The organism is Rathayibacter sp. VKM Ac-2759, assembly GCF_009834225.1.
Classification (GTDB): domain Bacteria; phylum Actinomycetota; class Actinomycetes; order Actinomycetales; family Microbacteriaceae; genus Rathayibacter.
In genome coordinates, this window is the sequence record NZ_CP047176.1 from 3118699 (window position 1) to 3173991 (window position 55293).

A 55293-nucleotide genomic window follows, 5' to 3' on the forward strand; every position below is an offset into this window, starting at 1 on the left:
GCACGGCGCTGAGCACGTAGACCGGCCACGGCGTGGATCCGGACACCTGCACGAACGCCGCGATCACCGTGTTGTCGAGACTGAAGGTGAAAGCGAGCAGGCCGCCGGCCAGCACCGCCGGCATCGCCAGCGGGAAGGTCACGCGCCAGAAGGTGCGCATCGGCGTCGCGTAGAGGTCGGCCGACGCCTCCTCGAGCTTCTCGTCGAGGCCGACCAGGCGGGAGCGGACGAGGTACGAGACGACCGCCACGGCGAAGAGCGAGTGCCCGACCACGAGGCGCGCGGTGCCGTCGTTGAAGACCGACAGCCCCAGGTCCTGCCCGAGGAACACCAGCCACGGCAGCAGCGCCACCGCGTCCACGATCTCGGGAGTGACCGACACCAGCAGCAGCAGGGTGATGAACCAGACCGCCCACCGACCGGGGCGCCGCGCGAGCGCGATGCCCGCCAGCGTCCCGAGCAGCGTGGCCAGCAGCGCCGCGATCAGCCCCGTCCGGATCGACACGATCACCGCGCTCTGCACCGCGGGCTTGGTCAGGATCGTCGCGAACGCGTCGAAGCCGAACCCCTCCCACGCCACGAGCAGCCGCCCGGTGTTGAACGACGAGATCACGATCACGATGATCGGCAGGAAGAGGAAGACGAACACCAGCGCGCTCCACACGGCGAGGCCGACGTCGATCGGCGAGCGGCGGCCCGCGCTCATGCTCCGCCTCCCAGGCGGAGGCGCGCACGTCGCCGCAGCGGCAGCGTCACGGCCCACACCAGCGCGCCGGCGATCGCCGCCGACACCAGGATCACCACGATCAGCAGCACCGCCATCGCCGAGCCCAGCGCCCAGTTCTGCCCGACCTGGAACTGGCTCGCCACCATCTGGCCGACCATGTTGCCCTTCGCGCCGCCGAGCACGGTGGCGGTGATGTAGTCGCCCATCAGCGGGATGTAGACGAGGAGCGTGCCGACGATGATGCCGGGGCGCGCCAGCGGGAGGGTGATGTCGCGGAAGGTGCGCCAGCTCGACGCCCCGAGGTCCCCGCTCGCCTCGCGGAGCGACGGACCGACGCGGTCGAAGGCCACGTAGAGCGGCAGGATCATCAGCGGCAGGTAGTTGTAGACCACGCCGAGCAGCACCGCCGGGCGCGTGTACAGCAGGTCGATGGGGCCGGGGATGACTCCGATCGCCTGCAGCGCCTGCGAGAGCACGCCCTCGGGCGCGAGGATCACCTGCCAGCCGATCGTGCGGACCAGGAAGTTCGTCCAGTACGGCACCATGACCAGCGCGATCAGCAGACCGCGGCGGTTCGGAGCCGCCTTGACGGCCATCCAGTAGGCGACGGGCAGCCCGATCACCAGGCAGAGCACGGTGCCCAGCACGCCGACCCAGAGGGTGTTGGCGAAGGTCTGGAAGAAGGTCGGCGAGAACGCCTCGACGTAGCGGTCGAACGAGAGGACGTCGTTCGCGTGCGTGCCGAAGACGCCCGGCTTGTAGCCGAAGCTGAACCAGACGACCTGCAGCACCGGCGCCACGAAGAACACCACGAGCCAGAGCCACGCCGGCACCGCGAGGGCGAAGGGGAGGCGCGGCCCGCGCCGCCGCGCGGGGAGGGCGACGGGGCGGGTCGCCGTGCTGACCGCGCTCACGCGCCCGCGGCCGCCTTGACCTTGTTGTAGACGTCGAGCGTCATCTGGTTGGTGACGGTGCCAGTCTGCATCGTGGCGACCGTCTCCTCCGGATAGAAGATGTAGCCGTCGAGGAACTCGAGCTGCGCGTCGCGGGCGAGCGACTCGATGTCGAGAGTGCCCGTGTTGTAGCCGATGTAGTCGAGCTCCTGGATCGCGTTCGCGGGGTCGAGCACGTAGTCGATGAAGGCGTGCGCCGCCTCGGGGTGCGGGGCCCCCGCCGCGATCGCCCAGTTGTCCATCCACAGCTCGGTGGTCGGCGAGCCGAGCACCCACTTCCAGCGCTCGGGGTCCTCGCTGTTGAGCTTGCCCAGGCGCGCGTCGCCGTTCCACGACTGCACGAGCACCTGCGTGTTCTGGGGGATGATCGAGCCGCCGGGGTAGGACTCGAACGCCGCGATGTGCGGGGCGATCTTCTCGACCATGAAGGTCTCGGCGGCCGCGTAGTCGTCCTCGGCCTCGGTCGTGTAGTCGATGCCGTTCGCCCAGAAGTAGGGCGCCACGATCTCGATCGGGTCGTCGAGGAACGACGTCTTCCCGCTGCCCTCGTTCTGCACCGCGTCGAGGAAGTCGCTCCAGGTCACCAGGTCGCGGGTGATCACCGTGGTGTCGTAGGCGAAGCCGGTGGTGCCCCAGTTCTTGCAGACCGTGTACTCGTTGTCGGGGTCCCAGGCCTGCCCGAGGAACTGCGGATCGACCTTCGCGAGGTTCGGGATCAGGTCCTTCGAGAACTTCGCCAGCAGGCCGTTCTCGATCATCCCGGGGACGAAGATGCCCGTCGGCACGACGATGTCGTAGCCGCTCGTGCCCTTCGAGGCGCCGAGCTTCGAGAGCAGCTCCTCGTTCGAGCTGTACGAGTCGAGGGTGATCTGCGGCCCCTCCGTGCTCGTGAACGCCGCAATCACGTCGGGCGAGTCGTAGTCGCCCCAGGTGTAGATCGAGAGGTCGCCCTCGAGCGCGCCGCCCGTCGCCTCCGGAGCGGAGCCGGCACCGGGCGAGGAGCAGGCGGCCAGGAACGCGGTGGCGCCCACGCCGCCGGCGACGCCGAAGAGGCGCCGGCGCGAGAGCTCGCGGGCGATGATCGGCACGGCCTGGGCGGGAGCGAGGATGTTCACGGGGTGCTTCGCGGTCATGGTGTCTCCGGGCTGCTCGAGGGTCGGTCGGTCGGCGGCTCGACGTAGCCGGCCGCGCGAGCGGCCTCGTCGAGGGGGAAGAAGCGGGTGCTCGCGCTGGTCCAGCTGAGGGTGACCGCGGAGTCGACGACGAGCGCCGGAGCATCGGGCGCGGGCCGTCGCACGAGCACCGAGTGCTCCGCGTCGAGGTGCACGAGGTACTGCACCGTCTCGCCGAGGTTCGCGATCGAGAGCACGCGCCCGCTCGCGGTGTCGATGCCGCCGGCCGGCCGCTCCGCCGCCGCGTGGATCCGGATCGACTCGGGGCGGATCGCGGCCTGCCGCGTCTCGCCCGGCCGGCCCGCCGCGGTCGCGCCGCTGATCGTCGCGACGGGGGTGACCAGGGCCCCGGAGTCGCCGACGACGCCCGCGAGGAAGTTCTGCTGCCCGACGAAGGCGGCCACGTAGGCCGACGCGGGCCGGTGGTAGACGGTGTTCGCGTCGGCGAGCTGCTCGATGCGGCCGTCGCGCATCACCGCGATGCGGTCGCTCATCGACATCGCCTCGCCCTGGTCGTGCGTGACGAAGACGAAGGTGATGCCCAGCCGCGTCTGCAGCAGCTTCAGCTCCATCTGCATCTCCTCGCGGAGCTGCCGGTCGAGCGCGCCGAGCGGCTCGTCGAGCAGCAGCACCGAGGGGCGGTTCACCAGCGCGCGCGCGAGCGCGATCCGCTGCTGCTGGCCGCCCGAGAGCTGAGTGGGCTTCCGATCGGCGAAGCCGCGCATCCGCACCATGTCGAGGGCGTCGCTCACGCGGCCTCGGATCTCGCTCTTCTTCGTGCGGCGCTGACGGAGCCCGTAGGCGACGTTCTCGGCGATCGTCATGTGCGGGAACAGGGCGTAGGCCTGGAACACGGTGTTCACATCGCGCTGGTGCGGCGCCCGGCGCAGCACCGACTCCCCCGAGATGCGGATGTCGCCCGCGTCGGGGTGCTCGAAGCCCGCGATCATCCGCAGCGTCGTCGTCTTGCCGCAGCCGGAGGGGCCGAGCAGCGAGAGGAACTCGCCCGGCTCCACCCGCAGGTCGACTCCGTCGACGGCGACCGAGGTGCCGTAGAGCTTGCGGACGCCCTCGAGGACGACCGAGCCGGGCGCACCGACGGACGCCGTCGTGGGCGGGGTGGTGAGCGAGGTCGTTGGCACCGGAGAGGGCTCCCATCGGTCGGACGCGCGCGATCGCACATCGAACAGTGCTTCGCATTCAAGCGCAGATCGACCGATCAGCGATGGAAACCGTTGTAAACAACGCGTTACGGTTCCCAAAGGGTCCGTGAGTGCCACGGGCCGCGCCGGGAGGGAACGCCGAAGGGGCCCGGGAGCGCGAGCTCCACGGACCCCTCCGGATCGTGCTGCGTCCTCGCCGGGGTTACAGACCCGACCCCGGGAACGCCTGCATCATCTCCGAGAACACCGCGGCCGACCAGCCGATCACGATGATGAAGGTCACCACCACGACGCCGAGGAAGATCCACAGCGGCAGCAGTCCGCCGCCCGTCACGCGCTTGACGACCACGCTGCGGCCGATCACGTAGACGTAGGGCGCGGCGAGGAACGCCCAGGCCCAGTGGAACGGCTTCTGCACGCCGGCCTTCTTGAGCTGGCGGTAGTCGAGGAACGAGAAGACGACCTCGCCCGCGTAGATCAGGAAGCCGACGACCTGCACGGCGCCGAGGCCGAGCAGGTAGCCGGTCGACATCCCCATCGACGCGCGCGGCCCGTAGGTCGACGCCATCGAGGAGTCGGCGATCGCGCTCGGCGACAGCAGGAACAGCGAGAGCGCCGAGAGCAGCGGGAGGAGCACGACGACCCAGATCCACGGAGTCGCCGTGACGATGCTGGGGTCGCGCGGCTGCGGGGCGGCGGGCTGCTGCGCGTACGGCTGCTGCTGCGCGTACGGCTGCTGGGGTGCGTACGGCTGCTGCTGCGCGTACGGCTGCTGGTACGACGGCTGCTGGGGTGCGTACGGGTTCTGCTGCTGCGGGACCTGCTGCTCCGGGGCCGACTGGCCCGATGCGGTCTGGCCGTAGCTCGTCGCCTGACCGCTCGACGTCTCGCCGTACGCGGGCCGCTCGGGGGCGACCGGCGGCGTGGGCGCGGCGACCGGGGGCGTCACGACCGGAGGCGCGGGCGCGGCCGGCGTCGCGGCCGGGGCGTCGCGGAGCGAGTCGGTCCAGCCGGTGCCGTCCCACCAGCGCTGGCGCGGCGAGCCCGCGGGGTCGGGGTACCAGCCGGCGCGCGGCCCCGAGGGCGCTCCGCCGCCACTGGTCGGGTCGGTCTGGTTCTCGTCGGTCATCGCGTCCTCGTCTCCCCTCCGAGCGGTCTGCCCGTGATCACCGTGAAGCGTATCGCCGCGACCTCGCGCACCACCTGAGCGTCGGCGAAGAGCCTCCGATGAGCGCCCGGTGCGCCCGCCGAGCCTCGGTCGACCCGGCAGGATTGACGCATGCCGCACCTGCTCCGCGCCCGCGCCGCCCTCTTCGACATGGACGGGACGCTGGTCGACTCGACGGCGGTCGTCGAGACGATCTGGCGCGACTTCGCCGACCGCTTCGGGCTCGACCGCGCGAGGATCCTCGGCGCCGTGCACGGCGTCCGCGCCGAGGACAGCGTCCGCCGCTTCGCCCCGGAGGGCACCGACGTCGCGGCGATCGTCGACGAGCTGAACGCGTACGAGCTCGAGCACACGGAGGGGACGCTCGAGATCCCGGGAGCCGTCGCGTTCCTCGCGGCGCTGCCCCGCGCCCGCGTCGCCCTGGTCACCTCGGCGAGCCCCGCGCTCGCCGCCGGGCGCCTCGCCGCGGCCGGAGTCCCCTCCCCCGACACCGTGGTCACCGCTGCCGACGTGACCCGCGGCAAGCCCGCGCCCGACGGCTACCTGCTCGCCGCCGAGCGCCTCGGCGCCGCCCCGGCCGACGCGATCGTCTTCGAGGACGCCGAGGCGGGCATCCGCGCGGGTCTCGACGCCGGGATGCGCGTGGTCGTCGTCGGCCCGTACGAGAGCGCGACGACCGAGGGCCTGCCGCGCATCGCGCACTACTCCGACGCCCGCGTCGAGCTCGACGGCGACGAGCTGGTCATCGCCCTCGGCTGAGCGGACGCCGCTCAGTACCGGATCGCGTCGATCACCTTGACGCGCACCGCCACGAGCGCGGGCACGACGCCGGCCAAGGCCCCGACCAGCGTCGCGGCGCCGAGCCCGAGCAGCGCCGCCTCGACCGGGAACGGCGGGATGTCGTCGATCCCGTTCTGCCGGATCCAGTCGACCGTCCACGGGTTCGTGACGAGGATCACCGCGAGCGTCACCCCGACGACGCCCGCGACCACCGTCGCGACGACGCTCTCCATCATGATCGAGAAGAAGATGCGGCCCGAGGAGGCCCCGAAGCTGCGGCGGATGCCGATCTCGCGGATCCGCTGCCGCACGGTGACGAGCGCGATGTTGAGCAGGCCCAGGGCCCCGAGCGCCAGCACGAGGCCCGCCACGCCGCCGATGACCCAGGTGAGCACGCCGAACGGATCGGAGTCGTAGGTCAGGTAGTCCTGCCGGTTGACGTCGGCCTCGATCCCCTCGCCGAGCGCGGCCGTGACGTCGCGCTCGACGGCGGCCGCGAGCGGCTCCGCCAGGTCGAGCGGGACCCACATCTCGTAGTTCGGGGTCTGCGAGCCGCCGAACGCCGGATCGACCGGGGTCGCCAGAGCGGCGTAGGAATCGGCGAGCATCATCATCGTCGGCTCGGTCTCCCACTGCGAGACCGGAGTGACGCCGACGACGACCGCGGTCGTGTCGTGCTCCCCGCCGAGCAGGGTGACGACCGGATGCGTGCGCAGGTCGGGGCTGCCGAGGCGCTCCCAGAAGACCCGGTTGATGACGAGTGCGGGCGCGAGGCGGCGCTCGTCGCCGTCGGCGAACCAGCTGCCGCTCTCCATCTCGAGGCGGTGCATGACCGCGTAGGGCTGGTCGACCGCCGTGACCGGGACGTCGACGGCTCCGTCGGCGAACTGCACCCGCGAGCTGCCGTACGTCGTCCGGCTCGCGTACTCGATGCCGTAGCGCTCGAGCACCGTCTCCCATGCCGTCTGCAGGGCGGCGTTGTCGACCACTCCGTCGGGCCCCGTCGAGTAGGCGCTGAGGTAGAGGCTCGCGGGCCGGCCGCTCGAGCGCTCGGCCTGCTCGATGCTGGCCTGGCGGGCGATGCCGCCCGCGGCGACGACTCCGGTGAGCGCGGCGACGGCCACGGCCACGCCGATGAGCGAGAGCAGGACCCGGCCCCTGTGGATCCGCAGCTCGGTCCACGCCTCGACGATCGCGCCGGCGATGCCGACCAGGCCGCCCATCAGAGCGCCTCCTCGACGGCCGCGTGCGCGGCGACCCGCGGCTCGGACGTCGACCCCGTCGCCGGTCCGAGACGTCCGCGGTCGAGGCGGTAGTGCCGCTCCGCCCGGGCCGCGATGGCCGGGTCGTGGGTGATGGTGACGAGGGCCGATCCGGACTCGCGGGCGATCTCGTCGAGCAGGCTCATCACGCTCTCTCCCGTGTCGGTGTCGAGGGCGCCGGTCGGCTCGTCGGCGAGGATCAGCCGGGGGCGGCGGACGAGCGCCCGCGCGATGGCGATGCGCTGCTGCTCGCCTCCCGACATGCGGCCCGGCATCGAGTCGACCCGGTGGCCGAGGCCGACGCGCTCGAGCATCTCGGCCGCGATCGACGCGCGCTTCCAGAACTCGGAACCGGTCGCGTAGAGCAGCGGGGTCATCACGTTCTCGCGCGCCGTCCGCCCCTCGAGCAGATTGAACTGCTGGAAGATGAAGCCGATGCTCCCCCCGCGGATCCGCGCCCGTGCGCGCGAGGACAGGGTCTCGGTCGGGCGGCCCTCGAGCAGCATCCGGCCGTCGGTCGGCTCGTCGATGAGGCCGAGGATGTTGAGCAGCGTCGACTTGCCGGAGCCGCTGCGCCCGACGACCGAGACGTGGTCGCCCTCTCCCACCTCGAGATCGACCCCGTCGAGGATGGTCAGCGGCGGGGCGTCGGGCAGGGGGACGACCTTGCGGATGCCCTCGAGCCGGAGGATCGTCACGAGCAGAAGACCGAGCCGTCGGCGTTCTGCACGCAGTTCCCCTCGAGCGCGGCGTCGTCGCCGGCCGTCGCCCCGGGGACGAACTGGAGGAGCACGGCGCCCTCGTCGACGCCTCCCGTGATCTCGACGTTCACGCCGTCGGTGAGCCCCAGGGTGACCGGGAGCTCCTCGGTCGTGCCGTCGTCGGCCTGGCGGTAGACCACTCCCGACTCGGCCGAGCCCTCGACCGCCGTCGTCGGCACCACGAGCACGTTCTCGGCCTTGCCGCCCGCGAGGGTGACGGAGGCGGCGAGGCCCGGGAACACGGTCACCTCGGCGGGGACCTGGCAGCGGAAGCTCGTGCCCGAGCCCCCGGTGGCGCCGGTCGCGCCGTCACCGGACGGCGTCTCGCCCTCGCCGGCGAGCGGCGTGGTGATCGCGAGCCCGGTGCAGGTGAAGCCGGCCGGCCCGCCGGTGATCGAGACCAGCGCCTCGGTCGGGCGGTCCTGGATCCGGTAGAGCTGCTGTGCGTCGATGGTGCCCGTGACCGCGAAGGTGGGCGGCGCGACCTGCCCGGTGACCTCTCCGACGGTCACCGCCTGATCGTGGATGACTCCGAGTGCGCTCAGCGTCCCCGACGTGGGCGCGTAGACGCGCTCGAAGCGCACCGAGGGCTCGGGCTGGGTGACGGTGACCGTGCCGTCGGGGTTCGTGGTCTCGACCGGGTCGCGGGGGGTCTCGACGCGGATGTCGTAGACGAGGTCGCCCGTCGCGACGGCGGCTCCCTGCTGGATGTAGACGTCGTCGACGGTGCCGGCCGCCGTGGCCTTCATCGGCACGGCCGGATCGGCGGCGACGGTGCCCTGCAGCGTCAGGTCGTTCGTGATGGTCCCCCGCGCGACCACGACAGTCGGCTCGGTCAGCTCGCCGGTCGGGACGGTCGGATCGGCGTCGGCCGCACTGTCGGGGAAGAACGCGATCTTCACCAGCGCGAGACTCGCCGCGCCCAGGATGATCATCCACACGATCGGGAAGACCCATCGTCGAACCGTGCCCATGCCGTCCCCCGACTCTGCCCGATCGTCCGAGGAGGACCGGGCGCTGCTGGCCACGCCCCCTGGCGCGCCGGACGGCAGCCTATCGAGCGGGCGAGTTCCTCCGCGTCGCTCTGGCGGGGGACAGCGCAGGCAGGAGACAGCGCAGGCGGGAGACAGCGCAGAGGTCAGCCGCCGAGGCCGGCGACGATCGCCGCGATGCGCCGCGTGCGGGTCCCGGCCGTCTTCGCCGAGTCGACCGCCGTCGCGTGCGCCTTCCGCGCACTGGGCGCGAGGGCGGCGAAGGCGTCGCCGAGACCGGCGGCGGCGAGCGCGGCGGCGAGGTCCTCCGGCAGGACGACCTCGCGCGGCGCGGTGTCGAGCTCGAGCTCGACCTCGATCGTCTCGCCGCCGGTGAGGCCGGTCGCCGCGCGCTTGTCGGCCGAGAACGAGAGGAGCGCCCGGCCCCCCATCGCGCCGACGGTGCCGGCGAACGCAAAGCCGTTCACGACGGCGCTCACCGCCGGCCGTCGTCCGCCACCGAGGGCGTCGAGCACCTCGGGCGGCACCTCGATGCCGGTGTTGTTCCCGGTCCGGACGAGCGTCGTCGTGAAGCGCATGCGACGAGGGTGCCACGGGCCCCCGCCCCGGGGCGAGGGCCCGTGGCGGTCGGAGGGTCAGAGGGTGCTGGCACCCGTCCAGGCGCCGAGCTTGCCCTGGGTGTAGGTGCCGTCGCCCGCGGAGGAGGTGATGGTCATCGACCAGCCGGTCGCCGCGTTCACGCCGACGGTGCCGGTCGTGACCTTGAAGGCGATCGGGAAGACGGCCGAGCCGTTGTCGCGGGCGATCAGCGCCGGGTTGAGGAACGTCACGAAGGAGGTCCCGAGCCCGGTGACGGCCGTCGGTCCGGTCAGCGAGGTGATGACCAGCGAGTCGGCGGGGAGGGTCGGGCCCGAGGTCTGGGTGACCCGGATCGTGATGGTCGCCGCGCCGGCCGGGACGTCCTCGGCCGAGCTGTAGTTGAACAGGCGGGCCTGCTTCGGACCCTGCCCGAGGACGTTGACGGTGGTGCGCGCCCAGACGAGGTCGGACGCGCCCAGGGCGAACTGCGGGAAGAGGTTGTTCTCCCAGCGCTCGGCCTCGGGAACGGGCTCGGAGGCGGCGGCGTACGGGGCGGCGATCGCGATGGCGACAGCGGGGGCGGTCCACGCTCCGGCGGAGACGAGGGAGCGGCGCGAGAGTGCGTCGGTCGAGGTCATGGGGGCTCTTTCTGCGGGAGGGAGCCTCGCGGCGACGGCCGGAGGCGGTGCCTCCGGGGGTCCCCGTCGTCGGGCGCCGGCGCATCCCGAACGGCTCCTCGCACGCTACGGAGGGGCTCGCCGCACCCGCTCCGGACCGTCAACAAGCGTCTACGAGGCCCCGCACCCCCCGTTGCCGGGGCGCCGATCAGACGTCGAGACGACCCGCGTTGACCAGGTTGGCCAGCTCGACGCGGGAGGCCGCACCGGTCTTCTCGAGCAGCCGCGAGACGTACGTGCGGGTCGTGCTGTCGGTCAGCCCGAGCGAGCGCGAGATGGCCGCGTTCGTCCGCCCCTCGGCGAGGGCGCGGGCGACGTCGCGCTCGCGCGCCGACAGACTGACGTCGCGCCGCGCGGGCGGGAGGCCGGCGACCCGCCGGATCTCGGCCGCGAAGAGCTCCGGCGGCGACACCTTCGGCAGGAACGCGTCGGCGCCCGCGACCAGCACGGCCGACTCGGATTCCGCGCCGATGAACGACGACATCACGATGATGCGCACCTCCGGGGCAGCGCGGCGGAGCGGTCCGATCACCTCCGGTCCCGAGACGGTCCGCATCCGGGCGTCCAGCAGCACGACGTCCGGGCGGGTCCGCCGGACGGCGGGGATCACCAGAGCGCCGTCCTCGACCTCGGCGACCACGGTGAGGGAGGGATCGGTCCGCAGCACGCTGCGGAGGGCGATCAGCACCAGCGGGTCGTCGTCGACGAGCAGGACGCGCACGGGCGCGGACACCGGGGCCGAGGCGTCGGCGGGGAGCGGGATCGACACCATCGTCCTCCGTGAGTCGTGCGCCCCGCTCATGCGTCATCCGGGAGCCGAGCGACAGACCCGGAGAGGGGGTACTGGGCATCCATTATCGTGGCGACGCGCTGACCCTGCAGCGCTCCCCTCCGCCGGCGCCCGTCCCCCCGCAGCGCCCGCTCCTCCGCAGCGCTCCGACCCCGTGGCGCTCCCGATCCCGGCCGCGCCCTCGGTCGCCGCCTCCGGAGACCGTCGTGTCCCTTCCCCCCGCCCCCGCCGCCCGCCTCCACCCGACTCCGTGGCTCGACCGCCCGTCGTCCGGCCCGATCCTCCTGGCCGTCAATCTCGCCGTCGGCCTCGCGGTGTTCGCGCTCGTCGCCCCCCGGCTGCCGCTCTGGAACCTGCTGCTGACGCTCGCGATCGGACTCGGCGCGATCCTCCCCCTGGGCTGGCAGCGCCGCCGGCCGAGGACCGCCGGGGTCGCCGCCTGCCTCGGCGCCGCCCTGACTCCGATCGCGACTCCGGCGCTCTGGACCGCTCTCGCGCTCATCGGGCGGCGCCTGCCCGCGCGGACCGCCTGGCGCTTCGTCGCCGCGGGAGCCCTCGCCGACGCGTTCCTGCTCGGGCTCTTCATCCTCCGGTGGGCGCGGCCGGACACGCTCGGAGCGTCGATCCTCGTCGGGCTGTTCTCGGTCGCGGTCACGGTCACGATCGGCGCGCTCGGCATCCTGACGGGCGCCAAGCGCCGGAGCGAGCGCGAGGCCGACCGCCGGCTGATCAGCGCCCTGGACCGCGAGCGGACGGCGGTCGCCCGGTCCCTCGACGCCGAGCGCGAGCGGATCGCCGAGGAGATCCACGACTCCCTCGGGCACTCGCTGACGCTGCTCAGCCTGCACTCCGCGGCGCTGCGCAACCTCGACGGCCTGTCGCCGGACGAGATCCGGACCCTGACGGAGTCGATCAGCACGCAGACGCGCGCCGCGATCGACTCGCTGACCGCCACGCTCCGGGCCGCGCCGGCGGCGGGCTCGACGGAGGCGGCCGCCGACCTCGACCGGTTGTTCTCGGACGTGACGGCCACCGGTCGCGAGCTCGACGTGCGGATCGACGGCGACCCCCGGGCGCTCGACACGGCGGCGACCTCGGTGCTGGTGCGGTTCTGCCGCGAGGGGCTGACCAACGCGCTCAAGCACGCGGCGCCCGGACCCCTCGGCGTCGCCGTCAGGGTCGACGGCGACGGGTCGGTCGTCGCCGCGGTGACCTCGCCCGGCGGGGAGGCGACTCCCGGGGCCCCCTCGACGGCCCGCGGCGTGCGCGGGCTGCAGGAGGCCACGGCGACGCTCGGCGGCGAGGTGGTGCTGACGCTCGGGCGCGATCAGACGGTGCTGAGCCTGCGGGTGCCCTCGCCCGAGTCGCGCGACGGGGTGCGGGCCGGCGGGGTGTGAGCGGGGAGGGGGTCAGCAGGCCCGCACGTCCGGGATCCCGCCCGGCTCACCGAGAGCGGATCGGACCGAGTCGACGGTCATCCGCCCCTCGGGGTCCAGGCGCGTGAGCATCCGCGCCATGATGTCGGCCAGCTGGATGATCTGCTCGGGGGCGAGCGGGTCGATGACGTCGGCGAGCACCGTGGCCACGTGGCCGGGTGCGGTCTCGACGATCTTCTCGAGACCCGCCTCCGTCAGCACGGCGTTGGTCGCCCGGCCGTCGGTCGGGCACGGCCGGCGCTCGAGGTAGCCGCGCGCGGCGAGCCGGGTCACGACGTGCGAGAGGCGGGGCAGCGTCGAGTTCGTGCGCGCCGCGAGGGTCGTCATCCGCAGAGCGTGCTCAGGGGCCTCCGACAGCATCGCGAGCGTCATGTACTCGAAGTGGGTGAGGCCGGCGTCGCGCTGCAGCTGCGTGTCGAGCGCTCCCGGCAGCAGCTCGACGACGGCGATGAAGCGCATCCAGGCGTCGAGCTGGTCGGGCGTCAGCCAGCGGGGAGCGTCGGTCATGCAGCGAGTCTACCGAGAGGTTGCCGCGACAAGTAAGCCCTCACCCCTGCCCGCGCGACCACATGCGCGAGCCGACTGCGCGGAGCCGGGCGGGGACCGGCTCCGAGGGAGCTCACAGCACTCCGTCGCTCAGGGCGATCGGGTTCCCGAAGCGGTGGTTGGTGATCGAGATCGCCTGCTCGCGGAGGAACGGGAGCAGTTCGACGCGGCCGGCGGGCGTGATCGGGTCGGCGTAGATCGCGACGTCGGGCGAGCCGCCGAGCGCCTCGGCGAGGGCCGTCGACAGCGGGATGCGGGAGCCATCGGCGCGCACGAGCGGGACGGGCGTCCCCGTGCTGCCCCGGGTCATGCCCCGGAGGACGTCGGTGAAGGAGCGCGTCGAGTTCGGCGAGGCGGGGGCGGGCGAGCCGTCGGCGTCGCGACCGAGCGACGGAGCGGTGCCGCCCTGCGGACCGCCGAACGCGTCGACCCTCTCCGAGACGATGTCGCCGACGATGCGCACGCGGGAGGCCGTGATCCGGCCGGCCGCCGCCCGACCGAGCCACTGCGCATCCGACTCGACGACGACCTTCGGCACGAGGCCGGCCATCTCCTGGAGCTGGTCGCCCGCGAGCATCTCCTGCACCCGCGGCGGGAGCGGGATCGAGCTCGAGACGTCCATCCGCGAGCGGGTCAGCAGACCCGCGGCGATGACGCGGAGCAGCTCGCCGAGGTCGCCGCCGTCTGCGAGGCGGATCGCGATCGGCACCCGGAGGTAGCGGAGCAGGTTGCGCTCGACTCCGACCTTCGAGATGTCGGTGACCACCCCGAACTCGGTCGCCCAGGCGAGCTGGTCCGAGAGGGCGGAGCGGCGCAGCAGGTCGAACTGCTCGAACTGCAGCGAGGACTGCGCCGCCTCGATGAACTGCCGGGCGCGGTCGTCGAGCCCTCGCAGGTGCAGCGTGCTCGACGGCCGGGCGGGCGAGGGCTTCCACGAGCCGAGCCCGATGAGGTGGTTGGGTCCTCCCGCTTTCGCGCCGCCGCCGACGGAGGAGCGCTTCCACCCGCCGAAGGGCTGCCGCCGCACGATCGCGCCGGTGATGCCGCGGTTCACGTAGAGGTTGCCCGCCTCGACCGAGTCGAGCCAGAGCGCGAGCTCGTCCGAGTGCAGCGAGTGCAGTCCGGCGGTGAGCCCGTAGTCGGTCGCGTTCTGCATGCGGATCGCGTCCTCGAGGGTGGCCGCGTGCATGATGCCGAGCACGGGACCGAAGAACTCGGTGAGGTGGAAGTAGCTGTCCTCGGTCACGCCCTCCCGGACGCCCGGCGACCAGAGCCGGCCGCTCTCGTCGAGGCGGTGCGGCTCGACGAGCCACGACTCCCCCGCGCCGAGGTTCGTCAGAGCATGAGCGAGCTTGCCCGTCGGCGGCTCGATCAGCGGCCCCATCACCGCCGAGGGGTCGCTCGGCAGGCCGACGCGGAGCGAGGTGACGGCGTCGACCAGCTGCGCGCGGAACCGCTTCGAGCGGCCGACCGAGCCGACCAGGATCACCAGCGACGCCGCGGAGCACTTCTGCCCGGCGTGGCCGAAGGCGCTCTTCACGATGTCGGCGACGGCGAGATCGTAGTCGGCGTGAGGCGTGACGATGATCGCGTTCTTGCCGCTCGTCTCGGCGAGCAGCGGCAGGTCGGGGCGCCAGGAGCGGAACAGCTTCGCAGTCTCGTACGAGCCCGTGAGCACGACCCGGTCGACGAGCGGATCGGTGACGAGGGTGCGGCCGAGCGCCTCCTCGTCGAGGTCGACGAGCGCCAGCAGGTCCTGCGGGATCCCCGCGTCCCACAGCGCCTCGACGAGCACCGCTGCGGACCGCCGCGCCTGCGGCGCCGGCTTGAGGACGACACCGGATCCCGCGGCGAGCGCCGCGAGGACGGATCCGGCCGGGATGGCGACCGGGAAGTTCCACGGCGGGGCGACCACGGTGACGCGCGCGGGCACGAAGGTCGCGCCGCCGACCGCGTCGAGCTCGCGGGCCCGGGTCGCGTAGTAGTGGGCGAAGTCGATCGCCTCCGACACCTCCGGGTCGGCCTCGGCGAGGGTCTTGCCCGTCTCGGAGGCCATCACCTCGATCAGGCGGTCGCGGTTCGCGGCGAGGGCGAGGCCGGCGCGGTCGAGGATGGCGGCGCGGTCGTAGCCCAGCCGCTCGCCCCAGCGCTCGGCGCGACGGGCGACCGACTGCAGCACCTCCTGCAGCTCGTCGGCGGAGGTGAGGCGCGCCGCATCGGCGGTCGAGGTGCCGATGCGCGAGGTGGCGACGCGGTCGGTGATCAGGCGCGCCCAGCGCCGGTTGCCCGGCAGGGAGGGGTCGGTGTCGGGCTCGTTGCGGAACCCGGCCGTGGCGGCCGCGGCACCGGAGCCGCGGCTGAGCCCGAGGACCGCCTGGGTGAGCCCCTCCTCCGCGGGGTCGTGGGCGTGCTCGCCCGCTCCGGCGTGCTCCTGCACGAGCCGCAGCCCCGAGCCCGACGCCCACTCGCGGAGGCGGTCCTGCGTGCGGTTCGGCGAGGGCACGGCGTCGTCGAGGGCCTCGAGCGAGACACGGAAGCGCTCGAGCTCGCGCTGGAGCACGCTCTCGTCCTCGAGCTCGAAGACCGCCGAGAGGAAGTTCTCGGGGCTCGAGTTCTCCTCGAGCCGGCGGATCAGGTACGAGATCGCGACGTCGAACTCGTGCGGGTGCACGACGGGTGTGTAGAGGAGGAGCCGACCGACGTCCTCGCGGACCGCGCGGGCCTGACCGGTCGCCATCCCGAGCAGCATCTCGAACTCGACGGCATCGGCGACTCCGCGCTCGTTCGCCAGGATCCAGGCGAACGCGATGTCGAAGAGGTTGTGCCCGGCGACGCCGATCCGCACCGCATCCGTGCGCTCGGGGCGCAGCGCCCAGTCGAGCAGGCGCTTGTAGTTGGTGTCGGCCTCGGCCTTGCTGCCGACCGTGGCGACCGGCCAGTCGTGGACCGCCGCATCGACCCGCTCCATCGCGAGGTTGGCGCCCTTGACGACGCGGACCTTGACCGGCGCCCCTCCGGCCCGCCTGCGCTCGGCGGCCCACGCGGTGAGCTTCTGCAGCACGCCGAGCGCGTCGGGCAGGTAGGCCTGCAGCACGATCCCCGCCTCGAGCTGCTCCATCCCCGGCTGCTCGAGCAGCCGCCGGAAGACCGTGACCGTCAGGTCGAGATCGCGGTACTCCTCCATGTCGAGGTTGATGAACTTGGGCGTCGGGCTCGCGGCCGCGAGCTGGTAGAGCGGGGTCAGGCGCTCGACGACCCGGTCGACGGCCTCGTCGAAGGCCCACATCGAGAGCTGGCTCACGATGCTCGACACCTTGATGCTCACGTAGTCCACGTCGTCGCGCTCGAGCAGCCGGTAGGTGCCCTCGAGGCGTCGCCGCGCCTCCCGCTCGCCCAGCACCGCCTCGCCGAGCAGGTTGAGGTTCAGGCGGTCGCCCCCCGTGCGGAGGTGCCTGATCGCGCCGCCGAGGCGGGAGTCGGACGCGTCGACCACCAGGTGCCCCACCATCTGCCGCAGCACCCGGCGCGCGGCGGGGACGACGACCCACGGCAGCACCGGGCCCACGGCGCCTCCGGTCGCGACGGCGGCGCGCAGGTAGGAGGGGAGGAACGCCGGGGTCTTCGAGGTCAGCGCCGAGAGGTTCTCGGCCGCGACCGACAGGTCCTCCGGCCGGGCGACGCCGTCGACGAACCCGACGGTGAAGTCGAGCCCGTTCGGATCCTGCAGCACGCCTGCGAGGCGCTGGGCCGCGGGGTCGGCGGGGAAGGCGCGGCTGCGCACGATCCAGCGGCGCACCAGCATCTCGACGCGGGAGAGGATCGGCTGCTCGGCGTCGAACTCGGGCTTCAGACGCGGCAGCCGGAGGGGCATGCCGGTGTGGTACTGCCCGGTGTCGCTCAGAGCGCCGCGATCGGTCCTGGCGCCCTCCGCGGGCTGCTCGTCGGGCACCGCGTCGTCGCGCTCCGGCTCGTTCCCGGGCGCTGCGTGAGACGTCGACTGCTCCATGCGTCGAGGCTATGCCCGAGTCGGCATGCGAGCGGGGCGTGTCGCGGCCCGGCGAGTGACTCGCGCCCCGCGCGAACGCCGAGCACACTGGTGCGCATGCCCCGAAGCACCGCCCGCCGCGACCGGCACCGACCGAAGGACGTCACCGAGCGCAGCGGCACCGCGCCCGGTCCCCGGCGCCCGAGCGCTCCCTCCGACCCGGCCGTCGACGTCGTGATCGTGGGCGCCGGGCACAACGGGCTGGTGGCCGCCGCGTACCTCGCGCAGGCCGGGCTCGACGTGCTCGTGCTCGAGCGCGCCCCGCACGCGGGCGGTGCGGCGGTCTCGGAGCAGCCGTTCCGCGGAGTCGAGGCGCGGCTCAGCCGGTACTCCTACCTCGTGAGCCTGCTGCCGCCCTCGATCCTCGCCGATCTGCGCGTCGACGTCCCGCTGGTCCGCCGCCGCTACTCCTCCTACTCCCCCGACCCCGCGGATCCGACCCGCGGCCTACTCGTCGACACCGGCGATGCGGAGGCGACCGCCGCCTCGTTCGCCCGGCTGGGGGCGGCCGGGGACGCGGAGCCGTTCGCCGACTTCTCGCGGCACACGGCGCGCATGGCGCGCGCGCTCTGGCCGACGCTCACCCAGCCCCTGCTCCGCCGGGAGGAGGCGCGCAGGCTCGTCGGCGACGACGCCGTCTGGCGGGCGATGATCGAGCGGCCGATCGGCGAGGTGATCGAGCGGAGCATCGAGAACGACGTGGCCCGCGGGACGCTCCTGACCGACGCTCTGATCGGCACCTTCGCCGGCGCCCACGACGCCGACCTCGCGCAGAACCGCTGCCTGCTCTACCACGTCATCGGAGGCGGCACCGGCGACTGGGACGTCCCCGTCGGCGGCATGGGGGCCGTCTCGGGTGCCCTCGAGCGCGCCGCCCTCGACGCGGGCGCGCGCATCCTCACCTCGTCCGAGGCGACCTCGGTGAGTCCCGACGGCGAGGTCACCTACCGCCGCGGCCCCCGCACCCGGCGGGTCCGCGCCCGTTTCGTGCTCTCGAACGCCGCGCCGTACGTCCTGGACCGCCTGATGGGCGGCGCATCGGGGGTCGGCGCCGTGAAGCCGGAGGGTGCGCAGGTCAAGGTCAACCTGGTGCTGCGGAGGCTGCCCCGGCTGCGCGATGCGAGTGTGAGCCCGGAGGCGGCGTTCGGCGGCACCTTCCACGTCAACGAGGGGTACGCGCACCTCGAGGAGTCGTACCGCGCGGCGGCGCTCGGCGCGAGCAGCGGGCCGATCCCCTGCGAGATCTACTGCCACTCGCTGACCGACCCGACGATCCTCTCCCCCGAGCTCGCCGCCTCCGGAGCGCACTCCCTCACCGTGTTCGCCCTGCACACCCCGGACCGGTGGCTGACGGACGGCGACGGCGCGCAGGCGCGGGCGCGGCTCGAGGCCGAGATCCTCGACTCCCTCGACTCGGTCCTCGCCGAGCCGATCCGCGACCTGGTGCTGCTCGACGCCGACGGAGCACCGTGCATCGAGACGCGGACCACCCGCGACCTCGAGGCGAGCCTGGGCCTGCCCGGCGGCGACATCTTCCACGGGCCGCTCTCGTGGCCGTTCGCCGAGGACGATGCTCCGCTCGACACCCCGGCGCAGCGCTGGGGCGTCGCCACCGCGCATCCGCGGGTGCTGGTCTGCGGCGCCGGTGCTCAGCGCGGCGGAGGCGTCTCGGGCATCGGCGGGCACAACGCGGCGATGGCGGTGCTGGAGGAGCTCGGCGCCTAGGGCTCAGCCCTCTAGCGCTCAGCCCCTAGTGCCACCGGTGGTCCTGGATGGTCATCCGCGGGCCGCGCCGGGGCTTGTGCGCGCCGCTCGTTCCGATGAGGCGGATGACGCGCTGACGGTGACCGCGCCACGGCTCGAGCAGCTCGAGCATGCCGTCGTCGTCCACTCCGTGGCGCCCGGTGAGCGCGAAGCCGATGGAGGCCGCGAGGTGGTAGTCGCCGACGCTCACCGCATCGGGGTCGCCGTGGGCGCGCATCATCACCTCCGAGGCCGTCCACGGGCCGATCCCGGGCACGGACTGCAGCCGGAGCGCCACCTCGGGGCCGCCGCGGCCGAGCGACAGGGTGCGCTCGAGGCCGGGGGCGACGAGCGCCGCCGTCAAAAGGGTGCGCGAGCGCTTCGGATCCACGCCGGCCCGGTGCCAGTCCCACGAGGGCACCCGCCGCCACTGCTCGGCGGAGGGAGCGACGTGCAGCGGCATGGGGCCGGGTGCCGGCTCCCCGTGGAGGCGGACGAGCGCGCGGTAGGCGCGCCACGCCTCGGTGCTGGTGACCTTCTGCTCGAGGATCGAGGGCGCGAGCATCTCGAAGACGAGGTTGGCGCGCGTGAGCCGGAGCCCGCTGCTGCGCCGCAGCACCTCGGCGAGCGGCCGGTGCGCCGAGAGGTCGAGCCCGCTCCAGTCGTCGCCGTGGCCGAGCATCTCGGGCACGTGGTCGATCAGCCACTCGGCGCCGTCGCCCCACGCGCGCGCGTGCACCGCGCCGTCGGCGGCCTGGCGCAGCTGGAGGGTGCCGGTGCCGAGCGGCGTGCGGAACGCCCGCCAGTACCCGGAGGCGTCGATCGTCATCGTCGGGTCCCCCGTCCCGCGCAGCAGCGTGCGCACGGTGAGCGCGAGGCTCACCGGCACGGCCGGCGCGTAGACCGTCGCCCTGGCGGGCACGGGAGCGGGGAGGGTGAGGGACACGCAGCGATGCTAACCGCGCCCTCCGACATCGGCCCGGGGACTCCGGAGGGAACCCCGCGCAGAACCGCCATCCACGACGTGTTCGGAGCCCGCGGCGTCACCGGATTGGTCCAGACGGCGTGAACACATGCGCAGATCCGATTCGCCGGAATCGCTAGGGAGTCCCCCTTTCGAGGGCGTAGCTTCGCGCTGTCGCGGCGACGTTCCCCGTCGTCCGGTATCCGCCTATCACTGGAGATGCGCACATGTTCGACACGACCTTCATCCGCAAGGCGATCGTCCGGAGCAGCGAGACCGCTCTGGACCGTCGCCGTTTCTTCGAAGCCACCGGCGTCGCCGGTATCGGAATCGGAGCCGCGGCCCTCGCGGCCCCCTCCGCGTCCGCCGAGGAGGTCGCAGCCAGCGGCCCCAGCGACGCCTCGATCCTCAACTTCGCCCTCAACCTCGAGTACCTCGAGGCCGAGTTCTACCTCCGCGCCGTCACCGGCTCGGGCCTCGCCGACTCCGACACCACCGGCACCGGTGCACGCGGAGGCGTCACGGGCGGCAAGCCCGTCCCGTTCAAGACCCCGTGGCTCAAGTCCTTCGCCCGCGAGGTCGCGAACGACGAGAAGCTGCACGTGCAGTTCCTCCGCGGTCAGCTCGGCGGCGCCGCCGTCGCGCGCCCCGCGATCGACCTGAAGGCCAGCTTCAACGCCGCCGCCACCGCGGCCGGCCTGATCCCCGCCGGCGGCACGTTCGACCCGTTCCTCAACGAGCAGAACTTCCTGCTCGGCGCCTTCGTCTTCGAGGACGTGGGAGTCACCGCCTACAAGGGCGCTGCCCCCCTCATCCAGTCGAAGCTCTACCTCGAGGCCGCCGCAGGCATCCTCGCGGTCGAGGCGTACCACGCCGGTGCGATCCGCTCGGCGCTGTACGGTGCGGGACTCGACGTCCAGGCCGGCAAGCTGTCCGACGCTCGCGACAGCCTCGACGGCCCGCTGGACAAGGACCAGGGCATCAAGGTCGGCGGCCAGGCCAACATCCAGCCCACCGACGCGAACGCGATCGCCTTCAGCCGGAGCCCCGGCGAGGTCCTCAACATCGCGTACCTCAACCCGAAGGCGGTCAAGTCGGGCGGATTCTTCCCGGCCGGCGTCAACGGCGAGCTGAACACCAGCCAGGCCAACTAGTCCGGGCAGGAACGGACGGGCCCTTCCCCGAGGCGGCGGAGAGGGCCCGTTCGTCCGTTAACCCGGAGGTGCGCGGACCCGCGCCCCGCGTCCTCTACTCTGAGCGGGTGAAGATCGGGATCCTGACCTCCGGGGGCGACTGCCCCGGGCTGAACGCCGTCATCCGCGGTGCCGTGTACAAGGGCATGAAGGTGTACGACCAAGAGTTCGTCGGCTTCCGCAACGGCTGGCGCGGCGTGGTCGACGGCGACCTCCTCCCCCTCGGCCGTGCGGACATCCAGGGCATCGCCAAGCAGGGCGGCACGATCCTCGGCACGAGCCGCACGAACCCCTTCGAGGGCGAGAACGGCGGCCCCGAGAGGATCGCCGAAATGATGCAGCGCAACGGCATCGACTCGATCATCGCGATCGGAGGCGAGGGCACCCTCGCCGCGGCGAAACGCCTCACCGACGCGGGCCTCAAGATCGTCGGCGTCCCCAAGACCATCGACAACGACCTCGGCGCCACCGACTACACCTTCGGCTTCGACACCGCGGTCGGCATCGCGACCGACGCGATGGACCGCCTCCGCACCACCGGCGACTCGCACGGCCGCTGCATGGTCGCCGAGGTCATGGGCCGCCACGTCGGCTGGATCGCCCTGCACTCCGGCATGGCCGCGGGCGCGCACGTGATCCTCATCCCCGAGAAGAAGACCTCGATCGAGCAGATCGTCGAGTGGGTGCAGAGCGCGCAGGACCGCGGTCGCGCGCCCCTCGTCGTCGTCGCCGAGGGCTTCTCGCTCGACAGCATGGACGACGCGCACTCCGAGCGCGGACTCGACGCCTTCGGCCGTCCCCGCCTCGGCGGCATCGGCGAGATGCTCGCCCCGATGATCGAGGAGCGCACCGGCATCGAGACCCGCGCGACCACCCTCGGCCACATCCAGCGCGGAGGCACCCCCTCGGCCTTCGACCGCGTCCTCGCGACCCGCCTCGGCATGGCCGCGGCCGACTCCGTCGTCGCCGAGCACTGGGGCCGCATGGTGGCCCTCCGCGGCACCGACATCTACCACGTCGACTTCGCGGAGGCGCTCGGCACCCTGAAGACGGTGCCCGACTCCCGCTACGAGGAGGCGCGCACCCTCTTCGGGTAGCGCGCCTCCCGGTGGCACCGGCTCCGGGTGGTGCCTACGAGGCGCCGCCCGGCGTCGCCGTCGGCACGATGACCGCGCGCGCGAGCGTGTGGAAGTGCACGTTGAAGCCCAGGATCGCGGGCGTCGACTCCGGATCGAGGTCGAGCGACTCGACGTCGAGGGCGTGCACCACGAAGAAGTAGCGGTGCTCGCGGTCCGGCGGCGCCGCTCCGATGAACTGGCGCAGCCGCATCTCGTTGGGCAGCGTCTGCGCACCGGCGGGCAGCAGCTCGAAGCCGGCGGCCCCTGCTCCGGTCGGCAGCTCGGTGGTGTCGGCGGGGAGGTTGTAGACCGCCCAGTGCCAGAAGCCCGAGCCGGTCGGCGCGTCCGGGTCGAGGACGGTGACCGCGAAGCTCTTCGTGCCCTCGGGCGCTCCCGACCACGCCAGGTGCGGTGAGACGTCCTCGCCGCCCGCCCCCTCGCCGTAGTGACGGGCGGCCAGCGGCTCGCCGTCGGCGATGTCGTCGCTCGTGAGCGAGAAGGTCGGCACCTCGCCGAGTCGGGCGTAGGGATCGTAGTTCCAGTCGGACATCCGGGTCTCCGTTCGAACGGGTCGCCCGCGATCGCGGGCCGCTGCCAGCCTACGAAGCCCTCGCCGGTGATCCAGGGCTTGCGGAGCGGACGCCGATCACGACCCCAGGTAGCGCCCAGGCCGGTGGTTGAAGGCGAGGACGAGGTTGAGGACGACGACCCCGGCCGCCGAGATCAGCACGTTGACCGGCGGCACCACCAGCAGGGCCGCCACGACCACGCAGGCGTCGAGCGCCATCATCACGTAGCCGGCCCGCCAGCCGAGGCGCTCCTGCGCGATGAGCGCGACGATGCTGAAGCCGCCGAGGCTCGATCCGTGCCGGAAGAGGATCAGCAGCCCGATCCCGGCGAGGACGTCGCCGGTCAGGACGCCGTAGACCGGGTCGATGCGGAGGGAGCCGAACGCGAGCGGATGCAGACCCGCGAGCACCGAGACCAGCGCGATCGAGAACATGGTCCGGAGGGTGAACCGCCAGCCCTTCTTCCACAGCGACAGCGCGAGGAACGGCAGGTTGACCGTGACGAGGATCACGCCGAACGGGATCGGCAGCGCGTAGCCGAGCAGCAGGGCCAGCCCGGCCGTCCCTCCCGTCACCGCCTCGCTCGCCCGGAGGAGGAAGAGGCCGAACGAGACGACGAACGCGCCGGTGACGAGCCCGAAGACGTCCTCGACGCGCGAGTGCGGCACGGTGGCGGTGGGGTCGGACATCCGACGATGCTGGCACAGCGATGTTGCGACGCCGTTACCGGCGGGGGCGGCACCCTCGTAGGCTGTGCCGGTGCTGCCCAAGATCCTGCTGTTCTACCGCTTCGTGCCGCTGGCCGATCCGGAGGCGGTCCGGCTGTGGCAGCGCGAGCTGTGCGAGTCGCTCGGCCTGCGCGGCCGCATCCTGCTCTCGAAGGACGGCATCAACGGCACCGTCGGCGGTGACATGGCGGCGCTCAAGCGCTACGTCCGCCGCACCCGGGAGTACTCCGCCCTCCACGGCCTCGAGGTGAAGTGGAGCGAGGGCTCCGGCCTCGACCAGGACGGCCGGAGCCTCGACTTCCCGGGCCTCTCGGTCAAGGTGCGCGACGAGATCGTGTCGTTCGGCGCGCCCGGCGAGCTCCGCGTCGATGCGGGCGGAGTGGTCGGCACCGGCACGAGGCTCCAGCCCGACGAGGTCGACGCGCTGGTCGCCGAGCGCGAGGACGTCGTCTTCTTCGACGGACGGAACGCCTTCGAGGCCGAGATCGGCCGCTTCGACGGGGCCGTCGTGCCCGGGGTCTCGAGCACTCGCGAGTTCGTCGAGCAGCTCGACTCCGGCGCCTACGACCATCTCAAGGACCGCCCGGTGGTCACGTACTGCACCGGGGGCATCCGGTGCGAGGTGCTGTCGAGCCTGATGACCGCGCGCGGCTTCGGCGAGGTGTACCAGCTCGACGGAGGCATCGTCCGCTACGCCGAGGCCCGGCGCGACTCCGGCCACTGGCGCGGCGCGCTGTACGTCTTCGACGGCCGCGGCTCGCTCACCTTCTCCCCCGACGCCGAGGTGATCGGACGCTGCACCGCGTGCGCCGCGCCGACGAGCCGGATGCGCAACTGCACCGATCCGTCGTGCCGAGCGCAGCTCGTGGTCTGCGAGGCCTGCGACGCCGTCGCCTGCGCGCTGCACGGGAGCCCTAGCCTTTCCTCATGAGCATCGAAGCGCGCGGACGCACCCTCGTCGACCTCCACACCGCCCCCGAGCTGCTGAGCGTGGTGAACGTGTGGGACGCCGTCTCGGCGACCACCGTCGCCGCCCTCCCCGAGACCCGGGCGCTGGCCACGGCCAGCCACTCGATCGCCGCGAGCTTCGGCTACGAGGACGGCGAGAGGATCCCCCTCGACCTGCACCTGGGTATGATCGCGCGCATCGTCGCCGCCGTCGAGGTCCCGGTGTCGGCCGACCTGGAGGCGGGCTACGGCGATGCGGGCGAGACCGTCCGCCGCGCGATCGAGGTGGGCGTCGTCGGCGCGAACCTCGAGGACCAGCTGAAGCCGCTCCCGGAGGCGCTGCGCGCGGTCGAGAAGGCCGTCGCGGCCGCGGAGGCCGAGGCCGTGCCCTTCGCCCTCAACGCCCGCACCGACGCGTTCGTGCGCGCGGGCGACCGCGATCGCGGCGAGGTCCTCGCCGACGCGATCGAGCGCGGCCGCGCGTACCTCGACGCGGGAGCCACCTGCTTCTTCGTGCCCGGGCTGCTGCAGGACGCCGAGCTCGAGGCGCTCGTCGCCGCGCTCGGCCGTCAGCGGGTGAGCGTGATCGGCGTGCCCGGCTCGCAGTCGCCCGCCCGCTTCGAGGAGCTCGGCCTCGCGCGGATCTCCTACGGGCCGTGGACGCAGCGGGTCGCCCTGACGGCACTGCAGCAGACGGCCGAGACGCTCTACGCCGGCGGCGCGCTGCCCGAGGGGACGCGGGCGCTGAACTGAGCCGCGTCCGCGGGCGGCTTCGGGCGTAGCGTGGGCTCATGTTCCGAGCCATCGTCGTCGAACGGCACGACTCCTCCGAGACCCCGAACCGCGCGCGACTCGTCGAGCGCGACGAACCCGACCGGTCGCACGGCGACGTGACGATCGCCGTCGAGTACTCGAGCGTCAACTTCAAGGACGCGCTCGCGCTCGCCGGCCGTCCCGGCGTCGTCCGGCGGACCCCGCTGATCGCCGGGATCGACGTCGTCGGCACCGTCGAGTACGCCGACGGCGCCGCGGCCGAGCGCTTCGACTCCGGTGACCGCGTCGTGCTGAACGGCGCCGGCCTCGGCGAGCGCCACGACGGCGGCTTCGCCGAGCGCGCCCGGGTCGAGTCGGGGTCGCTGCTGCGCATCCCGGGGGCGATCACCTCGGCCAGGGCCGGCGCGATCGGCACCGCGGGCTTCACGGCGATGCTCGCGGTCCTCGCCCTCGAGCGGCACGGCGTGCGGCCGGGCCAGGGGCCGGTGCTCGTCACGGGAGCGGCCGGCGGCGTCGGATCGGTCGCCGTCGCGCTGCTCGCGCGCCTCGGGCACGAGGTGGTCGCCTCCTCCGGTCGCGCCGTCGAGCAGGGCGACTACCTGCGCAGGCTCGGCGCCGCCGAGGTGGTCGACCGCGCCGCACTGCAGGAGGCGGGGAAGCCGCTGCAGTCCGAGCGCTGGGCGGGAGTCGTCGACTCCGCCGGCTCGCACACCCTCGCCAACGCCCTCGCGCAGACCCGCTGGGGCGGCACCGTCGCCGCGTGCGGGCTCGCGCAGGGGGCCGACCTGCCCTCGAGCGTGATGCCGTTCATCCTGCGCGGGGTGACGCTCGCGGGCATCAACTCGGTGGAGGCTCCGCGCAAACTCCGCGAGGAGGCCTGGCGCCGACTCGCCCACGACCTCGATCTCGACCTGCTCGACGAGCTGACGTCGACCGTCTCGCTCGGAGGAGCGCTGCAGATCGCCGAGGACGTCCTCGGCGGGCGGGTCCGCGGTCGCACGCTGGTCGACGTCCGCGCCTGACGCGTCGCCGAAACGGGCGCGAAACAGCGCCTGCGTAGGGTCGCGGGATGAGCACCGTCGACAAGAGCGCAGCCGGCATCGGCGAGCGCCAGTACCACATCGGGATCGCACCGGGCGAGGTGTCGACCGTGGCGCTGCTGCCGGGCGACCCCTTCCGCGTGCCGATGATCGCCGAGTTCCTCGACGACGCCCGCGAGATCGCGCACAACCGCGAGCACCTGACGATGACGGGCACCTACAAGGGCCACCCCATCACCGCGACGAGCACCGGAATGGGCTGCCCGTCGACCGCGATCGCCGTGGAGGAGCTCGCACGGGTCGGCGTGACCTCGTTCATCAGGGTCGGCAGCTCGGCCGCGACCCGGCGCGGGATCGAGCCGGGCGCGCTGCTCGTGAGCGAGGGGACGCTGCGCAACGACGGCACGAGCGCCGCCTACGCGCATCCGGGCTTCCCCGCGGTGCCCGATCTCGAGCTGACCTCCGCGCTCCTCGCGGCGACCCGCGAGATCGCGGAGCGCGAGGGGGTGCCCGTGCACTCCGGCATCAACGCGAGCGACGATGCGTTCTACGCCGAGACTCCGGAGTGGATCGCGACGCTCGAGCGGCACGGGATCCTCAACGTCGAGATGGAGTCGAGCGCGCTCTACGTGGTCGCCCGGCTGCGCGGGTTGCGCGCCGGGATGGTCTGCGCCTGCTCGAGCAACCTCGTCGACGGCGCGAGCCTGTACTCGGGCACGAAGGAGCGGCTGGCGCAGGGCTGGCGGCTGAGCATCGAGGCGGCGCTCGAGACGGCGGTGCGACTGCGGCTGTGAGCCGGCGCTCTCGCTACTCCGCGGCCTCGGTGGCTCCGCTGGGCTCGGCGGAGGCGTGGCCGACGGAGGGGTCGGCGCGCGGGGTGCGGGTGCGCGGGGTCGCGGGCTTGGCGGTGGGCGCGGGCTTCTTGGTCGGCGTGGCGGGCTTCTCGGGCGTGGCGGGCTTCTCGGCGGCGGGCTTCTTGGGGGCGGGCGTCTTTGCCACGGGCTTCTCGGGCGCGGCGGCGGCGTCCGGCGTCTCCTCGGGGGTCGCGGGCTCCGGAGTCGCCGGACGCTTCGCGGCCGCGGCGCGCGCCGCCGCCTGCTCGGCGACCTCCGGCACGATCACCAGGTCGTCCGTCTCGATCACCGGGATCGCCGACGTCACGGTGCCCAGCTGCAGCGCGGCGATCAGCTCCGGCGCGTGCTTGGTGCTGATGATCAGGCGCGAGTAGTCCTCGTCGGCCAGGTCGATCACGACGGCCGACGCGGTCCGCTTGATCAGCAGGAAGTCCTTGCCGCCGTGGAACTTCCAGGTGCCCGCGGCGATCGTGAGCGGGACGGCCGTGCCCGGCGCCCTGATGCCGCGCACCCAGATCCACGGGTCCTCGGTGACGGTCGCCGAGCGGATGCTCGACCGGTCGACCACGACGTCGCCACGGTGGAAGGCGAGCATCCGCTCGGCCCGGGTCAGGCGGAGTTCGAGGCGGTCGGGGAGCACGGTCACGACGGGCATGCCTCTAGTCTGCCCGGACCGCTCGTCGTTCGCGCTCCCGCGGTGCGAGCATGGACGGATGCCGATGGATCCGGAGGAGCTGCGCCTCCTCGACGCGATGCTCGCCGAGAAGCAGGAGCAGACCCGCCTCGAGGCCGCCCGTCTCGACGAGGCGCTGGGCGAGCTGCTCCTGGCGCGCGGCGACGGCACGGCCGACGACGAGCACGATCCCGAGGGCACCCCGCTGTCGGCCGAGTGGTCGCGGATGGCCGGAGTCCGTGACGCCCTGGCCCTGACCGAGCGCGATCTCGCCTCCGCTCGGCAGCGCCTCGGCACCGGCGACTACGGGATCTGCGCCCACTGCGGCCACCCGATCGGCGCCGCCCGCCTCGAGGCCCGCCCGACCGCCGACCTCTGCATCGACTGCGCCCGCCTGGCCGAGTCGCGGCGCCGCTGACCCGCCCTCGTCAGGTCAGCAGGGCCGCTCGCAGCGCCTCCGCGAAGCCGGGTACGCCCGCTCTCTCCAGGGCCGAGACGAGCTGAAGGGGAGCGAGCGGAGGGGCGACGCACGCGCTCGACCAGTCCTCCAGCGCTTCGAGCACGAGCTCGGGAAGCAGATCGAGCTGATCGAGGAGGAAGGCGTCGGGGTGCCGTACCTCGAGGTCGAAGCCCTGGACCGATGCGGAGTCGAAGTCGGCGAGGTCGAAGGTCACCAGGAGCGCGGCATCCGCTCGCACCGCGGCGGCGAGGACGTGCCGGTCCTTCGGGTGATTCCTCATCGCGTCGATCAGGGACTCGTAGCCCGACACCATCGCGTCCGGGAAGTACCGCCGCATCGCGTCGATCCGCCGGTCGACCGCATGCGCAGGAAGACTGCGCCTGAGGTTCCGCCCGAGCTCCTCCAGCACATCCATGGACCACAGCGGTCGGAAGGCGCCGCGCGAGGCGAGCCGGAGGAGGAAGTCGTTGAGAGTCGCGCTGTAGAGGACGTTCGTGTCGAGGAAGACCGGGAAGCGCACGGGCGGCTACGCCCCGGTCGGCACTGTCCGCTCGAAGGGAGGCGGATCGGCGGCGTAGAGGTCGTACTCCTGAGACGACGCGGTCAGATCTGCCAGAGCACGTCGCCGCTCGCGCTGGACGCGCTCCTGGTACTCGACCAGTGCACTCAGCATGACCCGACGGTGCCTGCCCACGAGCTCGAACTCGAGGCCGCCGGACTCCAGGATCTTGACGAACGTCGGTCGGGAGACCCCGAGGAAGTCGGCGGCCTCCTGCGTCGTCAGTCGCGCTCGAGAGGGCATCACCGTCACTCCGTCGCCGCCCGCGAGGGCTGTCGCCACGGCGACCAGAGCGTCGAAGATCTCTCCGGGGATCCGCACCGATCCACCATCGGGCGAGACGAGGACGGCGGTCTCGTGAGCGTCTGGATCCGTCGTCGAGAGGCGGCGGGCGAAGTCGACGACATCGCGGCGCTGGGTCCCGTGCGGTGGGAGGAAGGTGCGGGAACTTCGGCGGGTCTCTGAGGCGAGCATCCTCCGAGAATATTCGAAATATCCGAAAGTCGGGACGGTGGCGCACTCCGGGGCGCGCCCTCGTCAGCCGGTCGCGATCCGCTCGAGCCACAGCTCCATCAGCTGGCGCTCGGCCGGCAGCAGCGCGTCCGCCCCCGGCAGCAGCGCCCGCAGCGCGACCGCGGTCGACGACAGCGTGACCCGGTCGCCGGGGGGCGCCTCCGTCGTCACGGCCGCGATCACGGCCTCGCGGGCCGCCGCCGCCATCCGCGGATCACGCTGTCCGGGAGGCGTGTCGAGCAGCGAGAGGGTCACGCCGCGACCCACGGCCTGCAGGAGGGCGCAGGCGCGCTCCGGTGTCTCGCGGAGGCGGCCGGCGCGCGCGACCAGCGCCACCTTCTCCTGCAGCAGGGCGACACCGAGCGCGATCGCCGGCCCGGGCTCCGCCCTCGCCTGCACGATCCGGTAGGCCGCGGGATGGTCGAGGCCGAACTGCACCGCGTCGTCCCAGCCGACGCGGATGGCCTCGACCGGATCCTCGGGGAGCGCCCGGGAGCTCTTGGCCGCGACCCAGTCGGCGTAGACGCGCTCGACGGCCGCATCGAGGAGCCCGTCCTTGTCGCCGAAGAGCCGGTAGATCGCGGGGGCCTGCACCTGCGCGCGTGCTGTCACCGCTCGCGTCGAGACCGCCTCCGCCCCGCCCTCGTCGAGCAGTTCGAGGGCGGCGAGGAGGATCCGCTCGCGAGCGGGGAGGGCGTCGGTCGTCATGGTTCACACGCTACCAGCGGTCGTGGTAGCGTCGATATCACAGCGCTACCCTCCAGAGAGGTAGCGGAGCTACCAGGAGGCATCATGATCATCGTCACAGGAGCGGGCGGCCGTCTCGGCGGCGCCGTCGTCGACGCGCTGCTCGAGCACACCGACCCGAGTGCCGTCGGAGTCAGCACCACCCGACCGGACGAGCTGTCCGCGCTCGCGGACCGCGGCGTGAGGGTCCGCCGGGGCGACTACGACGATCCGGAGTCGCTCGCGTCGGCCTTCGAGGGCGCGGACCGGGTGCTCGTCGTCTCGGCACCGCGCCACGGCACCGCGGCGCTCGACGCCCACCGCGTCGCGATCGAGGCGGCCCGCACCGCCGGAGTCGGACGGGTGGTCTACACGAGCCACGTCGGCTCGGACGCCCTCTCGCCCTTCCCTCCCGCCGTCACCCACGCCACGACCGAGACGATGCTGCGCGACAGCGGACTCCCCTTCACCGCCGTGCGCAACGGGTTCTACGCCGACACGCCCCTCCGCCTCCTGCGCACCGCCGCCGAGTCCGGCGTGCTCCGTGTGCCGGTCGACGCGCCCGTCTCGTGGACGTTCCACCGCGACCTCGCGCCGGGGATCGCCTCCCTCCTGCTCGACGACTCGCTCGCCGAGCAGGTGGTCACGCTCACCTCGGGCCGCGCCGCGGACCTCGCCGAGCTCGCCGCGACCGCCTCCGCGGTCCTCGGCCGCCCGATCCGCCACGAGACGGTCGGCGACGACGAGTACGTCGCAGGACTCGTCGCCGCCGGAGTCCCCGAGTTCGGGGCGGCGATGCTGCTCGGCATCTTCCGCGCCTCCCGGCAGCGGCGGCTGGGCATCGTCGACCCCGCGCTCGGCGAGCTGCTCGGCAGGCCGACGACGACCCTCGAGGAGGCCCTCGCCGGTGAGGACGCGCAGGCCGGGCCCGGCCTCGCCCGCACCTGAGCGCGAGCACAGGTGGCGACGGAGCGAATCGCGGCTAGTCCTGCGAGAGTTCACATGCGGCTGCCGCCCCTCGAACGGAGGGCGCTGAGCGCCGCCATCCCCCTCCGCTCGAAAGGCACCCCCTCCGCATGACCGAGACGTCGACCGAGCGCGCCGTTGGCGCGCCTCCCGCACCCGACCGTCGAGCCTGGCGATCCCTCGTCGTGCTCCTCGCGGGCATGTTCATCGCGCTCCTCGACACGACGATCGTCAACGTCGCGCTGCCCACGATCCGCACGACCCTCGACGCGTCGGAGTCGACCCTCTCGTGGATCATCTCGGGCTACGCGCTGGCCTTCGGGCTCGCGCTGATCCCGAGCGGACGGCTCGGCGACCGCTTCGGCCACAAGTGGGTCTTCGTCAGCGGGATCGCGCTGTTCACCGTCGCGAGCTTCGCCTGCGGCCTCGCGGCCGACGACGTGCAGCTCGTCATCGCGCGCGTCGTCCAGGGACTCGCGGGCGGCATGTTCGTGCCCGCGGTCAACGCCTACATCCAGCTGCTGTTCCGCGGGCCCTCGCGGGGCAGGGCGTTCGCGGTGATGGGCGCCGTCCTCGGCGTCTCGTCGGCGCTCGGCCCGATCATCGGCGGACTCATCATCCAGGCGTTCGGCGACGAGAACGGCTGGCGCCTGGTCTTCTGGGTGAACCTCCCGATCGGCGTCGCGACGCTCATCGCCGCGGCGATGCTCCTCCCGACCCGCCGCGAGCTCGAGGCCGGCGACCGCGCGCCGAGCGGAGGCGTCGACTGGCTCGGCCTGATCCTCGTCTCGGGCGGTCTGGTCGCCCTCCTCGTGCCGCTCATCCAGGGCGAGGACGAGGGCTGGCCGCTCTGGACCTTCCTCTCGATCGCGGGCGGAGTGATCCTGCTCGCCGCGTTCGGCGCCTGGGAGGTCGCGTACACCCGTCGCGGCCGCGCGCCGCTCGTGCCGCCGACGCTCTTCCGCCACCCCGCGTTCACCGGAGGCGTCGTCCTCGCACTGGTCTACTTCGCGGCCTTCACGAGCATCTTCTTCACCATCTCGCTGCTCTGGCAGTCTGGCCTCGGCCACACGGCGCTGGAGTCGGGCCTCGTCTCGATCCCGTTCGCGATCGGCAGCATCATCAGCGCCTCGCAGAGCAACCGACTCACCGCGCGGCTCGGCCGCAACGTGCTCGTGCTGGGCAGCGGGCTGCTCGCCGTCGGCCTGATCTGGGTGTGGCTGGTGCTGCTGACGGCGACGCCCGACTCCCTCACCAACTGGCAGCTGCTCGCTCCCCTCTTCATCGCGGGAGTCGGCAACGGCTTCTTCATCGCGCCGAACGTGCAGTTCATCGTCGCGACGGTCGACCCGCAGGACGCGGGAGCGGCGAGCGGAGTCATCTCGGCGATCCAGCGGATCGGCTCGGCGGTGGGCATCGCGGCGATCGGCAGCGTGCTCTTCGGCGGCCTGGTCATCACCGGGCCCGACACCGTCGCCTCCGGCTTCCTCGACGCCGCGGCTCCCGCGATGCTCGTCAGCGCCCTGATGGCGGTCGCGGCCTTCGCGCTCGTCTTCGTGCTGCCGAAGTCGGTGTCGCGCCGGGGCTGAGCACCGGCCCGAGCGCTACGGGCGCGCTGCCGCCGCGGCCTTCGCGGCGGCCGGCAGCGCGTCGACGATCCGGCCGATCGCGGCGTCGTCGTGGGCTGCCGAGACGAACCACGCCTCGAACACCGACGGCGGCAGCGAGACCCCCGCGTCGAGCATCGCGTGGAAGAACGCGGGGTACCGGAACGCCTCCTGCGCCTGCACCTCGGCGTAGTCGCGGACGGGCCGCCCGAGGTCGGTGAACACGAAGCTGAAGAGGCTGCCCGCGGTCTGCACCGCGTGCGCCACGCCCTCGGCCGAGAGCGCCGCCGAGACCTCGCGCTGAAGGGTCAGCGCCGTCGCGTCGAGCGCCGCGTACACCGACTCATCGGCGAGCTGCAGCGTCCGGATCCCCGCCGCGACCGCGACCGGGTTCCCCGACAGCGTGCCCGCCTGGTACACCGGCCCGAGCGGAGCCAGGTGGTCCATCACGTCGGCGCGGCCGCCGAGCGCGGCCACGGGCATGCCGCCTCCGATGACCTTGCCGAAGGTGTAGAGATCGGCGCGGTACGGCGCCTCGGCGTCGCGGTTCTCGAGACCCCACCAGCCGCCGGCGCTGACGCGGAACCCGGTGAGCACCTCGTCCATGATCAGCAGCGAGCCGTTGGCGTGCACGAGCTCGGCGAGTGCCGCGTTGAAGCCGGGAGCGGGCGGGACGACGCCCATGTTGGCGGCCGCCGCCTCCGTGATCACGGCGGCGATCTCGGAGCCGCGCTCCGCGAGGACCGCGCGCACCGCCTCCAGGTCGTTGTAGGGCAGCACGATCGTCTGCGCCGCCGTCGCCGCGGTCACGCCGGCGGAGGCGGGCAGCGCGAGCGTCGCGAGGCCCGAGCCGGCGTCGGCCAGCAGCCCGTCCGAGTGGCCGTGGTAGTGGCCCGAGAACTTGATCAGCAGATCGCGACCGGTCACGCCGCGGGCGAGGCGGATCGCCGTCATCGTCGCCTCGGTCCCCGTCGAGACGAGCCGCAGCTTCTCGATGGGCGAGACGCCGCCCGCGGTGATGCGCGCCTCGACCAGCTCGGCGAGCTCGGTCTCGGCGGGGGTCGACGCGCCGAACGACAGACCGCGGGACGCGGCGTCCTGCACCGCCGCGACGACCTCGGGGTGGGCGTGGCCGAGCACGGCCGGACCCCACGAGCAGACGAGGTCGACGTACTCGCGACCGTCGGCGTCGGTGATGTACGGACCCGTCGCCGAGACCATGAAGCGCGGCGTGCCGCCGACCGAGCGGAACGCTCTGACCGGCGAGTTCACGCCTCCGGGGATCGCGTGGCGGGCACGCTCGTACAGGGTGTCGTTCGCGGAGGCAGTCACCCCTCCACGATACGGGGCGTACCTCGGCGGATCCCGGGCGCGCTGCTCCCGGGCATCCCGCGTCTACTTCAGCAGATCACGGGCGATCTCGACCGCCCAGTAGGTGAGCACGGCGTCGGCGCCCGCGCGGAGGATCCCGGTCACGGACTCGAGGATCGCCGGCTCGCGCGAGATCCAGCCGTTCGCGGCGGCGGCCTCGATCATCGCGTACTCCCCCGACACCTGGTACGCCCAGACGGGCACGTCCGACACGGCGGCGACGTCCGAGAGCACGTCGAGGTAGCTCATCGCGGGCTTCACCATCACGACGTCCGCACCCTCGGCGAGGTCGAGCGTCGCCTCGCGCAGGCCCTCGCGGCGGTTCGCCGGATCCTGCTGGTAGGTGCGCCGGTCGCCCTCGAGCGTCGACTGCACCGCCTCGCGGAACGGCCCGTAGAAGCTGGAGGCGTACTTCGCGGAGTACGCGAGGATCGCGGTGTCGAGGTGCCCCGCCCCGTCGAGCGCCGAGCGGATCGCGCCGACCTGGCCGTCCATCATCCCCGAGAGCCCCAGCAGGTGCGAGCCCGCGTCGGCCTGCGCCAGCGCCATCTCCTCGTAGCGGAGGAGCGTCGCGTCGTTGTCGACGCGGCCGCGCGCATCGAGCACCCCGCAGTGGCCGTGGTCGGTGAACTCGTCGAGGCAGAGGTCGGTCTGCACGACGAGGTCGTCGCCGACCTCCTCGACCACGGCGCGCGTGGCCGCGTTGAGCACACCGTCGGGATCGGTCGCCCCCGAGCCGACCGCGTCGCGCGTCGTCGGCACCCCGAAGAGCATGACGCCGCCGATGCCGGCCTCCGCAGCCTCCGTCACCGCGCCCCGCACGCTGTCGAGCGAGTGGTGCAGCACCCCCGGCATCGAGCCGATCGCGCGGGGCTCGGTGATCCCCTCGGCGACGAAGAGCGGGAGGACGAGCTGGGCCGGGTGGATGCGGGTCTCCTGCACGAGCCGGCGCAGCGCCGGGGTGGTGCGGAGTCGCCGCGGACGAATGGCGGTCATGGGATCCAGCCTAATCCGGGCCGGATGGAGGCCCTCTGGGTGCACGACATCAGCTGAGAAGGGGGTGCCTCGGCTGTCGAGCGAGACCCACCGCTCCTGGCTGATGTTGTGCGTCCTCCACCATTCCCTCCGCGCCACGTCGTCCCCAGAATGCTGTGCGGCCGGTCATCCGGACTGAGCAGACGGGCATGGTCTGCGGATGCGCGAACTCCTCACCCTCCTGATGTCGGGCGGCGGCTTCGCGCCGGCGCGAGCGCTGCGGGACGCCGGCATCCCGCGGTCGGTCCTCGAGCAGGCGCTCGCGTCCGGAGACGTCGTCCGCGCCCGCCGCGGGTGGTACGCGCTGCCGACCGCACCGCCCCTCGAACTCGCGGCCGTTCGGGCAGGCGGGCTCCTGACCTGCGTATCCCTGCTGCACCACCTCGGGCTCTGGACCGTCGACCGACCCGCGTTGCACCTCGCACTCGGCGGCTCGTTCGTCCACGAGCTGCGCCCGGGGTCGGTCGGGCACTGGCGCCGCTGGCCGGGCCAGGGCAGACGCTCGTTCTCACAGGACGGCCTCGGCGCTGCGATCCTGCATCTCGTGACGTGCGTGAAGGAGGACGACGCGATCGTCACGATCGATTCCGCCCTGAACAAGGGCCTGCTCACGGCGGACGACCTCTCCGACCTCCGAGCTCTCGCGCCGATCGGCAAGCGGGCCCTGTTCGATCGCGTCGACGGGCGGAGCCAGTCGGGTCTCGAGACGAAGACCCGGCTGAGCACCCGCCGTCACAACGTCCGCGTGCGCACCCAGGTCGTCATCCCCGGGGTCGGCCACGTCGACGAGGTCATCGGAGACCGCCTGGTGCTCGAGAGCGACGGCTACCGCTTCCACTCCAGCCTCGAGCAGTTCCGTGAGGACCGACGCCGGGACCTCGAGCTGGCCCGCCAGGAGTACCTCTGCATCCGGCTCGACAACCACCAGATCATGGAGGACTGGCCGCGCACCGAGGAGGCCCTCTTCACCATCATCCGCAGGAACGAGCACCTCTGGTCGGCGGCGCAGCGCCGTCGCCACGGTCTCGGATGAGGTCTGACGCCGCTTCCGCGCAGAACATCAGCTGAGAAGGGGGTACCTCGGCTGTCGGGCGAGGCCCACCGGTCCTGGCTGATGTTGTGCAGTCCGGACCTGGGCTCAGCGGCCGGCGCGCTCGGAGGCGACGCGGGCGACCGCGTCGATCAGCGACGAGGCCGAGCGCTCGTCGGCGACGACGTCGACGCGGAGGCCCGACGCCCGCGCGTCCTTGGCCGTCTGCGGGCCGATCGCGGCGACAAGCGTCGTCTCGGGTACCGGGCCGAGCTGCTGCTGCACCTGCTCGGCGACGCTCCCCGAGGTGACGAGGATCGCGTGCACCGCGCCGCTCGCGACGTCGGACACGACGCGGTCCTCGACCGGCACGCCGACGGTGCGGTACGCGACCACCGAGCGCACGTCGTGCCCGATGCGCGTGAGGCCCTCGGTCAACAGGGGCTTCGCGATCTCGGAGCGCAGCGTGAGGATGCGCAGCGGGTGGCGGCCGCCCGTCGCCTCGGCCCACTCGGCGAGCAGACCGCGCGCGGAGTTGTCCTCGGACGGCACCAGATCGACCGAGTAGCCCGCGGCGACGAGCGCGGCGGCCGTCGTCTCGCCGACCGCGGCGACCTTGGTGGTCGACGGCACCGTCGTGCGCAGGAGCGAGAGCACGTCGACCGTCGTCGCGCTCGTCACCGTCATCCAGTCGAAGGCGCCGGCCTCGAGGTCGGCGAGAGCCTGCTCGAGCGCCGGGAAGTCGTCGGTCGGCGCGAAGTTGATCATCGGGGCGACGACCGGAGAGGCGCCCTTGGCGCGCAGCGCGGCGGCGACTCCATCACCCCAGGGACCTCCACGGGGGACGAGGATGCGCCACCCCTGCAACGGCTTCTCCCACTGGGAGTAGGCGGCGGGGACGATCACGAAGGGGCTCCCAGGGGTGCGAGGTCGGCGGCACCCGCACCGAGAAGCGCGTCAGCGAGCACGGAGCCGCAGCGGAACGCGGCTTCGACGACGGGCAGTTCCCGACCACGATACTGCGAATCCGCCCGATGTCGACCTCTGCCCACCGAACTGTTATCGATCGACTCCGCCACCTCCCGTACGAGGGACGCAGAACCGTCGGTCGCGAAGACGACACCGCGGAGGAGCACCTCGTCGTCGCGGACCGTCGCGGTCGCTCCGATCGGCGCCGCGCAGCCTGCCTCGAGCACGGCGAGCAGCGCCCGCTCGGCCGTGATGGCGGCGCGCGTCGCGACGTGCTCGACCGCGTCCAGCGCGGCGCGCAGCTCGTCGGTGGGCTCCTCGTCGCGCACCTCGATCGCGAGCGCGCCCTGCCCGGGCGCGTGCGGCGAGACGCCGAAGTCGAGGATCTCGGTGATGGCCTCGGTGCGCCCGAGACGGCGGAGTCCGGAGACGGCGAGCACGATCGCGTCCAGCGGCGCGTCGCTCTCGTCGGTCACCCGGCGCAGGCGCGTGTCGATGTTGCCGCGGATGTCCACGATGTCGAGGTCGGGCCGGGCGGCGAGCAGGGCGGCCCGGCGGCGCGGCGAGCCGGTGCCGACCCGGGCGCCCTCGGGCAGGGTCAGCAGCGTGCGGCCGTCGCGGGCGCAGAGCGCGTCGCGCGGATCCTCCCGCTCGGGGACGGCGCCGAGCACGAGCCCCTCGACCGGAGCCGTCGGCAGGTCCTTCAGCGAGTGCACGATCGCATCGCAGCGACCGGCGAGCAGGGCGTCGCGGAGGGCGCTGACGAACACGCCCGTGCCGCCGAGCGAGGCGAGCGATCCGCGCATGCGGTCGCCGTCCGACTCGATGCGCACCAGTTCGACCGGGACGCCCGCCGCGGCGGACATCCGGTCGGCCGTCATCCGGGTCTGCGCCACCGCGAGCGCGCTCGCGCGGGTGCCGACGCGAATGCTCACGAAGCGGTGCCGCGGATCACGGGGCGACGCCGGCGAGGGCGGGCTTGAAGCCCGCGCGGACGTTCTCGCAGCAGCCCGGACGGCAGACGTCGTACCAGGGCCCGAGCGCGGTCAGCGACGGCCGGTCCCCGACCGGGGTGCCGTGGACGCGCTCCATCACGAGGTCGACGAGACCGGCCACGTAGGCCGGGTCGGTGCCGGGGGTGGCCACGCGGATCGCGACGAGCCCGTTCTCCTCCGACGTCTCGAGCGCCTCGTTGTCGAGGTCCCACATGACCTCCATGTGGTCCGACACGAAGCCGAGCGGCACGATGACGACGGCCTTGCGGCCCTGCGCGGGCAGCTCCGCGATCGCGTCGTTGATGTCGGGCTCGAGCCACGGCTGCGTGGGCGGGCCGGAGCGCGACTGGTAGACGAGCTGCCACGGCACGTCGACGGTCGTCGCGGCGGCCATGACGACCTCCGCGACCGCGAGATGCTGCGCCTCGTAGGCGCCGCCGGGACCGAAGCCGTGCACGTCGACGACCGTGCCGTCGTCGTGCCGCTCGTGCGGTCCGCTGCGCTCGGCGTCGGCCATGGGGATCGAGTGCGTCGAGAACAGCACCTCCACCTCGGTGGCGAGGTCGAGGCCGGGGAGGCGCTCCTGCAGCTGCTCGAGACCGTCGTGCAGCGCCTTGACGAACGGCATGACGAAGCCCGGGTGGTCGAAGAACTGGCGCACCTTGTCGATCCGCAGCTCGCCCTCGAGGCCGGTGGCGTCGAGCGCGGCCGCGTAGTCCTCGCGGTACTGCCGGCAGGACGAGAAGGAGGAGTAGGCGCTGGTCGCGATGGCGATCAGGTTCGAGAAGCCGCGCTCCTTCGCCTCCGCCACCGCCTCGCTCATGTAGGGCGCCCAGTTGCGGTTGCCCCAGATCACGGGCAGGTCGATGCCGCGGTTCGCGAGCTCGGCCTCGAGCGCCGCCTTCAGCGCGCGGTTCTGCGCGTTGATCGGGCTGACGCCGCCGAAGTGCCGGTAGTGGTGCGCGACCTCCTCGAGGCGCTCCTCGGGGATCCCGCGGCCGCGGGTGACGTTGCGGAGGAAGGGGATGACGTCGTCCTGCCCCTCCGGGCCGCCGAAGCCGGCGAGGAGGATCGCGTCGTAGGCGACGGGCTCCTCGACGTGCTCCGGTCCGCTCGAGGCGGCGGGGGTCGCCCCGCGCACCAGGATCTGCGGCGAGTCTGCGGTCGTGTCGCTCATCGGAGCACCTCTGCGATCTGGTCGGCCTCGATGCGCCGACCCGTGTAGAACGGGACCTCTTCGCGCACGTGCCTGCGCGCCTCCGTCGCTCGGAGATCGCGCATGAGGTCGACGAGGTTGACGAGCTCCTCGTCCTCGAGCGCGAGGATCCACTCGTAGTCGCCGAGCGAGAACGAGGCGACGGTGTTGGTGAGCACGGAGCGGAAGCGGGAGCCCTGGCGGCCGTGCTGGGCGAGCATGGCGCGGCGCTCCTCCTCCGGGAGGATGTACCACTCGTAGGAGCGGACGAACGGGTAGACCGTGAGCCAGCGCGCCGGCGCCTTGCCGCGCATGTACGCCGGCAGGTGGTTCGCGCTGAACTCCGCGTCGCGGTGCACGCCCATCGCGTTCCACGTCGGCAGCAGGCCGACGAGCAGCTCGGTGCGGCGCAGCTCGCGGTACGCGCGCTGCAGCTCCTCGGGCTCGGAGCCGGTGAGCCAGAGCATGATGTCGGCGTCGGCGCGCAGGGCCGAGACGTCGTAGGTCCCGCGGACGGTCACACCCTCGTCGGCGAGCTGTGCGACGACGTGCTCGTACTGCTCGACGGCCGAGGGCACGGCGTCGTCGGAGAGGGTGAACGGACGTGCGGGATCCCTGCGGAGAACCGCCCAGAGCGTGTATCCCAGGGCCTGATCGGCGGGAGCCGGATCGGCGGGGGGCTGCGACGCCGGAGCGGCAGCGCTCGTGTCGGGGGCGGACTGAACGGGACCCGCCGGATCGGCGGTCTGATCGGTCATTGGTCCATCATCCCTCCGCCTGTGCCGATGCACAAAAGCGACGGAGGCTCTGGCGCCCGAGGGCTCGGGACGCTAGCGATCGGCGGCCGGTCGGCCCCCGGTCAGTCCTCGGTGATGGCGCGGACGACGCCCCAGGCGACGAGACCCACGGCGGCCGCGGCTCCGACGGCACCGGCGATCAGGGCCGACGGGTTCTGCCGCCGCACGACCCGGACCTTGCGCTCCAGCGTGCGCTGGGCGGTCCGGAGCTTGCGGGGGACGTTGACCTTGTACTCGATGGCGTCGAGGGTCGCCGCGAGCTCGGCTCGGGCGCGCTCGATGTCGGCCTTCAGCTGGCCGGGCTTGAGCTCGGCCGGGTCGACGAAGCGGGGGGTGGTGGTCGAGACCGCGCGATCAGTTGTCATAGCTGCCGACTCCCTTGAACGCCTGGACGTCCTTCTTGATGCTCTCGATCGAATCCTGCGGTACCGGCGGCACGGCCTTCTTGATCGACTTGACGCCGACGAGGGCGAGCACGACGGCCACCAGCAGGAAGAACACGGTGACGATCAGCGCCGACAGCCACGCGGGCAGCCAGGACGAGATGCCGATGATCGCGAAGGCGACCAGCGTCGCCCACGCGGTGATCAGGAAGAACACGGCCGCGGCGACGAAGGCGATCGCGAACCCGGCGCTCTTCGCCTTGCCCGACAGCTCGTTCTTCAGCGAGGCGACCTCGGCCTTGACGAGCTCGATCACGAGACCGGGGAGGTCGCCGACCAGCTCGCCCAGTGACCGGGCGTTCTTCGGATTGCGTTCGTTCACCACGGGAGCTCCTCGAGGGTGGGACGTGCCGGCGCGGGGCCGAGCAGGGCCGAAGGGATGTGGACTAGGCCTTGGAGGAGGACGGCGACGGCGAGGTGCCGGCGGCCGCAGCGGCCTCGTCGACCTTGGCCGCGGCCTTGCGGGCGGCGGCGGTCGCCTCGGCGTCGCTCGCGCCCTGGCTCTTCTTGCCGCCCGAGACGGCCTTGACGACGACCGAGCGCACGACCTCGTAGGCCTTGTCGGACACGGTGCTGAGCTGCGTCTTCGCCGCTCCGCCGACCGCGCCCGCCACGTCCTGCACGGGCTGCGTCTGCCAGAACCTGTTCGCCGCGGCGGCGATCTGGTCGTACCGCTTGCGTCCGGCGCGTGCTCCCAGCACGTATCCGGCGGCGGCTCCTGCCACGAAAAGAATCTTGCCCTTCACGCCTACTCCTCGTCCTGAACCGCTCGTGCGGCTCGTTCACGCGGTCGATGACCACTCGTGTCGGGGCACGCCGCTCTCACGCGGATGCCTGCGACCCAGAGTAGCCGTCGCCGTCATATCCTTCGCGCGGAATGCCGACGCCTTGACGCACCAACCGGCGCCGGATAAGGGCGGCCGCCTCGCCGGCGTGCGGCAGCACCGAGGCCAGCCCCGTCCCGGCCAGCCAGGTGCCGGTGACCACGACGCCCTCGACGGGAGCGAGGGCCGCGCGGAACGCCTCCAGGTGCTCGCGACGGCCCAGAGCCGCGGCAGGGCGGACGTTCGCCCAGCGCACCCGGGCGGAGTCGACCAGGGACGCGGGATCGAGCTCCACGCCGAGCAGGACGGAGGCGTCGCGGAGAGCGACGGCCGCCGCCTCCGCGTCGCTCGCTCCCTCGAGCGGAGGACGCTCGCCGGGTCTGCCGTAGGAGAGGCGCAGGACGTGCCGCCCGGCCGGGAGCGAGCGGGCGAGCCACTCCCACTTCGCGGTCGCATGGGTGAGCGCCTTGGCGGTCACGTCCGTGGCGGTCGGGGCGACGAGCACACCGGAGCCGCGCGGGGCCGCGTCGAGGCGGGCGTCGTCGACGACGAGGGTGACGAGCTCGACGGAGTCGCCGCTGCCCTCGTCGGGGTCGGCGACGGCGGGCACCAGCCCGGCGAGCAGCGCTCGCGCATCGCGCTCGGGGGTCGAGACGATGACGGCGCGGGCCGACACACCGCCGTCCTCGAGCGTCAGGCGGAAGAGCGCGCCATCGCGCTCGAGGGCCCGCACCGCGGCACCGGTGCGGATCTCGCCCGAGAGGTAGCCGATCCGCTCGACGAGAGCGTCGACCAGGCGGTGCATCCCTCCGCTGATGCCGCGCACCGCGACACCGGCCGGCAGGTTCGCGCGGAGGGAGGCGACGGCGCCGGCCAGCGAGCCGCGGCGCGTGATCGCGCCGTTCAGGCCCGGCGCGGCGAGATCGACGTCGATGTCCTCGGGGCGGGAGGAGTAGACGCCGGAGACCACGGGGGCGACGAGGTCCTCGAGCACGCGGACGCCCATCCGGGTGCGGACCAGCTCGGCCAGCGAGTGCGCGCGGCCGATGCGCAGCACCGGCAGGAGGGTGTCGAGCCAGGCCCGAGCGGCACCGCGGCGGCCGATCGCGCGCACCACGTCGGTCGCGAGCGGGGTGCCGGGGATGCCGAGGATCCCGGCGCGCGGCGACGGGACGGAGCGGCCGCCCGACAGATGGAGCCAGGAGCCGCCGGTGCTCGGCTCGACGACCGCCTCGGCGAGGGGGCGGCCGTCGGAGACGAGCGCGCCGAGCGCCGCCTCGACGTGGCCGCCGCGGGTGGCGAAGCTCTCGGCTCCCGCGTCGAGCACGACCCCGGCGATCTCGAGCGGGGCGACGGACCCGCCGACCCGCTCGCCCGCCTCGAGCACGACCACGCGCAGGCCGATGCGCAAGCACTCGGCCGCCGCGGCGAGCCCCGCCACTCCCCCGCCGACGACGGCGACGTCGTAGGCGGCGGGACCGGTCGTCACGGCCGCCAGGCGTGCACGTGCGCGACGAGGCGCGTGAGCACGTCGGGGTCGGTCTCGGGCGGCACGCCGTGGCCGAGGTTGAGCACGTGGGCCGGAGCGGTGAGACCGCGGAGGAGGACGTCGTCGACGTGCGCCGCGAGCACCTCCCAGGGGGCGGAGAGCAGGGCGGGGTCGACGTTGCCCTGCACGGGGACGAAGCCGCCGAGCCGGTGGTTCGCCTCGTCGAGCGGGATCCGGTAGTCGACGCCGACCACGTCGACGCCGATGCCGTGCATCGCGCCGAGGAGCTCGCCGGTGCCGACTCCGAAGTGCACGATCGGCACGTTGCGGCGCACCTGCGCCTCCTCGCCCGCCGGGCCGTGATCGAACGCGAGATCGCGCACGTGGGTCAGCGCCCGGGCGGAGGCGGGCGCGACATGGGCGGTGTAGTCGGCGAGCGAGAGCGCGCCCGCCCACGAGTCGAAGAGCTGAGCGGCGCTGGCGCCGGCGAGCACCTGAGCGCGCAGGAAGCGCCCGGTGACCTCGGCGGTCCACTCCATCAGGCGCGACCACGCGTCGGGATCGGCGTGCATCAGGGTCCGCGCGCGGATGTGGTCCTTCGACGGACCGCCCTCGACCAGGTACGCGGCGAGCGTGAACGGGGCGCCGGCGAAGCCGATCAGCGGGGTGTCGCCGAGCCCGGCGACCGTGCGGCGCACACCCTCCCGGATCGGCTCGAGGGTCTCGTCGAGGACCGCCGGGTCGATGGCGCAGAGCTCGTCGACGTCGGCGGCGGTGCGCACCGCCTTCTCGAGCACGGGCCCGCGGCCCGGGACGATGTCGACGCCGACCCCCGCCAGGCGCAGCGGGATGACGATGTCGCTGAAGAAGATGCCGGCGTCCACCCCGTGCCGGCGCACCGGCTGCAGCGTGATCTCGCTCGCGAGCGCGGGGTCGAGGCAGGCGTCGAGCATCTGCGTGTCGGTGCGGAGGGCCCGGTACTCGGGCAGGCTCCGCCCGGCCTGGCGCATGAACCAGACGGGTGTCGACTCCGGCCGGTCGGAGCGGTACGCCCTGACGAGGGAGGAGTCGGCGGTGCGCCCGGAGGCGAGCGGGTGCGACGGATCGAGCAGGCCGGCGGTGGGGGAGGTCACCGCGGCATTATTCCAGGCGCATCCGTGCATTCCTCCCCGACCCCGGGGGCGGGGCTCGGTGACGGCGCGTAGACTGCTGGGGTGCTTCTGTGTCTGACGGCGTCGCACAAGAACGCCAGCTTCGATCTCCTCGAGAAGCTCTCCGTCGACTCCTCCGCCGTCGCGTCCGCCCTGTCCGACGGCATCGACTTCGTCTCGGGGGCCGTGGTCGTGGCGACCTGCAACCGCTTCGAGGCGTACCTCGACATCGACGAGCCGCTGACCGCCGCGCAGGCCGTGGCCGTCGAGGCCGCGACCGCCGCCGTCAGCGCGGCGACCGGGGTCGAGCAGGACGAGCTCCGCGGCAGCGTCGACGTCGTCTCGGGCGACCGCGTCGCCGAGCACCTCTTCGCGGTGTCGAGCGGCCTGGAGTCGGTCGTCGTCGGCGAGGGCGAGATCGCCGGCCAGGTGCGCCGCTCGCTCGAGGAGGCGCGCCGCCTCGGCACCACGTCGTCCGAGCTGGAGCGCCTGTTCCAGCGCGCGTCGCAGACCTCGCGCGGCATCAAGAACCGCACCGGGCTCGGCAGCGCCGGCCGCTCGATCGTGCGGCTCGCCCTCGATCTCGCCTCCAGCCGCGTCACCGACTGGCGTGCCGCCCGCGTGCTGCTGGTCGGCACCGGCAGCTACGCCCGCGCGACCGTCGCCGCTCTGCGCGATCGCGGAGTGGTCGAGATCGCCGTGCACTCCCCCTCCGGCCGCGCGGAGGGCTTCGCCGCCCGCCGTGCGCTGCGGCCGATCGACCGGGCCGACTTCGCCGTCGAGGCCGTCGCCGCCGAGGTCGTCATCACCTGCACGACCACCGAGCAGCCCGTGCTCGACGCCGCGCTCCTCGCCGACGGACGCCGGCACGGCGCCTTCCGCGAGCGCCAGCTCGTCATCGACCTCGGCCTCCCCCGCAACGTCGCGGGCGATGTCACCGGACTCGCGGGGGTCGAGCTGCTCGACCTCGAGACGATCAGCCTGCACGCGCCGCTCGAGGTGCTCGACGCCTCCACCCAGGCACGCGCCCTCGTCGACAAGGCCGTCCGCAAGTTCTCGGACGTCGCCGACGAGAAGAGCCTGACCCCCGCGGTCGTGGCTCTGCGCGCCCACGTCTTCGACGCGCTCGACGCCGAGATCGAGCGTGCGCGCTCCCGCGGCGACGAGGACGGCCGGACCGAGCAGGCGCTGCGCCACCTCGCGGGAGTCCTGCTGCACACGCCGAGCGTCCGGGCGCGCGACTACGCCCGCGCGGGCGAGCAGGAGGCGTACCTCACGGGCCTCGAGGCGCTCTTCGGCATCGAGGTGCCCGCAGAGCCCGCGGCCGCGCGGCCGATCGACGGCTCGGCCGCCACCGCGTGAGCCCGCTCCGGCTCCCGTTCGACGCCGAGCCGATCCGCACCGAGCGCCTCCTCCTCCGGCCGCTCGGGCTCGACGACGCCGACGACCACGCGCGCTACCAGGGCGATCCGGAGGCGGTGCGCTACCTCCGGTGGCCCGTCCGGACCCCGGAGGAGTCGCGCGAGCACCTCCTGGTCCGCCTCCCCTCCGATCGTCTCGCCGCCGACGGCGATGTCGTCGTGCTGGCGATCGTGCCGACCGAGGGGCCCTTCGAGGGCCGCGTCATCGGCGACCTGACGCTCATCGCGACCTCCGTCGCGCAGGCGGGCGTCGAGATCGGCTGGGTGCTGCACCCGGAGGCGCAGGGCCGCGGCTACGCGACCGAGGCGGCCCGCGCCCTGCTCGAGCTGGCCTTCGACCGGCTCGACACCCACCGCGTGCTGGCGCAGCTCGACGCGCGCAACACCGCCTCGGCCCGCCTCTGCGAGCGCCTGGGCCTGCGCCTCGAGGCGCACCACCTCGAGGACGAGTACAGCAAGGGCGGGTGGACCTCGACCCTCGTCTACGCCCTGCTCGCCCGCGAGCGCCGCGCGCACTGACGCGCGGCGCTCCGGCGGCTACGCGCCGCGCAGGCCCGTGAAGAGGTGCGACTCGAGGTCGGCGAGCGGGATGCGCTCCTGCTTCATCGTGTCGCGGTCGCGGACCGTCACGGCGTCGTCCTCGAGCGAGTCGAAGTCGACCGTCACGCAGAACGGCGTGCCGATCTCGTCCTGGCGCCGGTAGCGGCGGCCGATCGCTCCGGAGTCGTCGAAGTCGACGTTCCAGAGCCGGCGGAGCCGGTCGGCCACCTCGCGGGCTAGCGGCGACAGCGCCTCGTTGCGCGAGAGCGGCAGCACCGCGACCTTGACCGGCGCGAGCCGCGGGTCGAGGTGCAGCACCGTGCGCGTCTCGACCTTGCCCTTGGCGTTCGGCGGCAGCTCCTGCTCCTCGTACGCGTCGACGAGGAACGCCATCAGTGCGCGCGTCAGACCGAAGGACGGCTCGATCACGAACGGCACGTAGCGCTCGTTCTTGTTCTGGTCGAAGAACGAGAGGTCTTTGCCCGAGTGCTCGATGTGCGTCTTGAGGTCGAAGTCGGTGCGGTTCGCGACTCCCATCAGCTCGCCCCACTCGCCCGAGGCGAAGCTGAAGCGGTACTCGATGTCGACGGTGCGCTTGGAGTAGTGCGAGAGCTTGTCCTTCGGGTGCTCGTACTGCCGGATGTTCTCCGGAGTGATCCCGAGGTCGATGAACCAGTCCCAGGCGAGCTTCATCCAGGTCTCCTGCCACTCCTCGTCCGTGCCGGGCTCGACGAAGAACTCGAGCTCCATCTGCTCGAACTCGCGGGTGCGGAAGATGAAGTTGCCGGGCGTGATCTCGTTGCGGAACGCCTTGCCGATCTGGCCGATGCCGAACGGCGGCTTCTTCCGCGCGCTCTGCAGCACGTTCGCGAAGTTCGTGAAGATGCCCTGGGCGGTCTCGGGCCGCAGGTAGTGCAGGCCCGACTCGTCGTCGACGACGCCGAGGTAGGTCTTCATCAGGCCCGAGAACTGCTTGATCTCGGTCCACTGGCCGACCTTGTCGGGGTGCTCCGGATCCGGGATGTCGGCGAGGCCGTTCACGGGCGGGTGGCCGTTGACCTCCTCGTACTTCTCGAAGAGGTGGTCGGCGCGGTAGCGCTTGTGCGTGATCAGCGACTCGGTCAGCGGGTCGGAGAAGACGCCGACGTGTCCGGAGGCGCTCCAGATCGCGGTGGGGAGGATCACGGCGGAGTCGAGGCCGACCACGTCGCCGCGGCCCTGCACGAACGTCTTCCACCACTGGCGCTTGATGTTCTCCTTGAGCTCGACGCCGAGTGGGCCGTAGTCCCAAGCGGAGCGGGTGCCTCCGTAGATGTCCCCGGAGGGGAAGACGAACCCCCGGTGCTGCGCGAGGGTGATGACCTTGTCGAGGGTGGTGGTGGGTTCTGCCACGGGGAGCTCCTCAGCTGTTCGGGCGCACGGGGCCCTGGCGCGCGCCGGCTGCGCGCGTCCTTCTGGTGTGCGTCCATGGTAGCCGCGGGGCAGGCGCGGGCCCGAGGGTGCGGCCGCGGGCATGATGGCGGGATGAGCAGCCTCCCTCCCCTCCTGGTCTCCGCCGTCGCCGTGATCCGGGACAGGAGGGTGCTCATGGTCGTCGCGCGCGGGCGCGAGGTGGTCTACCTGCCCGGCGGCAAGGTCGATCCGGGCGAGAGCGGCCTCGAGGCGGCCGCCCGCGAGGCCCGGGAGGAGCTCGGCTCGACGCCGGCGCGCCTCACCGAGCTCTTCACCGTGCGCGAGCAGGCGCACGGCGAGCCGGAGGGCCGGGAGGTGCACATGACGGTGTTCGCCGCCGATCTGCCCGCCGAGCCGCGCCCCTCCGGCGAGATCGACTCGCTGCACTGGATCGGCACGGCCGACGCGCACCGGTGCCCGCCCGCCGGCGTCGCGACGCTCGAGCGCCTCCACGCCCTCGGCCTCGTCGACTGACGCCGTCGGCTCCGGCGACCCCCGGGGCCGGATACCCTCGTGCCGTGGAGACGAGACGACGCGCCAGGGACCGGACGGGGAGTGACGACGCCCGCGGGCTCGAAGCGGTGCGGATGGAGGCGGCCGTGCCGATCCTGCGCATCTTCTCGGTGGCGAAGGCGGGCGAGTTCTACGTCGACTACCTCGGCTTCACGGTCGACTGGGAGCACCGCGCGAGCCTCGACGCGCCGCTCTACCTGCAGGTGTCGCGCTCCGGTCTGCGGCTGCACCTCAGCGAGCACCACCGCGACGGCAGCCCCGGAGCGGCGGTGCACCTCGCCCTCCGCGGAGTCCGCGAGCTGCACGCCGAGCTCGACGCGAAGGCGTACCCCTACCTGAACCCGCGCATCACGAGGTCGGCGTTCGGCTACGCCCTCGACCTGATCGATCCCTTCGGCAACCAGCTCCGCTTCGCCGAGCCCGCACCGCAGCCGACCGCTTCCTGAGAGCGCTGTGGTCGGGCGTTCACCGGCCGTCCACCGGATTCGGAGAGCAGTCGCCTAGCGTGTCGAGGATGGCGGCATCTCGGGGGACGAAGGAACGACCGCGCGGAGCGGATGAGAGGCGATCGCCCTGGGCTCCGCTCCGGGCCGGTCGTGCCGCACCCCTCGCGATGGGCTCGATCGCCTCGGCCGCGATCCTCGTCGGCTCCCTCGGCGTCGGCTTCCTCCCCCGCGACTCCTCCCTCCGCGACTGGCCGCTGATCGCCGCCGTGCGGGCGACCGGCTGGCTCACCGAGCTCAGCGCCGTCGCGGTGCTGGGCGGCGGGCTGCTCCTCCTGGTGGCGTGGCTCCGGCTGCGCGCCGTCGCGCTCGACGGCCGTCCCGGCTCGCTCCGCACGATCCTCGTGGCGGCGGTCGCCTGGGCGGCACCGCTGCTGCTGACGGTGCCGCTGTTCAGCCGCGACATGTTCTCGTACGTGGCGCAGGGCCGGCTCATGACGCAGGGCATCGACCCCTACACGCACGGAGTCGCGACGCTCCCCGGCTGGTTCGCGCTCGGCGTCGATCCCCTGTGGGCGGACACGCCCACCCCGTACGGCCCCCTCTACCTGCTCGCCGAGAAGACGGCCGTGCAGCTCGCCGGCTGGGCCTCGCCCGAGCTCTCGATCGCGATGCTGCGAGCGCTCTCGGTCGCCGGAGTCGCCGTGCTGGCCGTGTACGCGATCCGCCTCGCGCGCCTCCGCGGCCTCTCGGCTCCGCTGACCGCCTGGACGGTCGTCGCGAACCCGCTGACGCTGGTGCTCTTCGTGGTGGCCGGGCACAACGACTCCGTGATGCTCGCCCTGATCCTGGCCTCGCTCTACTACGGGCACACCGACCGCCGCATCGCCGCCGTCCTGCTGATGGGCGCCGCGATCGCGGTGAAGCCCGTCGCGGTCATCGCCCTCCCGGTGCTCGCGCTGCTCTGGCTCCGCCACGACGCGACGCTCCGCGAGCGGGTGCGGCTCTGGGTGTGGACGGCGGTCGGGGCGCTCTCGGTGGTCGTGGCGATCGGCCTCGCGGCCGGCGTCGGGGTCGGCTGGGTCGTGGCGATGGTCGTCCCCGGCGCGATCCTGCACTGGTACGCGCCGATGTCGTTCGTCACCGTCGTCGTCTCGAGCGCCGTGCAGCTGACCGGGCACGACCCGGGAGTCGCGATCGCGCTCGTCAAGATCCTCGCTCTCGCGATCGCGGCGGGCATCGCCGCGGCGCTGCTGCTCTCCAAGCGCGCGATCGATCCCCTCGCACGCCTGACGGGAGCGCTCCTGGCCTTCGTCACCGCCTCGACCGCGATCCACCCCTGGTACGCGCTGTGGATCCTCCCGATCGCGGCCCTCTCGCGCCCCTGGCAGAGCAGGCACCGGCACCTCGCGGTCTACGCGACGATCTTCCTGATGTGCGTCACGCTCTCGGAGCCGGCGGACGGCGGCGGCGGCGTGGTCGACCAGATCCCCGCGCGGGTCGCGACGATCGCCGCGGTGGCGGTCGTGGGCCTGTACATCGTGCTCGGCTACTCCGACGAGGAGCGCGTGCGGGTGCGGAGCCTCGTCGGCGCCGTGCCGTTCGGCACGGAGTTCCTCAGCCGGGTGTCCGGCGGCCGGATCGGCGGGGTGCTGGTCGAGTCGCACCTCCGCGAGTAGGGCGGGGCTCAGGCGTCGTCGGAGGGCTTCCGACGGCGCCGCTCGATCGCCGACTCCGCGGCGGTCGCCGCCGCATCGGGCTCGCCTCCGCCGAGCATGCCCGAGAGGGACGACAGCCAGCCGGCGTCGTCGCGCGTGCCCGAGAGGGCGCTCGAGAAGAGCGGGAGCTCGCTGCGGGTCGCGTGGATCGCGTAGGACTCGCGGGAGTAGCCGTTGTCGGGGACGACGGGGGCCCGGCGCTCGGGGGACGCCCCGGCGGCCTCGTCGCGGTCCTCGGGCTCGGTCGGGGCCTCGGCCTCGCTCCGGGGCTCGTTCTCGTCGTCGCGTTCGTCCTGGCCGTCGTTCACGGGCCCCTCCTCCGTCTCACCGCACCGCGGCGGACGGAGCGTGCGCCCTGGCGACTGCGCCGGGCGTCCGGTCAGCGTACCCCGCTCAGGGGGTGTCGGGCTCGCCGTCGTGCGAGCGCGGGAGGGGCCGCCAGACGACCACCTCGGTGCGCCGCTGCGCACGCGTCCCGTGGCGGAGGGTGACCACGTCGCCCTCGAGACCCGCGGCGAACACGCGGCGGCCCGGCCGGTTGAGCAGCTCGTCGGCCAGGGCGCCCTCGAGCTCGCGGACGCGCTGCGAGAGCGCCTGCACCTGGTTCTCGAGCTGCAGGATGCGCGCGATGCCCTCGAGGGACACCCCCTCGGACGACAGCCGTGCCACCTCGCGCAGCTGGACGACGTCGCGCGTCGAGTAGCGGCGCGACTTGCCGGCCGTCCGCGTGGGCCGCACGAGACCGAGCCGGTCGTACTGGCGGAGGGTCTGCGGATGCATCCCCGCGAGGTCGGCGGCGACGGCGATCGCGAAGACCGGGGTGTTCTCGTCCACGTCCCCTCCTCTCGTCGCCGTCCGTCACCCGCTAGTAGCGGGCCTTCTCCAGGATGTCCTCGCGCGGGTTCTCGGCGGGCTGGGCGGCCGCGAACGCCTCGAGGGCCTCGCGGGCGGCCGAGGACAGGTGGTCGGGGACGGCCACCTGGATCTCGGCGAGCAGATCGCCCGTGCCCTTGCCGGTCGTGACTCCGCGGCCCTTCACGCGCAGCACGCGGCCGCTCGGGGTGCCGGGGGCGACCCGGAGCTTCACGGGATCGCCGCCGAGAGTCGGCACCTCGATCGTCGCGCCGAAGACGGCCTCGACGAAGGTGACGGGCACGTGCACCCGGAGGTTCAGGCCGTCGCGCTCGAAAACGGGGTGCTTGCGCACGGCGACGGTGAGGACGAGATCACCGGGCTCGCCGCCGTCGGGGCTCGGGCGGCCCTTGCCGCGGACGCGGATCTTCTGCTGGTCGGCCACTCCGGCCGGGATGCGCACCGAGAGGGCGCGGCCCTCGCCGGTCTGGAGCTGGACCGTGTCACCGCGGGTCGCGGTGCGGAAGTCGATGGTGGTGCTGGCGGTGACGTCGGCGCCCTTCTGCGGGCCGCCGAAGCCGCGGAACCCGCCGCTCGGCTGGCCGAAGCGGCCCCCGCCGGTGTTGCCGAACATCCCGCCGAGGATGTCCTCGAAGCCCGCGGGCGGGCCCTGCTGGGTGCTGTACGAGGTGCGGCCCCCGCCGCCCTGGCCGAACACGTTGCCGAAGACGTCGTCGAAGCCGCCGGGCTGTCCGCCCGCGGCGGTGAAGCGCGCGCCGCCGCCCATCGCGCGGATCTGGTCGTACTCCTTGCGCTGCTCGGGGTCGGAGAGGACGGTGTACGCCTCGCTGATCTCCTTGAAGCGCGCCTCCGCCTTGGCATCCCCCGGGTTGGAGTCGGGGTGGAACTGGCGGGCGAGCTTCCGGTAGGTCTTCTTCAGCTCCGCCTCGGGCACGTCCTTGGACACGCCGAGGACCTTGTAGAAGTCCTTGTCGAACCAATCCTGGCTGGCCATGTGCCTCTTCCTGTGTCTCTGGTGCGAGGGACCCCGCCCGCCCGTCGATGCCGGGCGGGCGGGGTCTCCCGCGGTGGTGCGGAGGGTGTCAGTCGGCCGGGACGGCGACGACCACCCGGGCGGCGCGCAGCAGCGAGCCTCCGAGGTAGTAGCCCGACTCGACGACGTCGGCGACCGTGGAGGTCTCGGCGCCGGGCGTCGGCTGCTGGAAGATCGCCTCGTGGATGTTCGGGTCGAACAGATCCCCCACGGCGCCGGTCTTCACGAGCCCAAGCTTCTCCATGCCGCCGCGCAGCTTCTGCGCGATGGCGGTGAAGGGCCCGCCCTCGGGGAGGTCGCCGTGCTTCTCGGCGCGGTCGAGGTCGTCGAGCACGGGGAGGATGACCTTCACCGCGTCGCCGATGGCCCGCTCCTTCTCGACCTGGCGGTTGGACTCCGTGCGCTTGCGGTAGTTCGCGTACTCGGCGGTCACCCGCTGGAGATCGGCGAGGTGCTCCGCGGCGAGCGTCTCGGCGTCGGACTGCCCCGAGAGGAACGAGAGGTCGGCGTCCGAGAGGGTGGTCTCGACGTCGGGCCCCTCGGCCTCGATCAGGCCCTCGGAGTCCTGAGCGGCCTCGGCCGCCTCGGATCCCGTGGACTCGGCGCCGGTGGCCGGCTCCTCCTCGGGCACGCCCTCGCCCTGCGGCTGGTTGTGGCGCCCCATGACTACTTCGTGTCCTTCGGCTCGTCGTCGTCGATGACCTCGGCGTCGACGATGTCCTCGTCGTCCTTCTTCTCGTCCTCGGCCGGAGCGTCCTGCGGGGCGCCCTGGTCGGCCGACTGCTGCGAGTAGATGGCCTGGCCGATCTTGGTCTGCGAGGCGTTCAGCGCGTCGAACGCGGTCTTGACGGCCGCGTCGTCGTCGCCGGCGAGCGCGGTCTTCAGCGCGTCGACGTCGCCCTGCACCTCGGACTTGACGTCCTCGGGCAGCTTGTCCTCGTTCTCCTTGATCAGCTTGTCGATCGAGTAGGCGAGGGTCTCGGCGTTGTTGCGGATCTCGGCCGCCTCGCGGCGGGCCTTGTCCTCGGCCGCGTGCTCCTCGGCCTCGCGGACCATGCGCTCGATGTCGTCCTTCGGCAGCGACGAGCCGCCGGTGATCGTCATCGACTGCTCCTTGCCGGTGCCCTTGTCCTTGGCGGACACGTGCACGATGCCGTTGGCGTCGATGTCGAAGGTGACCTCGACCTGCGGGATCCCGCGCGGGGCCGGCGCGATGCCGGTCAGCTCGAAGGTGCCCAGGTTCTTGTTGTCGCGGGTGAACTCGCGCTCGCCCTGGAACACCTGGATCGCGACGGACGGCTGGTTGTCGTCGGCCGTGGTGAAGGTCTCGGACCGCTTGGTCGGGATCGCCGTGTTGCGCTCGATGAGCTTGGTCATGATCCCTCCCTTGGTCTCGATGCCGAGCGAGAGCGGCGTGACGTCGATGAGGAGGACGTCCTTGCGCTCGCCCTTGAGGACACCGGCCTGCAGGGCGGCGCCGACGGCGACGACCTCGTCCGGGTTGACGCCCTTGTTGGGCTCCTTGCCGCCGGTGAGCTTCTTGACGAGCTCGGCCACGGCCGGCATGCGGGTCGAGCCGCCGACGAGGACGACGTGCGCGATGTCCTCGACCTTGACTCCGGCCTCGGCGATGACGTCGGTGAACGGCTTGCGGGTGCGCTCGATCAGGTCGCTCGTGAGCTCCTCGAACTTGGCGCGGGTGAGCGTCTCGTCGAGGTTCGCGGGGCCGTTCTCGGTCAGCGAGAGGTAGGGCAGCTGGATGCTGGTCGAGGTGCTCGAGGAGAGCTCCTTCTTCGCCTGCTCAGCGGCCTCCTTGAGGCGCTGACGCGCGATCTTGTCCTTCGAGACGTCGACGCCGGTCGAGTCCTTGAAGCGCTTGACCAGGTAGTCGACGACGCGCTGGTCCCAGTCGTCGCCGCCGAGGCGGTTGTCGCCCGAGGTCGAGCGCACCTGGATCGTCGAGAAGTCGTCGTCCTTGCCCACCTCGAGGAGGGAGACGTCGAAGGTTCCGCCACCGAGGTCGAAGACGAGGATGAGCTCGTCCTCCTTGCCCTTGTCGAGGCCGTAGGCGAGCGCCGCGGCGGTCGGCTCGTTGATGATGCGGAGCACGTTGAGGCCGGCGATCTCGCCGGCGTCCTTCGTGGCCTGGCGCTCGGCGTCGTTGAAGTAGGCCGGGACGGTGATGACCGCGTCGGTCACCTTCTCGCCCAGGTACTGCTCGGCGTCGCGCTTGAGCTTGCCCAGGATGCGGGCCGAGATCTCCTGCGGGGTGTACTTCTTGTCCTCGACGGCGAAGGTCCAGTCGGTGCCCATGTGGCGCTTGACGGAGGCGAGGGTGCGGTCGACGTTGGTGACGGCCTGGCGCTTGGCGGTCTCGCCGACCAGCACCTCGCCGTCCTTGGTGAACGCGACGACGGACGGGGTGGTGCGGAAGCCCTCGGCGTTGGCGATGACGGTGGGCTCGCCACCTTCGAGGACGGCCACGACCGAGTTGGTGGTTCCCAGGTCGATGCCTACGGCACGGGACATATGCGTGTTTCTCCTTCGCGAGCGGCCGTCGGGCCGTTCAGTTGACGGGTGGAACTGTGGTGAAGACTGTGCGGGGAGTCGAGCCCTGCGGGATGTGACCCGGTGGGAGTTGAGCCCCGCACGCTCAAGTTTACGCAGCAGCTCCGACGAGTCAAGTCGAGAGGGCAGAACTTGAGCCGACTCGACTCAACTCTCAGGAACCGCGTTCGCGGTACCCGGAGTTCACCCGCGCGTCCTACGGTGATCGCATGACAGAGCGCACCGGCCGCTGGCCCGTTCTCGCCTGGGGCCTCTGGGACTGGGGCGGCTCGGCCTTCAACGCGGTCGTGACGACCTTCGTCTTCACCGTCTACCTGACGTCCGACGGGCTCTTCGGCACATCGACCGGAGTCTCGGCGGCCCTCGGCTGGTCGCTCGCCGGCGCCGGCCTGGTCGTCGCGCTCATCGCGCCGATAACCGGGCGCCGCGCCGATCTCGGCGGGCGGCGGAGGCTGTGGCTCGGGATCCACTCGGCGGTGGTCGTGGCCTGCATCCTGCTGATGTTCTTCGTCCGCCCCGATCCGGCCCTCCTCTGGCTCGGCCTGCTGCTGCTCGCCGTCGGCACCGTCTTCTTCGAGTTCGCGAGCGTCAACTACAACGCGATGCTGACGCAGGTCTCGACCCGCTCGAGCATCGGCCGGGTCTCGGGCTTCGGCTGGGGCATGGGGTACGTCGGCGGCATCGTCCTGCTCCTGATCGTCTACTTCGGCTTCATCTCGCCCGAGGTCGGGCTCTTCGGAGTGACCGGCGACGACGGCCTCGACGTCCGCGTCTCGATCCTGCTGGCGGGCGTCTGGTTCGCGGTCTTCGCGCTGCCGGTGCTGCTGGCCGTGCCGGAGGCCCCGGCCACCGCCTCCGGAGCGAGCCGCGTCGGCGTCATCGCCTCCTACCGCGCGCTCTTCCGCCAGATCCGCGCGCTGTGGAGGGAGAGCCGCAGCACGGTCGCG

Annotated in this window: 56 protein-coding genes (2 of these 56 cut by a window edge); 19 read left to right on the top strand and 37 right to left on the bottom strand. The window is 72.8% G+C overall.

The annotated features are described in order from the left end of the window. The 5 genes from GSU68_RS14555 to GSU68_RS14575 all read right to left on the bottom strand — a co-directional run. Positions 1–706 carry the 5' portion of an ABC transporter permease gene (locus tag GSU68_RS14555; protein WP_159909401.1) on the bottom strand. It extends 143 nt beyond the left edge of the window, so only the first 706 of its 849 coding nucleotides appear in the window; the start codon lies at positions 704–706; the stop codon falls past the left edge of the window. Next, positions 703–1641, bottom strand: a complete 939-nt coding sequence (locus tag GSU68_RS14560) for an ABC transporter permease (protein ID WP_159909402.1) — start codon at positions 1639–1641, stop codon at positions 703–705. The genes GSU68_RS14555 and GSU68_RS14560 overlap by 4 nt, the downstream gene beginning before the upstream one ends. Next, positions 1638–2813: a spermidine/putrescine ABC transporter substrate-binding protein gene (locus GSU68_RS14565; protein WP_159909403.1), complete on the bottom strand. Its 1176-nt coding sequence runs from the start codon at positions 2811–2813 to the stop codon at positions 1638–1640. Before GSU68_RS14565 ends, GSU68_RS14560 begins: the two co-directional genes overlap by 4 nt. After that, on the bottom strand, positions 2810–3994 hold the full coding sequence (locus tag GSU68_RS14570; RefSeq protein ID WP_159909404.1) for an ABC transporter ATP-binding protein: 1185 nt from the start codon (positions 3992–3994) through the stop codon (positions 2810–2812). The genes GSU68_RS14565 and GSU68_RS14570 overlap by 4 nt, the downstream gene beginning before the upstream one ends. A 223-nt stretch (positions 3995–4217) precedes the next feature. After that, positions 4218–5144 carry a DUF2510 domain-containing protein gene (locus GSU68_RS14575; RefSeq protein WP_159909405.1) on the bottom strand — a complete coding sequence of 309 codons (927 nt, stop codon included), beginning with the start codon at positions 5142–5144 and terminating at the stop codon, positions 4218–4220. 150 nt (positions 5145–5294) lie between these two features. Between GSU68_RS14575 and GSU68_RS14580 the strand changes: the two genes are divergently transcribed. Next, complete coding sequence (locus GSU68_RS14580) at positions 5295–5942, top strand: HAD-IA family hydrolase (protein WP_159909406.1); 648 nt, start codon at positions 5295–5297, stop codon at positions 5940–5942. An 11-nt stretch (positions 5943–5953) separates the two neighbouring features. On the opposite strand, the gene GSU68_RS14585 is transcribed toward GSU68_RS14580, so the two are convergent. The 6 genes from GSU68_RS14585 to GSU68_RS14610 all read right to left on the bottom strand — a co-directional run bounded on the left by GSU68_RS14585 (position 5954) and on the right by GSU68_RS14610 (position 11036). Continuing rightward, positions 5954–7186 (bottom strand): ABC transporter permease, encoded by a 1233-nt coding sequence (locus GSU68_RS14585; RefSeq protein ID WP_159909407.1) that lies wholly within the window; start codon positions 7184–7186, stop codon positions 5954–5956. Further along, positions 7186–7923: an ABC transporter ATP-binding protein gene (locus GSU68_RS14590; RefSeq protein ID WP_159909408.1), complete on the bottom strand. Its 738-nt coding sequence runs from the start codon at positions 7921–7923 to the stop codon at positions 7186–7188. The genes GSU68_RS14585 and GSU68_RS14590 overlap by 1 nt, the downstream gene beginning before the upstream one ends. Then, positions 7920–8921 (bottom strand): hypothetical protein, encoded by a 1002-nt coding sequence (locus GSU68_RS14595; protein WP_159909409.1) that lies wholly within the window; start codon positions 8919–8921, stop codon positions 7920–7922. The genes GSU68_RS14590 and GSU68_RS14595 overlap by 4 nt, the downstream gene beginning before the upstream one ends. Before the next feature lie 203 nt (positions 8922–9124). Next, the gene (locus tag GSU68_RS14600) at positions 9125–9556 is read right to left on the bottom strand and encodes a YdeI/OmpD-associated family protein (RefSeq protein WP_159909410.1); all 432 of its coding nucleotides are present in this window, start codon (positions 9554–9556) and stop codon (positions 9125–9127) included. Between the two features lie 57 nt (positions 9557–9613). Continuing rightward, on the bottom strand, positions 9614–10195 hold the full coding sequence (locus tag GSU68_RS14605) for a hypothetical protein (protein ID WP_159909411.1): 582 nt from the start codon (positions 10193–10195) through the stop codon (positions 9614–9616). Between the two features lie 187 nt (positions 10196–10382). Then, positions 10383–11036 carry a response regulator transcription factor gene (locus tag GSU68_RS14610; RefSeq protein WP_159909412.1) on the bottom strand — a complete coding sequence of 218 codons (654 nt, stop codon included), beginning with the start codon at positions 11034–11036 and terminating at the stop codon, positions 10383–10385. A gap of 194 nt (positions 11037–11230) precedes the next feature. On the opposite strand from GSU68_RS14610, the gene GSU68_RS14615 reads away from it, so the two are divergent. Beyond that, positions 11231–12421: a histidine kinase gene (locus GSU68_RS14615; protein WP_159909413.1), complete on the top strand. Its 1191-nt coding sequence runs from the start codon at positions 11231–11233 to the stop codon at positions 12419–12421. Between the two features lie 12 nt (positions 12422–12433). On the opposite strand, the gene GSU68_RS14620 is transcribed toward GSU68_RS14615, so the two are convergent. Further along, entirely contained in the window at positions 12434–12967 is a 534-nt protein-coding gene (locus GSU68_RS14620) for a MarR family transcriptional regulator (RefSeq protein ID WP_159909414.1), read from the bottom strand. Positions 12968–13079: 112 nt separating this feature from the next. Further along, entirely contained in the window at positions 13080–16808 is a 3729-nt protein-coding gene (locus GSU68_RS14625) for a bifunctional proline dehydrogenase/L-glutamate gamma-semialdehyde dehydrogenase (RefSeq protein WP_208544719.1), read from the bottom strand. Between the two features lie 300 nt (positions 16809–17108). Here GSU68_RS14625 and GSU68_RS14630 point away from each other — a divergent pair, with 300 nt between their 5' ends. After that, positions 17109–18776, top strand: coding sequence for an NAD(P)/FAD-dependent oxidoreductase (locus tag GSU68_RS14630; protein ID WP_159909415.1), 1668 nt, complete (start codon positions 17109–17111; stop codon positions 18774–18776). Between the two features lie 25 nt (positions 18777–18801). Here GSU68_RS14630 and GSU68_RS14635 read toward each other — a convergent pair whose 3' ends face one another. After that, the gene (locus GSU68_RS14635; protein WP_159909416.1) at positions 18802–19740 is read right to left on the bottom strand and encodes a DNA-3-methyladenine glycosylase 2 family protein; all 939 of its coding nucleotides are present in this window, start codon (positions 19738–19740) and stop codon (positions 18802–18804) included. A 245-nt stretch (positions 19741–19985) separates the two neighbouring features. Here GSU68_RS14635 and GSU68_RS14640 point away from each other — a divergent pair, with 245 nt between their 5' ends. Together GSU68_RS14640 and GSU68_RS14645 are read left to right on the top strand one after the other, a co-directional pair. Continuing rightward, entirely contained in the window at positions 19986–20912 is a 927-nt protein-coding gene (locus GSU68_RS14640; RefSeq protein WP_159909417.1) for a ferritin-like domain-containing protein, read from the top strand. 107 nt (positions 20913–21019) lie between these two features. Then, the gene (locus GSU68_RS14645; protein ID WP_159909418.1) at positions 21020–22048 is read left to right on the top strand and encodes a 6-phosphofructokinase; all 1029 of its coding nucleotides are present in this window, start codon (positions 21020–21022) and stop codon (positions 22046–22048) included. Between the two features lie 34 nt (positions 22049–22082). Here the strand turns inward: GSU68_RS14645 and GSU68_RS14650 are convergent, their stop codons facing one another. Further along, positions 22083–22619: a YbhB/YbcL family Raf kinase inhibitor-like protein gene (locus GSU68_RS14650; protein WP_159909419.1), complete on the bottom strand. Its 537-nt coding sequence runs from the start codon at positions 22617–22619 to the stop codon at positions 22083–22085. 96 nt (positions 22620–22715) lie between these two features. Continuing rightward, positions 22716–23327 carry a YitT family protein gene (locus GSU68_RS14655; protein WP_159909420.1) on the bottom strand — a complete coding sequence of 204 codons (612 nt, stop codon included), beginning with the start codon at positions 23325–23327 and terminating at the stop codon, positions 22716–22718. A gap of 73 nt (positions 23328–23400) precedes the next feature. Here GSU68_RS14655 and GSU68_RS14660 point away from each other — a divergent pair, with 73 nt between their 5' ends. The 4 genes from GSU68_RS14660 to GSU68_RS14675 are packed head-to-tail and all read left to right on the top strand — an operon-like array spanning position 23401 to position 26922. After that, a complete protein-coding gene (locus GSU68_RS14660; protein ID WP_159910318.1) occupies positions 23401–24297 on the top strand; it encodes a rhodanese-related sulfurtransferase in 897 nt (298 codons plus the stop codon). Continuing rightward, positions 24294–25067 carry an isocitrate lyase/phosphoenolpyruvate mutase family protein gene (locus GSU68_RS14665; protein WP_159909421.1) on the top strand — a complete coding sequence of 258 codons (774 nt, stop codon included), beginning with the start codon at positions 24294–24296 and terminating at the stop codon, positions 25065–25067. The genes GSU68_RS14660 and GSU68_RS14665 overlap by 4 nt, the downstream gene beginning before the upstream one ends. Before the next feature lie 38 nt (positions 25068–25105). Continuing rightward, positions 25106–26110, top strand: a complete 1005-nt coding sequence (locus GSU68_RS14670; protein ID WP_159909422.1) for an MDR family oxidoreductase — start codon at positions 25106–25108, stop codon at positions 26108–26110. Positions 26111–26157: 47 nt separating this feature from the next. Continuing rightward, positions 26158–26922, top strand: a complete 765-nt coding sequence (locus GSU68_RS14675; RefSeq protein WP_159909423.1) for a nucleoside phosphorylase — start codon at positions 26158–26160, stop codon at positions 26920–26922. A 13-nt stretch (positions 26923–26935) separates the two neighbouring features. Here GSU68_RS14675 and GSU68_RS19710 read toward each other — a convergent pair whose 3' ends face one another. Beyond that, positions 26936–27637, bottom strand: a complete 702-nt coding sequence (locus GSU68_RS19710; RefSeq protein ID WP_208544580.1) for a hypothetical protein — start codon at positions 27635–27637, stop codon at positions 26936–26938. A 58-nt stretch (positions 27638–27695) separates the two neighbouring features. Between GSU68_RS19710 and GSU68_RS14685 the strand changes: the two genes are divergently transcribed. Continuing rightward, on the top strand, positions 27696–28073 hold the full coding sequence (locus GSU68_RS14685; protein ID WP_159909424.1) for a TraR/DksA family transcriptional regulator: 378 nt from the start codon (positions 27696–27698) through the stop codon (positions 28071–28073). 10 nt (positions 28074–28083) lie between these two features. On the opposite strand, the gene GSU68_RS14690 is transcribed toward GSU68_RS14685, so the two are convergent. From GSU68_RS14690 to GSU68_RS14700, 3 genes are all read right to left on the bottom strand, one after another. After that, complete coding sequence (locus tag GSU68_RS14690; protein ID WP_159909425.1) at positions 28084–28635, bottom strand: PIN domain-containing protein; 552 nt, start codon at positions 28633–28635, stop codon at positions 28084–28086. A 6-nt stretch (positions 28636–28641) separates the two neighbouring features. Next, positions 28642–29148: an excisionase family DNA-binding protein gene (locus tag GSU68_RS14695; RefSeq protein ID WP_159909426.1), complete on the bottom strand. Its 507-nt coding sequence runs from the start codon at positions 29146–29148 to the stop codon at positions 28642–28644. A gap of 63 nt (positions 29149–29211) precedes the next feature. After that, positions 29212–29895: a TetR/AcrR family transcriptional regulator gene (locus tag GSU68_RS14700; protein WP_159909427.1), complete on the bottom strand. Its 684-nt coding sequence runs from the start codon at positions 29893–29895 to the stop codon at positions 29212–29214. An 84-nt stretch (positions 29896–29979) separates the two neighbouring features. On the opposite strand from GSU68_RS14700, the gene GSU68_RS14705 reads away from it, so the two are divergent. Both GSU68_RS14705 and GSU68_RS14710 read left to right on the top strand, forming a co-directional pair. Continuing rightward, positions 29980–30861: an NmrA family NAD(P)-binding protein gene (locus tag GSU68_RS14705; RefSeq protein WP_159909428.1), complete on the top strand. Its 882-nt coding sequence runs from the start codon at positions 29980–29982 to the stop codon at positions 30859–30861. A gap of 128 nt (positions 30862–30989) precedes the next feature. Then, entirely contained in the window at positions 30990–32468 is a 1479-nt protein-coding gene (locus GSU68_RS14710) for an MFS transporter (RefSeq protein WP_159909429.1), read from the top strand. 15 nt (positions 32469–32483) lie between these two features. On the opposite strand, the gene hemL is transcribed toward GSU68_RS14710, so the two are convergent. Then, the gene (hemL, locus tag GSU68_RS14715) at positions 32484–33818 is read right to left on the bottom strand and encodes a glutamate-1-semialdehyde 2,1-aminomutase (protein ID WP_159909430.1); all 1335 of its coding nucleotides are present in this window, start codon (positions 33816–33818) and stop codon (positions 32484–32486) included. 63 nt (positions 33819–33881) lie between these two features. Next, the gene (hemB, locus tag GSU68_RS14720) at positions 33882–34853 is read right to left on the bottom strand and encodes a porphobilinogen synthase (RefSeq protein WP_159909431.1); all 972 of its coding nucleotides are present in this window, start codon (positions 34851–34853) and stop codon (positions 33882–33884) included. A gap of 199 nt (positions 34854–35052) precedes the next feature. Here hemB and GSU68_RS14725 point away from each other — a divergent pair, with 199 nt between their 5' ends. Further along, a complete protein-coding gene (locus GSU68_RS14725; RefSeq protein ID WP_159909432.1) occupies positions 35053–35925 on the top strand; it encodes a type IV toxin-antitoxin system AbiEi family antitoxin domain-containing protein in 873 nt (290 codons plus the stop codon). Between the two features lie 105 nt (positions 35926–36030). Here the strand turns inward: GSU68_RS14725 and GSU68_RS14730 are convergent, their stop codons facing one another. The 9 genes from GSU68_RS14730 to hemE all read right to left on the bottom strand — a co-directional run bounded on the left by GSU68_RS14730 (position 36031) and on the right by hemE (position 43797). Next, complete coding sequence (locus GSU68_RS14730) at positions 36031–36825, bottom strand: uroporphyrinogen-III synthase (RefSeq protein ID WP_159910319.1); 795 nt, start codon at positions 36823–36825, stop codon at positions 36031–36033. Next, positions 36825–37826, bottom strand: coding sequence for a hydroxymethylbilane synthase (gene hemC / locus GSU68_RS14735; RefSeq protein ID WP_159909433.1), 1002 nt, complete (start codon positions 37824–37826; stop codon positions 36825–36827). The genes GSU68_RS14730 and hemC overlap by 1 nt, the downstream gene beginning before the upstream one ends. 16 nt (positions 37827–37842) lie before the next feature. Further along, entirely contained in the window at positions 37843–39063 is a 1221-nt protein-coding gene (locus GSU68_RS14740; protein WP_159909434.1) for a ferrochelatase, read from the bottom strand. Continuing rightward, on the bottom strand, positions 39060–39839 hold the full coding sequence (hemQ, locus tag GSU68_RS14745) for a hydrogen peroxide-dependent heme synthase (RefSeq protein WP_159909435.1): 780 nt from the start codon (positions 39837–39839) through the stop codon (positions 39060–39062). The genes GSU68_RS14740 and hemQ overlap by 4 nt, the downstream gene beginning before the upstream one ends. A 101-nt stretch (positions 39840–39940) precedes the next feature. Next, entirely contained in the window at positions 39941–40243 is a 303-nt protein-coding gene (locus GSU68_RS14750) for a DUF3618 domain-containing protein (RefSeq protein ID WP_159909436.1), read from the bottom strand. Next, complete coding sequence (locus GSU68_RS14755; RefSeq protein WP_244259294.1) at positions 40233–40643, bottom strand: phage holin family protein; 411 nt, start codon at positions 40641–40643, stop codon at positions 40233–40235. Before GSU68_RS14755 ends, GSU68_RS14750 begins: the two co-directional genes overlap by 11 nt. A 64-nt stretch (positions 40644–40707) precedes the next feature. Then, complete coding sequence (locus GSU68_RS14760) at positions 40708–41067, bottom strand: hypothetical protein (protein ID WP_159909438.1); 360 nt, start codon at positions 41065–41067, stop codon at positions 40708–40710. A gap of 76 nt (positions 41068–41143) precedes the next feature. After that, positions 41144–42634 carry an FAD-dependent oxidoreductase gene (locus tag GSU68_RS14765; protein WP_279631039.1) on the bottom strand — a complete coding sequence of 497 codons (1491 nt, stop codon included), beginning with the start codon at positions 42632–42634 and terminating at the stop codon, positions 41144–41146. Beyond that, positions 42631–43797: a uroporphyrinogen decarboxylase gene (hemE, locus tag GSU68_RS14770; RefSeq protein WP_159909439.1), complete on the bottom strand. Its 1167-nt coding sequence runs from the start codon at positions 43795–43797 to the stop codon at positions 42631–42633. Before hemE ends, GSU68_RS14765 begins: the two co-directional genes overlap by 4 nt. A gap of 51 nt (positions 43798–43848) precedes the next feature. Between hemE and GSU68_RS14775 the strand changes: the two genes are divergently transcribed. Continuing rightward, positions 43849–45147 carry a glutamyl-tRNA reductase gene (locus GSU68_RS14775; protein WP_159909440.1) on the top strand — a complete coding sequence of 433 codons (1299 nt, stop codon included), beginning with the start codon at positions 43849–43851 and terminating at the stop codon, positions 45145–45147. Then, a complete protein-coding gene (locus GSU68_RS14780) occupies positions 45144–45725 on the top strand; it encodes a GNAT family protein (protein ID WP_244259295.1) in 582 nt (193 codons plus the stop codon). The genes GSU68_RS14775 and GSU68_RS14780 overlap by 4 nt, the downstream gene beginning before the upstream one ends. An 18-nt stretch (positions 45726–45743) precedes the next feature. On the opposite strand, the gene GSU68_RS14785 is transcribed toward GSU68_RS14780, so the two are convergent. Beyond that, positions 45744–47138, bottom strand: coding sequence for a glycine--tRNA ligase (locus GSU68_RS14785; RefSeq protein WP_159909441.1), 1395 nt, complete (start codon positions 47136–47138; stop codon positions 45744–45746). Positions 47139–47270: 132 nt separating this feature from the next. On the opposite strand from GSU68_RS14785, the gene GSU68_RS14790 reads away from it, so the two are divergent. From GSU68_RS14790 to mptB, 3 genes are all read left to right on the top strand, one after another. Further along, positions 47271–47672 (top strand): NUDIX domain-containing protein, encoded by a 402-nt coding sequence (locus GSU68_RS14790; RefSeq protein ID WP_159909442.1) that lies wholly within the window; start codon positions 47271–47273, stop codon positions 47670–47672. A gap of 44 nt (positions 47673–47716) precedes the next feature. Next, positions 47717–48157, top strand: coding sequence for a glyoxalase superfamily protein (locus tag GSU68_RS14795; RefSeq protein WP_208544582.1), 441 nt, complete (start codon positions 47717–47719; stop codon positions 48155–48157). Between the two features lie 167 nt (positions 48158–48324). After that, the gene (gene mptB, locus GSU68_RS14800) at positions 48325–49833 is read left to right on the top strand and encodes a polyprenol phosphomannose-dependent alpha 1,6 mannosyltransferase MptB (RefSeq protein WP_159909443.1); all 1509 of its coding nucleotides are present in this window, start codon (positions 48325–48327) and stop codon (positions 49831–49833) included. Positions 49834–49841: 8 nt separating this feature from the next. Here mptB and GSU68_RS14805 read toward each other — a convergent pair whose 3' ends face one another. From GSU68_RS14805 to dnaK, 5 genes are all read right to left on the bottom strand, one after another. Further along, entirely contained in the window at positions 49842–50180 is a 339-nt protein-coding gene (locus tag GSU68_RS14805) for a hypothetical protein (protein WP_159909444.1), read from the bottom strand. A gap of 85 nt (positions 50181–50265) precedes the next feature. After that, positions 50266–50706, bottom strand: coding sequence for a MerR family transcriptional regulator (locus GSU68_RS14810; RefSeq protein ID WP_159909445.1), 441 nt, complete (start codon positions 50704–50706; stop codon positions 50266–50268). 31 nt (positions 50707–50737) lie between these two features. Then, positions 50738–51739 (bottom strand): DnaJ C-terminal domain-containing protein, encoded by a 1002-nt coding sequence (locus tag GSU68_RS14815; RefSeq protein WP_159909446.1) that lies wholly within the window; start codon positions 51737–51739, stop codon positions 50738–50740. Between the two features lie 88 nt (positions 51740–51827). After that, positions 51828–52442: a nucleotide exchange factor GrpE gene (locus GSU68_RS14820; protein ID WP_159909447.1), complete on the bottom strand. Its 615-nt coding sequence runs from the start codon at positions 52440–52442 to the stop codon at positions 51828–51830. 2 nt (positions 52443–52444) lie between these two features. Then, positions 52445–54307, bottom strand: a complete 1863-nt coding sequence (gene dnaK, locus GSU68_RS14825) for a molecular chaperone DnaK (protein WP_159909448.1) — start codon at positions 54305–54307, stop codon at positions 52445–52447. A 248-nt stretch (positions 54308–54555) separates the two neighbouring features. Here dnaK and GSU68_RS14830 point away from each other — a divergent pair, with 248 nt between their 5' ends. Beyond that, positions 54556–55293 carry the 5' portion of an MFS transporter gene (locus GSU68_RS14830; protein ID WP_159909449.1) on the top strand. The gene runs 615 nt beyond the window's last position, so only the first 738 of its 1353 coding nucleotides appear in the window; the start codon lies at positions 54556–54558; its stop codon lies off the right edge, out of view.

Bases quoted from the DNA above. Each gene is read 5' to 3' on its own strand.
- GSU68_RS14580 (WP_159909406.1), top strand. From the start codon at position 5,295: ATGCCGCACCTGCTCCGCGCCCGCGCCGCCCTCTTCGACATGGACGGG.
- hemQ (WP_159909435.1), bottom strand. From the start codon at position 39,839: ATGACCGATCAGACCGCCGATCCGGCGGGTCCCGTTCAGTCCGCCCCC.
- GSU68_RS14630 (WP_159909415.1), top strand. From the start codon at position 17,109: ATGCCCCGAAGCACCGCCCGCCGCGACCGGCACCGACCGAAGGACGTC.
- GSU68_RS19710 (WP_208544580.1), bottom strand. From the start codon at position 27,637: ATGCCCGTCGTGACCGTGCTCCCCGACCGCCTCGAACTCCGCCTGACC.
- GSU68_RS14655 (WP_159909420.1), bottom strand. From the start codon at position 23,327: ATGTCCGACCCCACCGCCACCGTGCCGCACTCGCGCGTCGAGGACGTC.
- GSU68_RS14670 (WP_159909422.1), top strand. From the start codon at position 25,106: ATGTTCCGAGCCATCGTCGTCGAACGGCACGACTCCTCCGAGACCCCG.
- hemB (WP_159909431.1), bottom strand. From the start codon at position 34,853: ATGACCGCCATTCGTCCGCGGCGACTCCGCACCACCCCGGCGCTGCGC.
- GSU68_RS14640 (WP_159909417.1), top strand. From the start codon at position 19,986: ATGTTCGACACGACCTTCATCCGCAAGGCGATCGTCCGGAGCAGCGAG.
- GSU68_RS14600 (WP_159909410.1), bottom strand. From the start codon at position 9,556: ATGCGCTTCACGACGACGCTCGTCCGGACCGGGAACAACACCGGCATC.
- GSU68_RS14625 (WP_208544719.1), bottom strand. From the start codon at position 16,808: ATGCTGGTGCGCCGCTGGATCGTGCGCAGCCGCGCCTTCCCCGCCGAC.
- GSU68_RS14595 (WP_159909409.1), bottom strand. From the start codon at position 8,921: ATGATCATCCTGGGCGCGGCGAGTCTCGCGCTGGTGAAGATCGCGTTC.
- GSU68_RS14685 (WP_159909424.1), top strand. From the start codon at position 27,696: ATGCCGATGGATCCGGAGGAGCTGCGCCTCCTCGACGCGATGCTCGCC.
- GSU68_RS14725 (WP_159909432.1), top strand. From the start codon at position 35,053: ATGCGCGAACTCCTCACCCTCCTGATGTCGGGCGGCGGCTTCGCGCCG.
- GSU68_RS14610 (WP_159909412.1), bottom strand. From the start codon at position 11,036: ATGAGCGGGGCGCACGACTCACGGAGGACGATGGTGTCGATCCCGCTC.
- hemE (WP_159909439.1), bottom strand. From the start codon at position 43,797: ATGCACGGATGCGCCTGGAATAATGCCGCGGTGACCTCCCCCACCGCC.
- GSU68_RS14790 (WP_159909442.1), top strand. From the start codon at position 47,271: ATGAGCAGCCTCCCTCCCCTCCTGGTCTCCGCCGTCGCCGTGATCCGG.
- GSU68_RS14740 (WP_159909434.1), bottom strand. From the start codon at position 39,063: ATGAGCGACACGACCGCAGACTCGCCGCAGATCCTGGTGCGCGGGGCG.
- GSU68_RS14665 (WP_159909421.1), top strand. From the start codon at position 24,294: ATGAGCATCGAAGCGCGCGGACGCACCCTCGTCGACCTCCACACCGCC.
- GSU68_RS14705 (WP_159909428.1), top strand. From the start codon at position 29,980: ATGATCATCGTCACAGGAGCGGGCGGCCGTCTCGGCGGCGCCGTCGTC.
- GSU68_RS14575 (WP_159909405.1), bottom strand. From the start codon at position 5,144: ATGACCGACGAGAACCAGACCGACCCGACCAGTGGCGGCGGAGCGCCC.
- GSU68_RS14620 (WP_159909414.1), bottom strand. From the start codon at position 12,967: ATGACCGACGCTCCCCGCTGGCTGACGCCCGACCAGCTCGACGCCTGG.
- GSU68_RS14710 (WP_159909429.1), top strand. From the start codon at position 30,990: ATGACCGAGACGTCGACCGAGCGCGCCGTTGGCGCGCCTCCCGCACCC.
- GSU68_RS14750 (WP_159909436.1), bottom strand. From the start codon at position 40,243: ATGACAACTGATCGCGCGGTCTCGACCACCACCCCCCGCTTCGTCGAC.
- GSU68_RS14650 (WP_159909419.1), bottom strand. From the start codon at position 22,619: ATGTCCGACTGGAACTACGATCCCTACGCCCGACTCGGCGAGGTGCCG.
- GSU68_RS14695 (WP_159909426.1), bottom strand. From the start codon at position 29,148: ATGCTCGCCTCAGAGACCCGCCGAAGTTCCCGCACCTTCCTCCCACCG.
- mptB (WP_159909443.1), top strand. From the start codon at position 48,325: ATGGGCTCGATCGCCTCGGCCGCGATCCTCGTCGGCTCCCTCGGCGTC.
- GSU68_RS14820 (WP_159909447.1), bottom strand. From the start codon at position 52,442: ATGGGGCGCCACAACCAGCCGCAGGGCGAGGGCGTGCCCGAGGAGGAG.
- GSU68_RS14585 (WP_159909407.1), bottom strand. From the start codon at position 7,186: ATGGGCGGCCTGGTCGGCATCGCCGGCGCGATCGTCGAGGCGTGGACC.
- dnaK (WP_159909448.1), bottom strand. From the start codon at position 54,307: ATGTCCCGTGCCGTAGGCATCGACCTGGGAACCACCAACTCGGTCGTG.
- GSU68_RS14565 (WP_159909403.1), bottom strand. From the start codon at position 2,813: ATGACCGCGAAGCACCCCGTGAACATCCTCGCTCCCGCCCAGGCCGTG.
- GSU68_RS14815 (WP_159909446.1), bottom strand. From the start codon at position 51,739: ATGGCCAGCCAGGATTGGTTCGACAAGGACTTCTACAAGGTCCTCGGC.
- GSU68_RS14605 (WP_159909411.1), bottom strand. From the start codon at position 10,195: ATGACCTCGACCGACGCACTCTCGCGCCGCTCCCTCGTCTCCGCCGGA.
- GSU68_RS14700 (WP_159909427.1), bottom strand. From the start codon at position 29,895: ATGACGACCGACGCCCTCCCCGCTCGCGAGCGGATCCTCCTCGCCGCC.
- GSU68_RS14675 (WP_159909423.1), top strand. From the start codon at position 26,158: ATGAGCACCGTCGACAAGAGCGCAGCCGGCATCGGCGAGCGCCAGTAC.